This is a genomic window from Terriglobia bacterium (assembly GCA_020072845.1).
Classification (GTDB): Bacteria; Acidobacteriota; Terriglobia; order Terriglobales; family Acidobacteriaceae; genus JAIQGF01.
On the sequence record JAIQGF010000005.1, the window covers coordinates 55814 to 113484 of the forward strand.

General features: G+C 62.4%; 40 protein-coding genes (2 of these 40 running past the window's edge). 20 read left to right on the plus strand and 20 right to left on the minus strand.

Annotated elements, in window-relative coordinates:
* The 6 genes from LAN70_05055 to LAN70_05080 all read right to left on the minus strand — a co-directional run.
* A protein-coding gene (locus LAN70_05055; protein ID MBZ5510522.1) for a hypothetical protein crosses the window boundary here: on the minus strand, positions 1–457 show its 5' portion. 80 nt of this gene lie to the left of the window's left edge; 457 of the gene's 537 nt are visible here — the first part of the coding sequence; it begins with the start codon at positions 455–457; its stop codon lies off the left edge, out of view.
* A 130-nt stretch (positions 458–587) separates the two neighbouring features.
* Positions 588–1976, minus strand: coding sequence for a response regulator (locus LAN70_05060; GenBank protein MBZ5510523.1), 1389 nt, complete (start codon positions 1974–1976; stop codon positions 588–590).
* Positions 1977–2277: 301 nt separating this feature from the next.
* Complete coding sequence (gene bamD / locus LAN70_05065) at positions 2278–3726, minus strand: outer membrane protein assembly factor BamD (GenBank protein ID MBZ5510524.1); 1449 nt, start codon at positions 3724–3726, stop codon at positions 2278–2280.
* Between the two features lie 104 nt (positions 3727–3830).
* On the minus strand, positions 3831–4505 hold the full coding sequence (gene rpe, locus LAN70_05070) for a ribulose-phosphate 3-epimerase (protein MBZ5510525.1): 675 nt from the start codon (positions 4503–4505) through the stop codon (positions 3831–3833).
* A gap of 165 nt (positions 4506–4670) precedes the next feature.
* Positions 4671–7319, minus strand: coding sequence for a TonB-dependent receptor (locus tag LAN70_05075; GenBank protein ID MBZ5510526.1), 2649 nt, complete (start codon positions 7317–7319; stop codon positions 4671–4673).
* 198 nt (positions 7320–7517) lie between these two features.
* Positions 7518–7778 carry a hypothetical protein gene (locus LAN70_05080; protein MBZ5510527.1) on the minus strand — a complete coding sequence of 87 codons (261 nt, stop codon included), beginning with the start codon at positions 7776–7778 and terminating at the stop codon, positions 7518–7520.
* Positions 7779–8064: 286 nt separating this feature from the next.
* Between LAN70_05080 and LAN70_05085 the strand changes: the two genes are divergently transcribed.
* Positions 8065–8868, plus strand: a complete 804-nt coding sequence (locus LAN70_05085; protein MBZ5510528.1) for an ATP-binding cassette domain-containing protein — start codon at positions 8065–8067, stop codon at positions 8866–8868.
* 164 nt (positions 8869–9032) lie between these two features.
* Here the strand turns inward: LAN70_05085 and LAN70_05090 are convergent, their stop codons facing one another.
* The 3 genes from LAN70_05090 to LAN70_05100 all read right to left on the minus strand — a co-directional run bounded on the left by LAN70_05090 (position 9033) and on the right by LAN70_05100 (position 12453).
* Entirely contained in the window at positions 9033–9671 is a 639-nt protein-coding gene (locus LAN70_05090) for a DsbA family protein (protein MBZ5510529.1), read from the minus strand.
* Between the two features lie 148 nt (positions 9672–9819).
* Entirely contained in the window at positions 9820–11994 is a 2175-nt protein-coding gene (locus tag LAN70_05095) for a TonB-dependent receptor (protein ID MBZ5510530.1), read from the minus strand.
* Between the two features lie 81 nt (positions 11995–12075).
* On the minus strand, positions 12076–12453 hold the full coding sequence (locus LAN70_05100; protein MBZ5510531.1) for a hypothetical protein: 378 nt from the start codon (positions 12451–12453) through the stop codon (positions 12076–12078).
* 298 nt (positions 12454–12751) lie between these two features.
* Here LAN70_05100 and fusA point away from each other — a divergent pair, with 298 nt between their 5' ends.
* The 5 genes from fusA (at position 12752) to LAN70_05125 (ending at position 17462) form a co-directional block, all read left to right on the plus strand.
* Positions 12752–14857, plus strand: coding sequence for an elongation factor G (gene fusA / locus LAN70_05105; protein MBZ5510532.1), 2106 nt, complete (start codon positions 12752–12754; stop codon positions 14855–14857).
* 16 nt (positions 14858–14873) lie between these two features.
* Positions 14874–15080: a hypothetical protein gene (locus LAN70_05110; GenBank protein ID MBZ5510533.1), complete on the plus strand. Its 207-nt coding sequence runs from the start codon at positions 14874–14876 to the stop codon at positions 15078–15080.
* A gap of 173 nt (positions 15081–15253) precedes the next feature.
* Positions 15254–15736, plus strand: coding sequence for a prepilin-type N-terminal cleavage/methylation domain-containing protein (locus LAN70_05115; protein ID MBZ5510534.1), 483 nt, complete (start codon positions 15254–15256; stop codon positions 15734–15736).
* A gap of 189 nt (positions 15737–15925) precedes the next feature.
* Complete coding sequence (gene ruvB / locus LAN70_05120) at positions 15926–16960, plus strand: Holliday junction branch migration DNA helicase RuvB (protein ID MBZ5510535.1); 1035 nt, start codon at positions 15926–15928, stop codon at positions 16958–16960.
* Positions 16961–17021: 61 nt separating this feature from the next.
* Positions 17022–17462 (plus strand): hypothetical protein, encoded by a 441-nt coding sequence (locus LAN70_05125; GenBank protein MBZ5510536.1) that lies wholly within the window; start codon positions 17022–17024, stop codon positions 17460–17462.
* 34 nt (positions 17463–17496) lie between these two features.
* On the opposite strand, the gene LAN70_05130 is transcribed toward LAN70_05125, so the two are convergent.
* Positions 17497–17934 (minus strand): CBS domain-containing protein, encoded by a 438-nt coding sequence (locus LAN70_05130; GenBank protein MBZ5510537.1) that lies wholly within the window; start codon positions 17932–17934, stop codon positions 17497–17499.
* A 195-nt stretch (positions 17935–18129) separates the two neighbouring features.
* Between LAN70_05130 and LAN70_05135 the strand changes: the two genes are divergently transcribed.
* The 4 genes from LAN70_05135 (at position 18130) to acnA (ending at position 28576) form a co-directional block, all read left to right on the plus strand.
* Positions 18130–20568 carry a protein kinase gene (locus LAN70_05135; protein ID MBZ5510538.1) on the plus strand — a complete coding sequence of 813 codons (2439 nt, stop codon included), beginning with the start codon at positions 18130–18132 and terminating at the stop codon, positions 20566–20568.
* A 66-nt stretch (positions 20569–20634) separates the two neighbouring features.
* Positions 20635–22881, plus strand: a complete 2247-nt coding sequence (locus tag LAN70_05140; GenBank protein MBZ5510539.1) for a HEAT repeat domain-containing protein — start codon at positions 20635–20637, stop codon at positions 22879–22881.
* Positions 22882–22917: 36 nt separating this feature from the next.
* Positions 22918–25578 carry an RNB domain-containing ribonuclease gene (locus tag LAN70_05145; GenBank protein ID MBZ5510540.1) on the plus strand — a complete coding sequence of 887 codons (2661 nt, stop codon included), beginning with the start codon at positions 22918–22920 and terminating at the stop codon, positions 25576–25578.
* Between the two features lie 190 nt (positions 25579–25768).
* Positions 25769–28576 carry an aconitate hydratase AcnA gene (acnA, locus tag LAN70_05150; GenBank protein MBZ5510541.1) on the plus strand — a complete coding sequence of 936 codons (2808 nt, stop codon included), beginning with the start codon at positions 25769–25771 and terminating at the stop codon, positions 28574–28576.
* Positions 28577–28764: 188 nt separating this feature from the next.
* Here the strand turns inward: acnA and LAN70_05155 are convergent, their stop codons facing one another.
* The 8 genes from LAN70_05155 to LAN70_05190 all read right to left on the minus strand — a co-directional run bounded on the left by LAN70_05155 (position 28765) and on the right by LAN70_05190 (position 38318).
* Positions 28765–29463 carry a hypothetical protein gene (locus LAN70_05155; GenBank protein ID MBZ5510542.1) on the minus strand — a complete coding sequence of 233 codons (699 nt, stop codon included), beginning with the start codon at positions 29461–29463 and terminating at the stop codon, positions 28765–28767.
* 59 nt (positions 29464–29522) lie between these two features.
* A complete protein-coding gene (locus tag LAN70_05160; protein ID MBZ5510543.1) occupies positions 29523–30641 on the minus strand; it encodes a deoxyguanosinetriphosphate triphosphohydrolase in 1119 nt (372 codons plus the stop codon).
* A gap of 43 nt (positions 30642–30684) precedes the next feature.
* Positions 30685–30969 (minus strand): DUF3175 domain-containing protein, encoded by a 285-nt coding sequence (locus tag LAN70_05165; protein MBZ5510544.1) that lies wholly within the window; start codon positions 30967–30969, stop codon positions 30685–30687.
* Positions 30970–31092: 123 nt separating this feature from the next.
* Positions 31093–33192: a tetratricopeptide repeat protein gene (locus LAN70_05170; GenBank protein MBZ5510545.1), complete on the minus strand. Its 2100-nt coding sequence runs from the start codon at positions 33190–33192 to the stop codon at positions 31093–31095.
* Between the two features lie 238 nt (positions 33193–33430).
* Positions 33431–35008: a bifunctional phosphoribosylaminoimidazolecarboxamide formyltransferase/IMP cyclohydrolase gene (purH, locus tag LAN70_05175; GenBank protein MBZ5510546.1), complete on the minus strand. Its 1578-nt coding sequence runs from the start codon at positions 35006–35008 to the stop codon at positions 33431–33433.
* 314 nt (positions 35009–35322) lie between these two features.
* A complete protein-coding gene (locus LAN70_05180) occupies positions 35323–35913 on the minus strand; it encodes a hypothetical protein (GenBank protein ID MBZ5510547.1) in 591 nt (196 codons plus the stop codon).
* A 273-nt stretch (positions 35914–36186) separates the two neighbouring features.
* Complete coding sequence (locus LAN70_05185) at positions 36187–36786, minus strand: hypothetical protein (GenBank protein ID MBZ5510548.1); 600 nt, start codon at positions 36784–36786, stop codon at positions 36187–36189.
* Between the two features lie 224 nt (positions 36787–37010).
* Positions 37011–38318, minus strand: a complete 1308-nt coding sequence (locus tag LAN70_05190) for a citrate synthase (protein MBZ5510549.1) — start codon at positions 38316–38318, stop codon at positions 37011–37013.
* A gap of 332 nt (positions 38319–38650) precedes the next feature.
* Between LAN70_05190 and LAN70_05195 the strand changes: the two genes are divergently transcribed.
* The 8 genes from LAN70_05195 to LAN70_05230 all read left to right on the plus strand — a co-directional run bounded on the left by LAN70_05195 (position 38651) and on the right by LAN70_05230 (position 53429).
* The gene (locus LAN70_05195; protein ID MBZ5510550.1) at positions 38651–39031 is read left to right on the plus strand and encodes a holo-[acyl-carrier-protein] synthase; all 381 of its coding nucleotides are present in this window, start codon (positions 38651–38653) and stop codon (positions 39029–39031) included.
* A 78-nt stretch (positions 39032–39109) separates the two neighbouring features.
* Complete coding sequence (locus LAN70_05200) at positions 39110–41584, plus strand: hypothetical protein (GenBank protein ID MBZ5510551.1); 2475 nt, start codon at positions 39110–39112, stop codon at positions 41582–41584.
* 91 nt (positions 41585–41675) lie between these two features.
* The gene (locus LAN70_05205; protein MBZ5510552.1) at positions 41676–43805 is read left to right on the plus strand and encodes a hypothetical protein; all 2130 of its coding nucleotides are present in this window, start codon (positions 41676–41678) and stop codon (positions 43803–43805) included.
* Positions 43806–43870: 65 nt separating this feature from the next.
* Positions 43871–45307 carry a hypothetical protein gene (locus tag LAN70_05210; GenBank protein MBZ5510553.1) on the plus strand — a complete coding sequence of 479 codons (1437 nt, stop codon included), beginning with the start codon at positions 43871–43873 and terminating at the stop codon, positions 45305–45307.
* A gap of 112 nt (positions 45308–45419) precedes the next feature.
* Positions 45420–45815, plus strand: a complete 396-nt coding sequence (locus tag LAN70_05215; protein MBZ5510554.1) for a hypothetical protein — start codon at positions 45420–45422, stop codon at positions 45813–45815.
* Positions 45816–46021: 206 nt separating this feature from the next.
* The gene (locus LAN70_05220) at positions 46022–47203 is read left to right on the plus strand and encodes an MdtA/MuxA family multidrug efflux RND transporter periplasmic adaptor subunit (protein ID MBZ5510555.1); all 1182 of its coding nucleotides are present in this window, start codon (positions 46022–46024) and stop codon (positions 47201–47203) included.
* Positions 47200–50316, plus strand: a complete 3117-nt coding sequence (locus LAN70_05225) for a multidrug efflux RND transporter permease subunit (GenBank protein ID MBZ5510556.1) — start codon at positions 47200–47202, stop codon at positions 50314–50316. Before LAN70_05220 ends, LAN70_05225 begins: the two co-directional genes overlap by 4 nt.
* A 2-nt stretch (positions 50317–50318) precedes the next feature.
* Positions 50319–53429 carry a multidrug efflux RND transporter permease subunit gene (locus tag LAN70_05230; GenBank protein MBZ5510557.1) on the plus strand — a complete coding sequence of 1037 codons (3111 nt, stop codon included), beginning with the start codon at positions 50319–50321 and terminating at the stop codon, positions 53427–53429.
* 93 nt (positions 53430–53522) lie between these two features.
* On the opposite strand, the gene LAN70_05235 is transcribed toward LAN70_05230, so the two are convergent.
* Both LAN70_05235 and LAN70_05240 read right to left on the minus strand, forming a co-directional pair.
* Positions 53523–54086, minus strand: a complete 564-nt coding sequence (locus tag LAN70_05235) for a PIN domain-containing protein (protein MBZ5510558.1) — start codon at positions 54084–54086, stop codon at positions 53523–53525.
* Positions 54064–54540, minus strand: a complete 477-nt coding sequence (locus tag LAN70_05240) for an excisionase family DNA-binding protein (protein MBZ5510559.1) — start codon at positions 54538–54540, stop codon at positions 54064–54066. The genes LAN70_05235 and LAN70_05240 overlap by 23 nt, the downstream gene beginning before the upstream one ends.
* A 266-nt stretch (positions 54541–54806) precedes the next feature.
* Between LAN70_05240 and LAN70_05245 the strand changes: the two genes are divergently transcribed.
* Positions 54807–56003 (plus strand): efflux RND transporter periplasmic adaptor subunit, encoded by a 1197-nt coding sequence (locus LAN70_05245; protein MBZ5510560.1) that lies wholly within the window; start codon positions 54807–54809, stop codon positions 56001–56003.
* On the plus strand, positions 56000–57671 hold the 5' portion of the coding sequence (locus tag LAN70_05250; protein MBZ5510561.1) for an efflux RND transporter permease subunit. Its footprint extends 1478 nt past the window's final position; 1672 of the gene's 3150 nt are visible here — the first part of the coding sequence; its start codon is at positions 56000–56002; its stop codon lies off the right edge, out of view. The genes LAN70_05245 and LAN70_05250 overlap by 4 nt, the downstream gene beginning before the upstream one ends.

The window sequence follows — 57671 nt, forward strand, 5'->3', positions numbered from 1 at the left end:
TGTCCCTCGCCTGGCCCAGCGGCATGGTGAAGATAACACCATGCAGCCCGCCGTTATCGTCGCGATATTCCACCGTGAGGCTGTCGAATTTCTCGTGCGTAATCAGGCTGAGGACGCGCCCACCGCCGTAAGGCACGCCCATTTTGGCCAGCGTCATCACTTTGCCGCCGGTCTGCCGGCTGTCCTCACCGGTGAAGATGTCCTCAATGGATGCGATCGGAACCCGTGCGTGCGAGGCGGCGCCCTGGAAGTCCAAGCCGGTGGCGCTGACCGTCAGCTTGCCCTTGGCGTTGTGCTTGACGTCCTCGAGACCAAGTAGATGGTTAACCTGCGGCGTGGCATCGGCCGCCGGTGATTTTGGTTTTGTCGAACTCTGGGCGCCTGCGGCGGCCGACAGAGCTATGACTGTTATGGCGAGCAGAATCCTTCGCGGCCCGCTCCATCCTGAATGCGGCATGTTGCCCCCAATGCGTTTTGATTTGAACTCTCCGGGTGGGCGGCATTATATCCGCGCCGCTCTCATTTGCCAGCGCATAATCCGTGCCCCGCAAATTCCCACTTTTGTCGGTTGGTGTTGAAAGGATCGGCTAGGACTGCAGCTCGCGCAAAATGGCCGCGACCAGTTCGTCTTTGTAGCGCGCCAACACGCGCTCCACAACCTCGGCAATGTGCTGCTCATCCATCGAGGCGGGGGCGGGGGCGGCAGCGGATGGGGGCTCCATTTCGAGCTCCAGCGGTGCTTCCCTTTGCGCGGCTTCCAATTCGGCGACGAATTGCGACACCAGCCTCTGCGTAAGCTCGTGGTTTTCTGCCGGATGTTCGGGTGCGGCTTCGATTTCCGTGGCCGGCGCGGGATATGGCTCCGGGAAGATCTCGATCGGCTGTGTATCGATGCCGGCTTCAGCCTCCGGCTCAGGTTCGCGCGCGGGCGCTGCGGCCGCGCCGCCCGGCGTCTCGAACGCCTGCCGCATTTCGTGCTCAAAACTTGCCGCTTCCGCCACCGGGCCAGACTCGGCCACCGATGCGTGGATTTCAGCAATCGCATCTTCGTGCGCAGGCTCCTCCATGGCGATGCCGACGGGAATCTCTTCCGGATGTTCTTGGCCGAACTTGGTGGCGAACTGCATGAAGTCGGAGGGATCGGTGGCCAGCGCCGAATCCCGCACGATCGGAACTTGGTCGGCGCCGGCTTGCAATGTCGGCTCAAACTCGGCTGCCGGCGCCACTTCCGTCGGGCCAGCCTGCGGCGCCGAAGTGTATTCCAACTCGGCAGGAGGCACGATCACCGGCGCGGCCTCGGGCAGTTCCGCATGCTGCAAATCAAACGCCGGCGCAGGCGCGTTCAGGTCGAAGATCGGGACTTCCGCAGGCTGGCTCTCCACCGCGAACGGCGCAGGTGAGGACTCGACCGTCAATATCGACGCTGCGTCCAGTCCTTCGATGCCCAGGACCGGCGCGGAACCAACGTCGTCCGAAATCTCCGCCGGCTTTGCGGCGGGCTCGTCTGCCCCGGCCTCCGACTTCCAGTCGGAGTAACTCGCGTCGGAAAAATCTTGGACTGCCGCCATCTTGACGGTGGTTGGGGCCTCCGCCGGCTCCGCGGGATGCAGCTTCTCTGCCAGTTTGCGCACCACGGCGAGCAGATCGGTCGCCTCGAACGGCTTGGTCAGCACGCCGTCGGCCTTCACTCGATTGCCGTCTTCCGGCCTGAACGGCTCCATACTGGTGATGGTCAGCAGCACCGGAATGCGGGCGGTTTCAGCCGCGCTCTTCACCTTTTCGCAGACTTCCAGTCCGGTATAACCGGGCATGTACACGTCGAGGATGATCAACTCCGGCTTCTCGGAAGCGATCTTCTTCACCGCCGCCGCGCCATTGCTGACCGGCACGACGCTGTAACCGGCATCGCTGAGGATCTTGCAGCCCATCCGTTGGGCGGTAATGTTGTCGTCGGCGAGCAATACCTTCAATGACACAGAGAGCCTCGTTCGGGGCACCGTGGCACCGAAGTTACTGTGTCTGTGCTTGCAAGTCAACCGAAACAGCACCCCCCTCGCCCGCCTTGCAAACCGCCTTGGGACATGTCCAATTGGGCGCCTGACGGCTGGCGAAATGCTTCCCGCGCGAGGGGCAAGCCAGAACGCGGAAGCTCAGTGCGAACCAGCGAATGGGGAGTGGCAAATGGCGGAAAACAGCCGTGCCCAATGGAAATTCGCAAACAAAAAGGGCGACCAGCGCTGGTCACCCTGCCTGGATTGCCGAAAGCCTCGTCTCTCTCTAAAACGGAATCAGTCTGCCCAGCCCCTTCTTCTTTTTCTTCTTGCTCGACGAGGTGGTGTTCTTGTCGCTCGAACTGGAAGAGCTGGCATTGGCACTCGACGCGGCCGCATTGCCCTGGTCGCCGGCGGCCTCGTTGACCTGCGCCGGGGGCGCGGGGCTCTGGCCCTTATTCGACGACCCGGCCGCTGAGCTTGCAGTTCCCGTATCCGGCCCGGCGCTGCTGCTGTCCGCCGAGGGGATGGGTCTCAGTACCGGTGCGGTGTCGGCGGCCGGCGCGGTGCCCGGTTGCGCATCGCTGCGGGGGACTGGCTGGTTGGGCGGGGGTGCGCCGCTCTTCACCGTTTCCACGCTCACGCTTCCGGTTCCTGTCTCTCCACCGCCCGTCTTGGCGCTGGCCGCCATGATCGCCGCCGTGTTCGCCCGCACGATGTCGGGTGCGTTGGTCGGCTTGGGATCCACCAGCGTGGGCTCACCCACTCGCGCGGCCAGCGACGTGTCGGGCCCGCGATGCAGGTTCAACTTGAGCTTGCCAAAGCGTCCTAATTCCCGGCGGCTCTCTTCTTCTCGTTTGTTCTGCGCGATCGCTTCCGGCGTCGGTGTGGGGACCGGCCGGTGCAGAGCCTCCAGGCGCTTGCGAGCATCGCCGGCGCGGTCGGTGGCCGGATACCGGGTAACGATGCGCGCGTACGCCGCCGCCGCCTTGTCGCTGAAATCCTTGATCATCTTCCCCTTCGCCACCTCGTCGAATTTCGAAGCGCGAATGGCGTCGATCTGCCGCTCGTAGGCGCCGCCCAGCAGGTAAAGAGCCTCGTCCGCCCCGCTGTACAGCGGATAATCATCCACCACCGATTGCAGGCGCGCGATGGCCGCCGCCCACGACTCGCGCAGGAAGTAGAAGCGCCCGATACGGAATTCGCGCTCCGCCAGGGCCTCCTGCACCTCGCGCAACCGGTCCTTGGCCTCCGCCACCAGCTTGCTGTCGGGATACTGCTGGATCAGGTTGCGGTACTCTTCTTCCGCGCGCATGGCGTGGGTAAAGTCGCGGTCGGGCTTCTCCATCTGCCGGTAGTGAATGTTGGCGATTTTCAACTGCGCTTCCGCCGCCTCCGGCATGTTGGGAAAGAAGGTCTCGAAGTCCTTGTACTCGTTCTCCGCCTGGGCCAGCGCCGCCGATCCGCCCTCGGCGTACCAGGAATCTCCCACCGCCAGCTTGGCGCGGGCGATGTACTCCGAATCCGGGTAGGTGTTGATCAGTGTCTGCAGGATGATCCGCGCCTGGTCCATGTGGTTGTGCTTCATCTGGTCCATGGCCCGGTCGAACAGCACCTTGTCGGGCTGCTTGGACCCCACATTGGCCAGCGGATTGTTGACTTTCTTGTTGTGACAGCCGGCCAGCGTGACGACAAGCAGCGTCAGGCCTAAGAACGCAAGGATACGTCGGTACATTCCCTACCTCGATATCTCTCGGAACAAAGCTTCGGGAGCGGAGAACGGTTCCTCCAGTTTACAGGAATCCGGGGCGCGAGTCGCAACTCGGGACTCGCAACTCGCTACACCTTTTGCAGCGTCGCTTCCATCGCGGCCTTCAGCATTTTCTGGGCGTTGCTCTTGGGATCGCCGGACCCGAACACCGCGTTGCCCGCCACCAGCACCTCGGCCCCGGAACGCACTGCCTGCTGGACGGTGTCGAGCGTCACGCCGCCGTCCACCTCGATGCGGAAGCCCAGATTGCGCTCCGCCCGCAGCGCCGCCAGGCGCGCAATCTTATTCAGCGACCCTGGGATAAATTTTTGACCGCCGAATCCCGGGTTCACCGACATCACCAATACGAAATCGACGATGTCGAGCACCTCGGCCAGGGTCGCGACCGGCGTGGCGGGATTGATCACCACTCCGGCGCGGCAGCCGTGCGACTTGATCAGATCCAGGGTGCGGTTCAGGTGGACGCATGCTTCCTGGTGCACGGAAATCCAGTCGGCGCCCGCATCCGCGAACGACGGAATGTACTGGTCGGGATGCTCGATCATCAGGTGACAATCCAGCGGCAAGTCGGTCACCTTGCGCAGCGACTTCACCACCGGCGGCCCGATCGTGATGTTGGGCACGAAGTGGCCGTCCATCACATCCACGTGCAGCAGCGACGCGCCGCCCTCGAACGCCGCATGGACTTGTTCGCCCAGCCGGGCGAAATCGGCCGACAAGATCGAAGGCGCTAGCTCGATCAACCCACACCCGCCTTTCGGAAAAACAGCGAAAGTTTACTACAGTCCGGCGCGGGCCTCGGAACTTTGACCGAGCGGGATGCGTGACTCAGAACGCGTACGCCACCTCCGCCTGGCGAATAGCGTCGAGGGGGCCCGGCTTTGGCCGGAGCCCCGCACGCGTTGCAATCAGAAATGGAAGCCCAGTTGAGCGGTCACGGTGCGCGGGCTGACATAATGTGTGCCGCTGAAAGTTGACAGGAAGTTGTACAGCGCCACTCGGTTGGTCAAGTTGATGACCGTGAAATTCACGCTCCACTTGTAACGGTCACGGTTGAAAAGGTTGTCGTGTCCCACGGACAGATCGAAGAGATTGCGGGGAGCGACCCGCGGCGGATTGTGATCGTCGTCCTCGGTCCCTGGGGCCGGAATCTTGAGGAGCGTCGACCCGTACTGGGATGGGGCGCAGGTGGTGAGCGGTGAAGAGAGTGTTGGCCGCAAGCTGCCGCAGAAGAGGCCTGCCTGCATCTGCTGGTCAGCACTGAGTCCCGTCAGATCGACCGGCGTCGTGGTGTCGGCTGCAAACGGCACCGCGCCGGCGACCAGGCCGCTGTCATAACGCCAGTTGAAACCAATCCACGGTCCGCGCTTCCAGGGCTGATACTGAATGTGCGTCGTCTGGTTGAACTTCTCGTCGTGGTCGATGCGGAACACTCCTCCGGGAGCCGATGGCGTAGCGCCGGCTCCGCCAAGCTGCGGCAGAAAGAAACGCGCCGCGACACTGGAGAAGACCGTGAATGCCGTCAGGCCATGGAAGTCCGCCAGGCTCACACGACCAGCCACTCCGGGGATTTTGGAGGTATGCCACTGAATCGGAAATGTGATCGGCGTGCTGCCGAGGATGCTGAAATCGTAAGCGTTGTGGGTGTACTTCCAGATGTACTCCCCGGAAAACACCAGATGCCGGCCGAGGGCTTGCTCCAGTCCGGCATGGAATTCATTGCGCCAGCCGGGACTCAAGGGGGTCGTCGACACCGAAGAACAGCCCAGCAGCGGGTTCAGGATAGCGTTCGCGCAGCCGACGCTGGAGAGCACGAGGTTTTCATTAAAGGGAGTTTCCAGAATTCGCGCATAAGAAACGCGAAGAACCGTGTTGCTTGGCTTGATGTTGTAGGCGACCCCCAAGCGGGGCTCGGCTTCCCGATGCGTGGTAAGACCGTTGTAAAAATCGCCGCGCAGTCCGAGGTTGAAAGTCCAGCTTCCTTTCGTGATCGCATCTTGCAGATAGAGCGCCAGCTCCTTCACGTCCGCGTGCCCGTGAAATCCGAAAAGAGATCCTCCCGCCGTGAGGTCGAACGGGGCCAGAGTTGTGCACGGAGCTGCAACCGGGTTCCCATTGGCATCCACGCATGGATTGCCGTTCGCGTCCGTGAGGGAACCCAGGAAGGTGGGATCGACGATGCCGAGCTTGTCGTTCTCGTTCAGGAACGTTTGCTGATACGTAATTCCAGCCTTCAGGTTGTGGATTCCTTTCACGTAGGAGATATCCGAGCGCAGACCCGCGTTGGTGAGCGTCCGGTCCTGGGCTACCGTCTGTGACTGAAGATCCGGCACGAAATCAGCGAACGGGTTGCCGCTGGGATAGTAGTTGTATTGGTCTCGCCGCACAAAACCGCCGAACGTGAAAACCGCCGTCGGGCCCAGTAGTCGGGTCCATGACGGCGCGATGTTGAATGTCTTGATCTGCGAACGCTGGTCGGTAGGACCAACCGGAAGGCCGTCCGGCCCGAGCCCGTTAGCCGCCACCAGCCCGTTCCATGCCGTCGCGTTTTGCATGTCGAACGAGTTCGGGTTCTGGAACCAGGAGCGCGTGAAACCCAGGTTGACGTGAATCGAGTCTGCCGTCGAAACTTGGTAGTCCACTCGATCGAAGACGTTCTGTTGGTTGCCCTTGTCGTGCATCACCGAAAACTCTGGCGGATCGAGGAAGCGCCCGCTGTTAAGCCCACTCAGCGCGATGAAATTCCCCCACTTCTGACCTCCGTAAGCCAGATTGAAATCGACATTGGAAGTGCCAAAGCTGCCGTAGGAAGTCGTCAGCGAGCCCTTGGGCGTAGTCACGCCCTGCCCCGAACGGGTGGTTGCGTTGATGACGACACTGGTTTTGTCACCATACTGGGCGGGAGGGGCGCCCGCGATCACTTCCAGCGACTCAATCGAATCAATCGGTATCTGGTTGGAAAAGACTTTGCTCTGTTGGTCCGTGATCGGCTGACCGTCAACCGAAAATGAGTTTTCCGCGTGATCCCCCATTCCGTGGAAAAGCCCGTTGGAATCCGCTGCGATTCCGGGGGTGGCGAGCGTAACCAGCGAACTGACCGATGACGACTGGCTTTCCAAAGGAAGCTTGTCAAACAAACCACGATCGACGTCGGTGTGAAACGATGGAGTGTTTTCCAGGAGGTCTTCCGCTGTGCTTTCCACCGTTATGCTGGTGACGGCCTCCCCCACCGCCAGGCTGACACCCACATTCACCGGCACGATCGACCGCACGTCAATGTCCTGAGCGTAGTGCGCAAACCCCGGCGCGTTCGCCGTGAGGTGATAGTTGTTAAATGGAACGTTGGGTATGTTGAATGTCCCTGCCTTGTTCGTAACCGCCGTGCGCTCAAAGCCGCTAACCGGGTTCCGAATTCCTACGGTTGCGCCTGGAATCACCGCGCCGGTGGGGTCACTGACCGTGCCCGTGATGGTTCCCGCGCCGCCCAGTTGCTGCGCTTGCGACAGCGGCGTGCTGGCGCACATCAGCAACCCGAGGACCGCAACCGCCGAGAACATCTTTCGCAGAGTGTTGGGTGCACGAAAATGCCACAAAGAAGTGCCGCTCATAATTTTTCTCCGTTTGCTTCTTCCCATCAACACGGATGGGCAGGTACAGGTGTTTCATTCGAAAAAAGAGGCCCGCGCCGGATTCGCGGAGCGGCGGAATTGATTCCGCCGTCCTATCCGGGCGTGCTCCAATTCATGGTGTGGAAACTAGACCGTGGCCGGCGGAGGACGGATGAAGAGGTCTGGCGAAAGCAACCGGCTGTGAGGATCGCTTTCCGGCAGGCTGATCGTACCGCGAATGCTGGTAACGGCCGGAAGCGGAGCGACTACTGAAGTCAGCACGGTCGGCGCATGCGCCGCGACACAGATAAGACAGTGCGTGGCGTTCGGGCCGCCGTCGCTGGCATGCGGGTGAACGTGGACGATCGCCGCCGTTGCCGCAAAGACGGCAAGGGCAACGCACAGCATGGCTGCCCATCGCTGGCGGTTGGCCGTCCAAGAGCGAATTCGGCTTCGCAGAATCAACCTGCCATCCCCGAGGTATGCTTCTGAGCCTAGATGCTATCAAACCCACGCGGGTTACATTGGTTTCGGTTTGAGTTGCGGCGACGACGGAATCAGGATAGGAATCATGCCCACGTCATGCGCTCAGCCGGCGGCTTTGAAGTAAACGGCCTGTCGTCCGATTCAGGACATTCCTCGCAGCTCCGATCGGAACTGGACACTCGCAACCAGAAACTGGAAACTAAGGACCGTGGCTTTAGTCGAAGTCCGCAATCTGACCAAGATTTTCCCGCTCGGCGAATCCATCTGGGGTGGAAGCGCCAAGGGGGAAGTGCGCGCCGTGGACGACGTCTCGCTGGACATTCACCGCGGTGAGACGCTGGGGCTGGTGGGCGAATCGGGCAGTGGCAAGAGCACGCTGGGACGGTTGATCCTGCGGCTGATTGAGCCAACCTCGGGTAGCGTGCGCTTCGACGAGCGCGTGGATGTGTTGTCGGCGAGCGCAGCGGGAGTGCGGCGGCTGCGGCGCGACATGCAGATCATCTTCCAAGACCCGTTCGGCTCGCTCGACCCGCGGATGAGAGTGACGGACATTTTGGCCGAGCCCGCGGTCATTCACCGCGCCCAGACCGGCCGCAACCAACCCGCGCCGCCCACCCCCGCCGAACTGCTGCGCGCCGTCGGCATGGATGAGTCGGCGCTCAGCCGTTTTCCTCACGAGTTCAGCGGCGGGCAGCGGCAAAGGATCGGGATCGCGCGGGCGCTGGCGCTGCGGCCGCGCTTCATCGTCGCCGACGAACCGGTGTCGGCGCTCGACGTCAGCGTGGGCGCGCAGATCATCAACCTGATGGCAGAACTGCAGCGCGAATTCGGCCTCACCTACCTGTTCATCTCGCACTCCATGCCGGTGGTGCGCTACCTGGCAACGCGCATCGCCGTGATGTACCGGGGCAAGCTCGTGGAGGTGGGCCCGGCGGAACAGATCATGACGCTGCCGGCACATGCGTACACCCGCAGTTTGCTGGCGGCCACGCCGGAGATGAGCCAACTGTGATTGTGTTTGGTGATTTCTTGCCACGGAGGGCACAGAGGAGCATGGTAGAAACACACCCCATTCGCCACAGCACGAAGGCACAACCGCCAGCCCGCCAGCAGCCATAAACGATTTGCTTTTCCCTCTGTGTCCTCTGTGGCTATCTTCCAAACGGCTCGGCAGCCCTACATCCCGGCTTCGGCCTTCATCTGGTCAATCAACTGGAACAATTGGCTGCGGTCCACCACCTCGATGAACGGCCGCCCGGTGCGGCTATTGTTCACCACGTAGAGCGTGGGCGTGTGCTGAATGCCAATGCGGATGCCGAGGTCGCGGTCGGCGCGCACGGCATTGGCGAATTTGTTCTGCGGGTCCACGACGAAGGGCAGCGCGACTTTGTGTTCCTGGGCAAATTTTTCCGCGGCGGCGCGCAGGCGCTGCTTCTGGCCAGCTTCGTCGGATGGATTCACGCCGGTGATCTCCTGCTGGTGCCGAAAGATGTACTCGCGGAAGTCCACGCCGAGGGCGGGCGACTTGCTGCCGAAAAAGCGCGCCAGAACCGCGGCATCAAACGACCAGAGATGCTGCGTCAGCGGGAAGTCGTAGCGGACCACCGGAATCTTGTAGGTTCTTCCGGCTTCCACCACCAGCGGAGCGGCGCGGGCGCAGTCGGGACACTCCAGGTCTTCAAAGACCACGATGGCCACCTTGGCGCCTTTGGGCGGACGCAGGATTTCGCCGGCGGTCTGCGCCCGCACTGCGATGGTTCCGCCGACCGCGAGAACCCCAAGAATGATCGGCCACGCACGGCTGCGCTGATTCATTTTCATGTTGAGCGATGCTCTTTTCCGTATAGATGCCCACGCCCACCGATGGTTGCGGAACAACGGTGCGCGACTCTGTAATCTACCGCATGGACACAGGGTATGCGCAAGCCCGGGGAGGGCGCCGGGGCCACAGTTTTTCATTTCGCTAATACTTGAACCGGTAGCGGACTTCGACCATCACTTCGCGCGGGTTGACGTAATGAGTGCCGCCGAAGGTGTTGCTGTTGTCGAGTAAGTAGTGGTTGTTATTCAAGTTCAGGCCGCTGGCCTGGATGGTCCAACTCTCGCCGAACGTCTTGCCCAGGGCAAGATCGAACGTGGTGTGCCGCGGGAGATGGAAGGGGCCGTCGCCGTCAAGAAACCCGGAACCATAGTGAAGGTTGGCGGACGTCCAGGCGCGCAGCGGCAGGCGCAGGGTGCCGCCCAGCGTGAGCGTGTCGCGCTGGTCGTGGTCGAGGGAGTACCAGGTGTCGGGCGGCGGCGAGAAATCCGTCAAACCGCCGGTTACGCCGCCAAAGCCTTCCGCCCACTGCCGCGAGAAGGCGAGATGAACGCTGGCGCGGCCGGCGATCTGCGGGGAACGCACGGTGGCTTCGTAGCCGCGAATGCGGGCGCGGTCAATGGTGAGCGGAAAAAAGATGTTGGAATTGCCGAGAACGTCGTGGTCGAAAAAGTTTTTCGCAGTGGTGCGGAAGTTGGCGAAGTCGAAGCTCCAGCCGCGAACCGGGATAGTGAGGCCAAATTCGCGCTGTTCGTCACGCTCTCCCTTGAGCGGCAGGAAGCCGAACCCCTGGCTGGCGGCAAGGGCGAGCACCGGGCCACCCACGCTGAACAGCGGCGGCGCCTGGTAGTAGCGTCCGTAGAAGGCGCGCAAGGTCCAGCGCAGCCGCGGGATTTGCACCGTGGCGCCGATACGCGGGTCGGCCACGGTCTCGCTGACGGCGCCGCTGAAGTGCGTGAGGCGCACGCCGGCATTCAAGGTGAGCCATGATGCGGCCTTGAACTGGTCCTCAGCAAACAGGGACGCGAGGCTGCCCCACGCATGATCTGACGCGCTGAACGCACCGCCGTCGCTGGTCAACGCAAGTGCGCGCGATTCGTGCTGCATGAAGCCTGCCAGGCCGATGCGGGCATTGTGGCGGTCGTGGTCGATGCCGAGCGTGGCCACCCCGCCGGCATAGTTGGAGCCGCGATCGTCATTGAGGCTGCCCTGATAGTGCGCGCTGTTGAAATGGTAGAACGGCGAGACGGTCAGCATCAGGCCCTCGGGCGAAGTGTGCACCCAGGAGAAGTTGGCGAAGACGTCGCGCTCGTTGTCCACGTCGCGCAGACCGGCGGCCTGGGCATCGGGATCGTTGGGGACCTGGTAGTGGTCGCCGCGGGCGGAGATCACGGATCGCAGTTGGTCGTTCGGCGTTTTGTTGTAGATCAACGACGCGAACGCGCTCAGGCCGCTTCCGAGATCGTGCAGCACCTGCGGGACCGGGGTTTCGAGACCGAGATCGGTACGGTTGCCGGATACGCTGCCGTAATAAGCGAAGCGCTCATTGTGGCTGCCGAAATTGAACTGGTCGTTGGTCTGGTTGAAGCTGCCGAAGCTGGTGACGAGTTCGGCCTGGCGGTCGCGCTCGAAGCCCGAACGCGGGACCACGTTGAGCACGCCGTAGGCGCGGTCGCCATATTCGGCGGAGTACCCGCCGCGCTGGATTTCCAGGTAATCGATGTCCTTGGGATCGAACTGCGGGCCGACATTGCTGGCGATATTGGTGTTCGGCACCGGAACGCCATCGAGCAGCCAGGTGACCTGGTGTCCGCCCCGCAGGTGCAGCTGGTCATGCACGATGACCGCGCTGGGCGTAAAGTCGGTGACCATGGCGAGACTGTTGGTGCGGTCGGCGCCGGGAGTCTGCGCGATCTGCTCGCGGCTGACCAGGCTCGTGGTGGTGGAGGTCGTGGTACCGACCGATTCGGGCTCAGCGCGCACCTCGACCTCCTGCTTCACCCGCGCCACCGACAGCGGGAAGTGCAATTCAGCAACGTTGCCGGAGATGATGGTGATGGGCTGGCGGGTATCGGCGAAGCCGGGTGCGGCGACCTCGACTTCATAGGCGCCGGCTGGGAGCGCCTCCAGGCGGAATTCGCCGAGATCGTTGGTGACCGCGGTCTTGCGGAAATCGGAGTTGACGGCGCGGATCACGACCTGGGCGCCGGCGATGGGACGATGCTGGGCGTCGTGTACCAGGCCGCGAATGCCGCCGAAGACGGTGGCCTGGCACAGCGAACCGCATAAAAGGAGAAGCAAAGGCCAGCGCTTGCGCATGAAGTGGCTCCTGCCGCGGATGAACGCGGATCAACCCGGATTCCACTCTTCCGATCCGCGGACATCCGTGAAAATCCGCGGTCAGATTGCTTCGGTGGCAGGTGCGCTGCGCGGCGGGGCGCGGGAGGCGTGCAGGCGGGAAGGAGCGGCAGCAGCTTGGGACAGTGACTCGGAGAGTTGGGGCGCGCGATAGACGGAGAATGAGAACGCAATGGCGGCGGAGGCCAGGTGCGCGCGGGCATTGGGGAGAGCGTGGCACCATCCGCAGGTGTGGCAGACGGATTCGAATTTGGCGCCCGAGTTATTGTGCGAGTGGCAACCGTGGGCGGCGCGCATGCAACAGGCTGGCGAGGCTGGCGAAGAGGCAGCGGCAGCCAGAGCGGTGGCCATCGGCCAGCAGAGCGCCAGCACGATTAGCACCGCGGTCGCGCGCGCGAATTGGCGTTGGCCGCCAGTCATGGGGAGTTAGAGTTGTCCCCGGTCTTTACGGATACTCAAAATTACGGCCCCCACAGCTTGGCGCCAGTATGCGATGAAGCGGGGGCGAGGCGCAAGGCGGAAACCGAGGGCCGGCAGCCCGGGTTGAGCCGCAAATTTCCCGTCTGCTAGAATCCTAGGTTTCATAGCTCTCCCGTTCGCCCTTCCGCAAGGGGACCCAATGGCACCCCATAACGCGCAAAGCCGGCGCGTTCTGGGGACCCCGCAATCCCGCCGGCGGTACAACCCGGGACGTGGAATGGCCTGAAGGAGTTTCATCGTGAAAGTTTATGAAGGCGTCAACGTGCGGAATGTCGTCGTGGTGGGCCACGGCCATGCCGGCAAGACACAACTGATCTCCGCCATGCTCTACACCGCCGGCACGACGCCGAAACTGGGGCGCGTGGACGACGGCAGCACGACCACCGACTTCGACGAAGAGGCCGTGGCGCGGAAGATGACAATTGCCAGCGCGGTGGCCTACGCCGAATGGAGAGGCACGAAGGTCAACTTCATTGACACGCCCGGCTTCAACATGTTCGTCCACGAAGCCCGGATGGCGATGCCGGCGGTAGAGGGCGCTGTGGTAGCCGTGGACGGCGTCGGCGGGGTGGAGGTGGTGACGGAGAAGACCTGGCAGTTCGCGGAAGAATACAACCTGCCGCGGGTGATCGTGGGCACGCGCATGGACCGCGAGCGCGCCGACACCGAGCGCATGCTGGAATCGGCCGTGGGGGCGTTCGGACGCGCCGTGATGCCGGTGCAGATTCCCATCGGCAGCGAGAAGAACCTGAGCGGCGTGGTCGACCTGGTCAAGATGAAGTCTTACACCTACGACATGGGCGGCAGCGGCCAGGGCAAGGAAGGCGAGATCCCGGCGAACCTGAAGGACGCGGCGCAAAGCGCGCACGAGAAGCTGGTCGAGCTGATCGCCGAGGGCGACGATGCGCTGATGGAAGAATTCTTCGACCAGGGCACCATCGGTGAAGAGCACCTGCTCGCCGGCCTGCGCAAAGCGTTGGACGAGCGGCGGATTTACCCCGTGCTGTTCACTTCCGGGCTGGGGAACATCGGGGCCGACCGGCTGCTGCAGTTCATCGCCGATTACCTGCCGGCGGCGACCGGGCGTCCGGCGGTGGAAGCCATGCCGGGCAGCGGCAACGGCTCGCCGCAGATGCGCAAGGTGGCGGACAACGAGCCCGCGTCGGCCTTCGTGTTCAAGACGCTCAACGATCCCTTTGCCGGCCGCATTTCGTATTTCAAGGTGTACTCCGGCGTGGTGAAGAACGACGCCACGCTGCAGAACTTCACCCGTTCCAGCTCGGAGAAACTGGCGCACGTCTCGGTGATGCAGGGCAAGAATATGGTTCCGGTGAACGAACTCCATGCCGGCGACCTGGGAGCGGTGGCGAAACTGCGGGACACGCTGACCGGCGACACGCTGGGCGACAAGGGATCGCCCATCCAGTATCCGCAGGTGAAGCTGCCGGAGCCGGCCATCACCTTTGCCATCGAGCCCAAGACGCGGGCCGACGAAGACAAGCTGTCCAACGGCATCGCCAAGCTGCGCGAGGAAGACGCCATGCTGCGCTTCTTCCGCGACGCGCAGACCAAGGAATTCCTGATCGCGGGCACGGGGCAGCAGCACATCGAGGTGACCGTCTCCAAGCTCAAGAAACGCTTCCACACGGAAGTCAATCTGAAGGCGCCCAAGGTGCCCTACCGCGAGACCATCCGCGGGCGCGCCGACGTGCAGGGACGTCACAAGAAGCAGACCGGCGGGCACGGGCAGTTCGGCGATTGCCGCATCAAGATGGAGCCGCTGCCGCGGGGAGCGAACTTTGAGTTCGTGAACGAGATTTTCGGCGGCTCCATCCCCAAGAACTTCATTCCCGCGGTGGAAAAGGGAATCGTGGAGGCGGCGCAGCGCGGTTTCCTGGCCGGCTACCCGGTGGTGGACTTCCGGGTGGTGCTCTACGACGGCTCCTATCACGACGTGGATTCCAACGAATTGTCGTTCAAGACCGCGGGCCGCATCGCGTTCAGGAAAGCCATGGAGCAGGCCAAGCCGACGCTGCTGGAGCCGGTCATGCGGGTGGAGATCGAGATTCCGGACGAGTTCGCGGGCGCGATCATGGGCGATTTGAACGGGCGGCGCGGGCGCATCCAGGGCATGGACAACAAGGCCGGCAAGACGATTATTAGAGCCGAGGTCCCGATGGCCGAGATGCTGACCTACGGCGTGGACCTGACCTCCATGACCCAGGGCCGGGGGTCGTTCAACATGGAAATGAACCACTACGACATCGTGCCCGCACAACAACAGGAGAAGATCATCGAGAACTACAAGAAGGCGCGGGGCGAGGAGACGGCGGAAGAGGAATAATTCCGAGTTGTAGTTCATGGCGCGCTTTGAACAGTTCGAAATCTGGGAGTTCAACCGCGGGCGATGGGATTTCATTGCATCGTTCAAGGATTTCGACGTGGCGCACGTCATGGCGAGCAAACGCCGCTACCGCGTGCGGCTCATGCAGGTGGTGTATGAAAACGGCAAGGCCGTGGATCAGCAAATACTGAGCGAGATCGGCGCCACGCGGGATGAACCGTAGCTGGTAATTAGGCCACCGACTAAAGTAACTTGCCGATGTCTTGGAATTGCGGCAAAATGGGTGCGATTCTCCTCCCCCTATTACTTCCTAAGTACCCTCCCACGAGCTTCCGCCAAAACGGGCCTATGATGTCACTTGCACGCGTTCCCCCGCGGGCGGGAAAGGGTGCGGCTATGAGGAAAGCAAAGGGATTTTCGCTGATCGAGCTGCTGATCGTGGTGGCAATCATCCTCATCATTGCCGCGATCGCCATTCCGAACCTGATTCGATCGAAACTGGTGGCCAACGAGGCATCGGCGGTGGCGTCAGTGCGGACCATTACTACGGCGGAAACGGCCTACGCACAAACCTTTCCCAGTATCGGTTACACCTGCACCATCGGAGAGTTGGGCCCGCCGGCATCGGGAGGGCCAATCACCTCGAGCAGCGCGGGCATCCTGGACGCGGTACTGGCGTCGGGCGTGAAAGCGGGATACACCTTTTCGATTTCGAACTGCACGGGAGTTCCGATTTCCACCTACAGCTCGATGGCGGTGCCGCTCACCGTCGGCGCCAGCGGCACGCGCTCTTTCTGCTCCGACGTCAGCGGAATCATCAGGCAGGGAAACGACGGAACGGCGGCGACATGCCAATCGGCCGGCATCGTGCTGCAATGATTGGGTGATTTAGTGATTTGTGATTTAGTGATTTCATAACTTACGATTTCGTGATGTCCATCGGGCTCAGACGACCTTCAATTACCCCGCCGTTTTCCATCAAATCACTCAATCGCTGAATCACCCAATCACGCTATCGCCAAATCCCTCAATTGCCTCGGCGGCGCTTTCGTCTTACTATCGCCGCACGTGCCTACATCCAAGGAAAACCCAGACCGCATTGTTTCCGCCGCTCCGCTGGACGACGATGCGTCGTTCGAACTGAAGCTGCGGCCCCGCCGCCTGCAGGAATTCATCGGGCAGGCGAAGGTCAAAGAAAACCTCGCGGTGGCCATCGAGGCGGCGCGCTCGCGCGGGGAAGCGCTCGATCATGTGCTGTTGTACGGCCCTCCCGGCCTGGGAAAAACCACGCTGGCCACCATCATCGCCAACGAACTGCGAACCCAGTTTCAGCAGACCTCGGGGCCGGCGCTGCAGATCAAAGGCGACCTGACCGCCGTCCTCACCAACATCCGCGACAAACAGGTGCTGTTCATTGACGAGGTCCACCGGCTTCAGCCCGCGCTCGAAGAACTGCTCTATTCGGCGCTGGAGGATTACAAGCTCGACATCATCATCGGGCAGGGGCCGTCCGCGCGTACCCACACCATTGACGTGCAGCCGTTCACCTTTGTCGGCGCCACCACCCGGGCGGGATTGCTCTCGTCCCCGCTGCGCTCGCGCTTCGGAATCGTGCTGCGGCTGGAGTTTTACACGCACCAGGATTTGGAAATCATCGTGCGCCGGTCGGCGGAAATTCTGGGCGTGAAGATCGATGGCGAAGGCGCGTTGGAGCTTGCCTCACGCGCCCGCGGAACGCCGCGCATCGCCAACCGCCTGCTGCGGCGCGTTCGCGACTATGCCCAGGTCCGCGGCGGCGGCCACATCGATCGGGCGACCGCCGAGGCGGCCCTGCAGATGCTCGAGGTGGACCGCCACGGCTTTGACGAGATTGACCGCAAGCTGCTGCTCACCATCATCAACAAGTACCAGGGTGGTCCGGTCGGCGTGAACACCCTGGCGGCGGCGTTGGCGGAAGAGCCGGACGCGATCGAGGAAATCTACGAGCCGTTCCTGATTCAAATCGGCTTCCTGAACCGCACGCCGCGGGGACGCACGGTGACCCATCTTGCCTACGAGCACTTCGGGCTCAAGCCGGGACAAAGACAGAACACACTGTTCTAGGCCCGGCGCAACAGCTATGGGCAGCAACGGATTTGCTCGTCAACTAGCAACGGAACGGCGGTTGCAGTGCACCAGCCGCCTGGGGTGGTCCTGGCTCGCGCTGTGCGCCGCACTTGCCCTCCACGTTACCGACGAAGCGCTGACCGGCTTTCTGAACGTGTGGAATCCGACCGTGGCCGCCGTGCATGCGCGCTGGCCGTGGTTTCCGATGCCGGCGTTCCGTTTCGATGTCTGGCTGGGCGGATTGATCGCGCTGGTCGTCGTTCTGTTTGCGGCTTCGCCGCGCTTCTTTCACGGCGCTGGAGTCCTTCGCCTGCCGGCCTACGTTTTTTCGGCGTTGATGGTGGGAAATGGACTGGCACACGCGGTGGCAACCGCTCTCGGCCACACCGTTCCCGAAGTAAGGTTTGCGCGACCGGCGCCGGGTTTCTATTCTTCGCCCCTGTTGATCGCGGCGGCGGTGTGGGTCATCGTCGAATTGCGCCGCACCGCCGAGCCTTGAGCCGGCGCTACGGCTTACGCTTTCCCCCGCCTGATCATCCTCCCGGAGCATCGTTGGTCATGTACTGCTCCATGGTGTCGAGGCGTTCGGTGAGTTCGTCAACGCGCCACTGCAGCAGATTGCGGATGGAGAGCATGGCGATCAGACGGCCTTGATCGTCCACCACGGGAAGATGGCGGAAGTGGCGCTCCATCATGATGGCGAAGGCCTCGCCGGGCGACGTATCGGCCGTGGCCAGAATGACCGGGGCCGTCATCAGACCGGCGACCGCGGTCGTGGCGGGATCGAGGCCGCTGAGGGCGAGTTTGCGCAGGACATCGCGCTCGGTAAAGATGCCGGCGACCACTCGCTTTTCGTCCACCACCGTGACCGCGCCGACGCGATGCTCGAGCATGATCTGGATCGCATCGGCCGCGCTCGTCTCCGGTTGGACGACGGCAGGATGCTCGTCACAGAGATGGAGTAAGCCCATGAGCGTCTCCTTGGAATCCTCGCATTATCCCCAACACCCCTGCGGAAGAGGTCAGATTATGACGGTTGCGCGCGCCGGCTTCAAGTGGTGATGTAACCAAGCGAATTCTAGCGTCGGTTATCCCTCCCCCCGGTGCCCCGCGTTGATTTTGTGACGGGGCAGACCTAAGATGCCGATACCGCGGGGTACGCCGCCGTGATCGGGCAAACCATCTCCCACTACCGCATTGTGAAGAAGCTGGGCGGCGGCGGCATGGGACTGGTGTACGAGGCCGAGGACATCCGCCTGGGCCGGCGAGTCGCGCTCAAGTTCATCCCCGAAAACGTCTCCGGCAACGGCGCGTCGCTGGAGCGGTTCACGCTGGAAGCGCGCGCCACCTCCTCGCTCAATCATCCCAACATCTGCACCATTTACGACATCGCCTCGCACAACGGCATGCCGTTCATCGTCATGGAGTTGCTCCAGGGGCACAGCCTGAAGGACCGGCTGGACCGTGGACCGCTGGATGCTCTGGAGGTCCTGGACATCGGCATCCAGATCGCCGACGCGCTGGAGGCGGCGCATGCGCAGGGCATCGTGCATCGCGACGTGAAGCCGGGAAACATTTTTCTGACGCACCGCGGGCAGGCGAAAATCCTCGATTTCGGGCTGGCGAAACTGGCGCCGGAGCACCAACTGGTGGCCGTCGGCGATAGCGACGGCGGGCGCGGGCCGCGTCACCGGCCCAGCGAGGCGATCACGGAGATGAACGTGATCCCGGGAACGACCGTGTACATGTCGCCGGAGCAGGCGCGGAACGAGCCGATCGATGCGCGCAGCGACTTGTTCTCGCTCGGCGTGGTGCTGTACGAGGCGGCGACCGGGCACAAGCCGTTTATGGCCAGGACCTCAGTGCTGGCGCTGGCGGCGATCCAGCACCAGAAGCCGGTGTCGCCGCTCACCCTGACCCCGTCGCTGCCGCCGGGGTTCGAGCCGATCATCGGCAAGCTGCTGGAAAAAGACCGCGAGCTGCGCTACCCCAGCGCGCACCATCTGGGTCAGGACCTGCGCGCCTTGAAACGGGAGCTGGAACTGCAAGCGGTGGGGGCGGAGGTGCCGGCGCGGGCGCCGGTCGCGCCCACCCGGACATTCCGCAAGCTCAGCGTGCGGCAGATCTACACGCTGGTGGGCATCGCGGGGCTGCTGGTCATGATCCTGCTGGTGATTACGATTTGGTGGGCGAAGCACGGCGGCGGCGGCCCCGCGCCGGTGGCGGCCAACAACACCATCGTGGTTCTGCCCTTCAACAACGTGAGCGGCGACCCGGATACGGATTACCTGCGCTTTGCCGTGCCCGACCAGTTGGTGAAAATCCTGGCCTACACGCGCTCCATGGAGATCCGGCCGGTGCCCTCGGCTGCGAAGTACCTGCAGGGGAACTTCGATCCGCAGCAGGCCGGGCGCGAGCTCCACGCCGCCAACGTGCTGACCGGGCACTACATGAGCCAGGGCGACCGGCTCATCATCACCTTGGACGACGTAGACACGCGCTTCAACCGCTTGGTGTGGCAAGGCACGGTGACGGTGCCGGCGTCGAACCTGCTGACTCTCCAGGAAGAGCTGGCGGCGCAGGTTCGGCAGGGATTGCTGCCGGCGCTGGGGTCGTCTTCGGCGATGATCGCGACCGCCACCCAGCCGCACGATGCCACCGCCTACGATCTCTACCTGCGCGGCTCGGCGCTGCCTCACGACGCGGCGCCCAATAGCACCGCCATGACCATGTTGGAGCGCTCGGTGGAGTTGGACCCGAAGTTTGCGCCGGCCTGGGACGCGCTCGGACTGCGCTACTACTACGAATCCCAGTACTCGGCCGGAGGCAAAGAGGCGCTGCAAAAGTCGGCCTCGGCCTATGAAAAGGCGCTGGCCTTGGATCAGAACCTGATTTCGTCGGCGGCGCACCTGACGCGCTTGCGCGCCGAAGCCGGCGAGATCGCCAAGGCCTACAACGAGGCCGTCGACCTGGCGAAGCGGCGGCCGGAAAACGCCCAGGCGCACTTCACCCTGGCCTACGTGCTGCGCTACGCGGGCGCCCTGCACAATGCGGCCAGGGAATGCGATGCGGCGCTGCAACTGGATCCCGGCAACTACGACTTCCGCTCGTGCTCGTTCGTGTTCTTCGAGTTGGGCAACACTAATCGAGCGCTGGAATACGTCCACCTGGACAGCGGGTCCGACTGGGCGGCGAGCGTGTTTCCGGCAATTCTGGTCCGCGAGAACAAGCCCGAGGAAGCCAAGGTGGCGGCGACCAAGATTTCGTCGCGTCCCGCCTGGTACGCCGGTCTGCTGCAGGCGTGCCTGCAGCCCGTGTCACCGGCGGAAATGCATAAGCTGACGCTGGCCGCGGCGCCCAGCATCCTGGAGCAACGCGATCCCGAGTTCCGCTACTATCACGGGTCGTTGCTGGCGTGGTGCGGCGAACTGGACACGGCGTCGGCGCTGATCGGCAGCGCCATCGAGCAGAATTACTGCTCGAACACGGCGCTGCTTAGCGATCCGGCTTTGGCGAAGCTGCGGGCGGCCCCCGAGTATTCGGCGCTGGCGGCCCAAGCCAAGCAGTGCCATGACCGGTTTACGTCCGCAACCGGCCGGCGGTGAAGCATCCCCGCTGGCAGTACGCGGACGCTTGGCAACCCGGCCAAGTGCTCATAAGCTAGCCCTGAGATGCTCGACTCCAAGCAGCTCAAGGTCGTGGGCCTGCGCTTCGCACGCGCGCTGCAGATCGCGGTGCGGACCTCGGGCATGTTATCCCCCGACCACAGTGTCGCCGCCGGGCCGATCCAGGACAGCTACAACCAGCTCAATTCGATCTTGAAAGAACAGCACGCTTTTACCTTTGGGTTCGTGGAAGGGCGAATCCTGGTGGACACGGTCCTGACCACGGCGCGCGGCTTGAACCAACTGGAAGATGACTTCCTGAAACGGGGCGTGAGCGCGCTGAAGTTTGAAGCTGGCCTGCCACTGGCGCGCTACAAGGCGGTGTTGGCGATGCTGGCCACCCCGTTAAGGAAGATTGAAGAAATCGGCGGGACCGCGCCCTTTCTTGCGCGCCATGAAATTGAGGGTGTGCACATTTTCCCGGCGAGCAATACGCAGAAGCGTACGGCCAGCGGCGACACGGTGCTGGAGATGGACGCAGAGGCGTTTCTGCGCGCGCAAAACGCGGAAGAAGCGGGCGCCGGCAGCGTGTTCGCCGGATTGTTGGATTCCGCCGCCCCCGGCGGAGGGGGACTGAGCGGCGGCCCGGATGAAATCCTGTCGCGGGTGACGCCACTCCTTGAGGCTGCCATGGCGGGTCAGGGCGGCGAGCCGGAAAAGGCCTACGCGTCGCTGGCGCAGGTGCTGCAGGGCCTGCGTCCCGACGCGGTGTTGGCGGCGTTTCCGCCGTCGCGCCGGGAAGAAGTGAAATCGCTGCCGGCGAAAGAAGTCGCGGCGGAACTTGTGCAGTCGCGGGCGATGGACTGGGCGGCACAGCAATTGGCCTCGGTGCCCAGCGGCGGCGACGCGTTCGTCGTTGAAGAGCAGGTGGTGCATGCGCTGGCACGCAGCCTGCATGCCACGCAAATGGCGGAGAAGCTGGCGGGACGGCTGGCGAAATTCTTCCAGGAATACAGCTTCCCCACCCACCTGGTGGAAAAGGTGCAGACCGAGCTGACCTGGATCGCGCTGCCGCCGCAAGAAAAACACAAGCGGTTGCTGGCGATCGAGCGCTTTCAACGCAGCGATTTCAGCCGCCTGATGGAACACGTGCGCGAGCTGATGCGCAAAGCGTTCGCCGTGGACGCGACGGAGCTCGCGCTGCATTACCTGAAATTCCTGGACCGCGAGCCCGACCAGATCGAGGTCGAGGAATTGTCTCGGCTGCCGGAGTTGATCACCGCCCTGGCCGGCGTGCACACAGGATTTGCGCAGACTGCGACCGACAAGCTGCTGGAGTTGCTGCAGCGCGATGTCTTCGAATCGTTCCGCCACATGCAGGTGCTGAACGCGCTGGTGGCGCTGTCGAAGTCGGCGGCAACCTACGAGGATTACGACATCGTGCAGAGCGCCGGTTCGGCCATGGAGCAGTTGCTGGCCGACAACCGCGAACGTCACGCCGCGTGCTGCGGCAAGATGCTGGGCCTATTACTGCCGCCTTCGACCTTCGAACGCGTGGTGGAGCTCTACCTGGAGAAGCGGGCCGACTCGGCGTGGGCGCGCCGAACCGCGGCCATGATCCACCGCGCCGGCGCTCCGGCCGTGGAGTTCCTGTTCCAGCGGCTGGAGGTCGAAGGCAACGGCCAGAACCGGATGGCGATCATACGGCTGATCGCGCGCATGGGACCGGTGGGGATCGAGGTGGTGCGGCAACGCCTGGCAGATTCGCGTTGGTACGTGGTGCGCAACGCCTGCATGCTACTGGGGGATTTGGCGGACCCCGATATGGCGGTGCACGTGGCGCCGGTGCTGCAGCACGCCGACGTTCGTGTGCAACGCGCGGCGGCGGAGGCCCTGATCAAGACACGCGCGGCAGGGCGGGCGCAACTCTTGGCAGCGGCATTGCCGTTCTTGCTGGATGATGTGTTGGGGCAGGCATTGAATGAACTGATGTTCCTGAAGACTCCGGAGACGGTCGGCGATCTGGAGAAATTCCTGTTCTCCGACAGTCCGGGGCGGAACACGCATATGACGCGGGGCGTGCAGGCGCTAGCGGAAATCGTTTCCGAGAAAGCCGCCGCGGTGCTGGCGCGTGTGGTGACGGATCGCAGCCTGCAGCTTCCGCCGCGAAAAATCGCGCTTGATGCCCTGCTGCGCAGCAGCACGCCGGCAGCGCGCACCGCGCTCGTTAATTTCACGGCGTCCTTCCCTGACGACGCGCTCACTGCCGAAATCCGGCGCGGCATCGGCGGCCTTTCCGCCTCGGCAGATTGATTCGCCTTCCCGGGGGGCGCCGCATCCAATGAGGCGATGATTTCCGACAGTGCCATCCTGCGAAAAATCGGCCAGCAGCCGAAGCAGTCAGCCGGGCTGAAGCAACTGCTGCGCGAGCTGGGTGTGCGCGGCGAAGACCGGCGCGCGTTCGCCGCGCAGTTGGACCAACTGGTGCGGCGCGGCGAACTGGTGGCGCACGAGGGCGACCGCTACGCCATCCCGAAAAAAGCTGCCGATAAGAACCTGGTATCCGGCCGCTTGACTATGCACCGCGACGGCTACGGGTTCGTGATTCCCGACAGCGAGGAGTTGCGCCAGCGTCTGAACGGCGATATCTACATCGGCCCTCAAAATACCGACAACGCCATGCACGGTGACCGCGTGCTGGTGGAATTGCGCCGGGAACGCGGTGATGGGCGCGCGGAGGGGCAGATCGTCAAGGTCATCGGGCGCGCCCACGCTACCGTCGTCGGCACCTTCCACTATGGGGCGCGCTCCGGGGTCCTCGGCAGGCCCGGTGTTGGCCTGACGGGGTGGAATTACGTCACGCCCATGGACGAAAAGATCACGCTCGACATCGTGATCCTGCGCGGCGCCGAAATTCCCTCTGGCGGTGTCATCCTGAGCGAGCACGCCGGACTTCCGCGCGGCGAAGCCGCGCATCATGGCGCGCGAGTCGAAGGACCTAAATCACGCGCGAAGCGCATCTCCGTTGATCGCGTGCTGGGCGCGGAGGCCAAGCGCACGGAAGTGGCGGAGGACCTGGAGAATGTCGTCGTCGATGTCGAGCTTACCGAGTGGCCGACTCCGACCCAGAACCCGCGCGGGCGCGTGGTGGAGATCCTTGGCTACGAGGACGATTTCGGCGTGGACGTGGAGATCGTGATCCGCAAGTACCACCTGCCGCACCGCTTTCCCACCGCGGTGCTGGCGGAGGCGCAGGCATTCGACAACATTATTCCGGCTCGCGAACTGCGCGGGCGGCGCGACTACCGCACCCTGCCGGTCGTGACCATCGACGGCGAAACGGCACGCGATTTTGACGACGCGGTGTTCGTGCGCCGCTTGCACAACGGAAATTTCCAGCTCCAGGTGCACATCGCGGATGTGGCGCAGTACGTGCGCGAGGCATCGGCGCTGGATGCGGAGGCGCGGCTGCGCGGCAACTCGGTTTACTTCCCCGACCGCGCCGTGCCGATGCTGCCCATCGAGCTATCCACCGACCTGTGCTCGCTGCGTCCGCACCTGGACCGGCTGGTGCTGTCATGCGTAATGGAGATCGATTCCAAAGGCGACATCGTGGGCTACGAAATTAGTCCGGGCGTCATCCGCTCGGCGGAGCGCATGACCTACACCGACGTGAACGCCATCCTGGAAGGCGACGCCAAGCTGCACCAGCGTTATCACGCGCTGGTGGACGTGTTCGAGCTGATGCGCGAGCTGGCCATGATCCTGAACCGCAAGCGCGTGCGGCGCGGCTCGATTGATTTCGACCTGCCGGAGCCGGTGATTGAGTTCGACGAATTCGGGCTGATGAAGACGATCACGCGCTCGGAGCGGAATTTTGCCCACCGGCTGATCGAGGAGTTCATGCTGGCCGCCAACGAGAGCGTGGCCTCGTACCTGGAGAACAAGGGCGTGGAGTCGCTCTACCGCATCCACGAAAAGCCCGATCCCAAGCGGGTTTACGAGTTCGAAAATATTGCGGTCGCCTTTGGCTATTCCCTGGGCGTGGGCGCGCTGCCGGTGAAACGTTTCTCCTACACCGATCAGCGGCGGCCGGGGCGAGGTCCGGGGCGGACGCGCTCGGGCCAGCAGCGGCACGAGATGGAAATCCCGCAAGACCTGCCCATCACGCCGCGCATGTACCAGAAGCTGACGGAGAAGATCGCGGGCAAGCCGGAGGAACGGATTTTGTCCTACCTGATGCTGCGCTCGCTGAAGCAGGCGAAATATTCCGAGGAGAATGTCGGGCACTTCGCGCTGGCGGCGCCCACCTACACCCATTTCACCTCGCCCATCCGGCGCTACCCGGACTTGATCGTGCACCGGATCTTGAAGCAGGTGCTGCGCGATTCGGCGGAGAAGCACGATGGCCCGGTGCCCCTGGGCGTGGGAGTTCTGAGCGAAAAACGTGGAGCTTGGGCGGACGGCAGTCGCCAGTCGCCGGTCGCCAGTCGGCAGGAAAAGCAGGAGTCGCCGTGGGGGAAAGGATCGCCGAAGCGGGCAGGACATCGGGAGCGGACACGAGACACGGGCGAGGATGCCCTCGCCACCCACGAGGGCCCGATCCCGCCCGAGGTGCTGCACGAAATCGCCATGGAATCGTCGGAATCGGAGCGGCGGGCCGACGATGCCGAACGCGAGCTGATGGAATGGAAGAAGATCAAGTTCATGCAGGACCGCGTCGGCGAGGACTTCGAGGGCCTGATCACCAGCGTCACCAGGTTCGGGTTCTTTGTCGAGCTGATGGACATGTTCATCGAGGGCCTGGTGCCGCTTTCCACGCTCACCGGCGACCAGTACACCTATCACGACAGTACGAAGCAGATCGTCGGCCAGCGCACCAAGAAGAAGTACTCGCTGGGAGACAAAGTGCGCGTGATCCTGGACCGGATTGACAACGTGCAACGCAAGCTGCAGTTCGCGGTCGTCGAGGAGATGCCGTCGCGGGCGCAGCGGCGCCCCAAGGGATAGTTGACGGTTGCTCATTGCCGGTGGTTGGCCGCTCTCACCAACCCTGCAATTCGTCTGTCACTCACACCTGTGATTCCCGTCACGTCCGAAACTGTCACCGACATCTCACATTTGTTTTAAACTGGATGGTTATCGTTGGCCCGCGGAAGCATCCATACCGGCCACAACTCATACCAGATTGGACATAGCCATGACCAACAGCTTTGGCAGCCGCTCCACGCTACGCGTCGGCAGCAAGGAATACGACATTTTCCGCCTGGACGCCCTCGACAAGCAGGGCATCTCGACCACGCACTTGCCGTTCTCGCTTCGCATCCTGCTGGAAAACCTGCTGCGCACCGAAGACGGCAAAGCGGTGAAAGCGGATGATATCCGCTCGCTGGCGGCCTGGGACGGCAGGGCGGTGCCGGTGAAGGAAATCGCCTTCACCCCGAGCCGCGTGCTGCTGCAGGATTTCACCGGCGTCCCCGCGGTGGTTGACCTGGCGGCCATGCGCGAAGCGGTGGGAAAGCTGGGCGGCGATCCGGGAAGCATCAATCCCATCTCACCGGCCGAACTGGTCATCGACCACTCGGTGCAGGTGGATGAATTCGGTACGCAGTGGGCGTTCCAGGTGAATGCCGACCTGGAGTTCCAGCGCAACAAGGAGCGCTACGCGTTCCTGCGCTGGGGCCAGGGCGCGTTTGAGAACCTGAAAATCGTGCCCCCGGACACCGGCATCGTGCACCAGGTCAATCTGGAGTACTTGGCGCGGGTGGTCTTTGTCGGCAGCGCTCACAATGGCAATCGGCCGCTGGCCTACCCCGATACCCTGGTCGGGACGGATTCCCACACCACCATGATCAACGGGCTGGGCGTGCTCGGTTGGGGCGTGGGCGGCATTGAAGCCGAGGCCGCCATGCTGAACCAGCCGGTCTCGATGCTCATCCCGCAAGTCGTGGGCGTGAAGCTGACCGGCAAACTGAAAGAAGGCTCGACCGCCACCGACCTGGTGCTGACCATCACGGAAATGCTGCGCCGCGAAGGTGTGGTCGGCAAGTTCGTCGAGTTCTACGGGCCAGGCCTGCACACGCTGGCGCTGGCGGATCGCGCCACCATCGGCAACATGTCGCCGGAATACGGCGCCACCTGCGGCATCTTTCCCATTGATAAGGAAACGCTGAATTATCTGCGCCTCAGCGGGCGCAGCGAGGAGCAGGTCGCGCTGGTCGAGGCCTACTGCAAGGAGCAGGGCCTGTTCCACACGCCGGATTCACCGGAAGCGAACTATTCCACCTACCTGCGGCTCGACCTGGCGTCGGTGGAGCCGAGCGTGGCCGGGCCGAAGCGGCCGCAGGACCGGGTGCGGCTGTTCAATGTTCCCGACGGATTCCGGCAGACCCTGCCCACGCTGCTGCGCCCTGGCAGCAAGACCGCGGAAAAAAACGACAAGCAAGTTGGCCGCTTCGAGGGCGAGGGGGGCAGCACCGCGGTCGGCGTCGAAGACACCGAATCGCCCTCGGCTGACAAGCCGGTGATGGTGGACCTGCGCAAGGAACTGCGGCACGGCAGCGTGGTCATTGCCGCGATCACCAGTTGCACCAACACCTCCAACCCGTCGGTCATGATGGCGGCGGGAATCCTCGCCAAAAAGGCGGTGGAGCGCGGGCTTTCGACCAAGCCGTGGGTGAAGACCTCGCTGGCGCCGGGATCGAAGGTGGTTACCGAGTACTACAAGAAAGCGGGGCTGACGCCGTTCCTGGAGAAGCTGCGCTTCAACCTGGTCGGCTACGGCTGCACCACGTGCATCGGAAACTCGGGGCCGCTGCCGGCGGAAGTTTCCGACATCATCAACGACAAAGAGCTGGTAGCCGTCTCGGTGCTCAGCGGCAACCGCAATTTCGAAGGACGAATTAATTCCGAGGTCCGCGCCAACTACCTGATGTCGCCGCCGCTGGTGGTGGCCTACGCGCTGGCGGGACGCATTGACATTGATTTGGCGAAGGAGCCGCTGGGGCGCGACCAGCAGGGCAAACCGGTGTACCTGCGCGACATCTGGCCGAGCTCCAAGGAAGTGGGCGAGGCCATCGCAAAATGCATTGACAGCGGCATGTTTCGCGGCAGCTATGCCGACGTGTACAAGGGCGACGAGCGCTGGCAGTCGCTGGACGTGCCCGCGGGCGAGACCTTCGCCTGGGACGCGAAATCCACCTACATCAAGGACCCGCCGTATTTCGACGGCATGGGGCCGAACCCGCCGGAGGTGAACGACATCGCCGGCGCGCGCGTGCTGGCAGTCCTGGGCCACAGCGTGACCACCGACCATATCTCGCCGGCGGGGTCCATCAAGCCCGACAGCCCGGCGGGCAAGTACCTGATCGCGCACGGCGTTGATGTGAAGGATTTCAATTCCTACGGCTCGCGGCGCGGCAATCACGAGGTCATGATGCGCGGCACCTTCGCCAACATCCGCCTGCGCAATAAGCTGGTGCCCAAAACCGAGGGCGGCTTCACGCGCCACCTGCCCGACGGCGCGGAGATGACCATCTTTGACGCCGCCATGAAATACAAACAAGAGAAAGTGGCGCTGGTGATCATCGCGGGCAAGGAGTACGGCTCGGGGTCGTCCCGCGACTGGGCGGCCAAGGGACCGATGCTGCAGGGCGTGCGCGCGGTCATCGCCGAGAGCTTCGAGCGCATTCACCGTTCCAACCTGGTGGGCATGGGCGTGCTCCCGCTGCAGTTCTCCTCCGGCGACGATCACGAAACCCTCGGGCTTACCGGCGAGGAGACGTACGAAATCACCGGCTTGCGCGATCTGATCGAAAACTACAAGCCGGGACAGAAGGTCACGGTCCGCGCCCGGCATCCCGAGGGCACGGTGCGCGAGTTTACCGTCAGCCTGCGCATTGACACCCCGCAGGAAGCGCTCTACTACAAGCACGGCGGCATTCTGCAATTCGTGCTGCGGCAACTGCTGGCGGCGAAGAACAAGCCGGAAGTGGTCAGCGCGGGCTGACGGCGGCGGCGGACGCGAGCACGGGAAGCACGGTGACGTAAAGCAGTGGCCAGTGGTCAGTGGCCAGTCACATGTCGCAGAGGGCAGCGGCACTTCTCAGTGGGATGTCATAGCATGTTGCCGAGAATTTCTGTGGCGCGGGCGCCCTCGTCCGCGCGTGTTCCTTACTGGCCACTGGCCACTGACCACTATTTAAATTCCACCTCAATGAAGTGCGCTTGCTGCTTACCTACGTTCATCATCTCGTGCGTGGCGCCGGCGCCGATCCATTTCACCTCGCCGGCCCTCTGATGGACCATGGCCGCCGGCTTGCCCTGCGGCATGTTGTGCAGGTCGAGATCGCTGAGCGCGACCACCAGGAACGGAAACTTGTGCGTGTGCTTGTGCAGCATGCCGCCGGCAGCGATCTGCACGTCCTGGACGCGCACCTGGCTGTTGTCCACGACGGTATCACTGAGGCCGCCGTGGCCAACGTCGAGGCCGCGCTCCGCTGTGGTCTCCTTGGGCGGGCCGGATTTCTTCTTCAGGATTTCGATGATGAGATCGCGGAACAGCGTGTCCCCGGTATTAATGAGGCGATGGATCACCGGGGCCACTGAGAATCGGACTTCGCCCTTGCCGGCGCGCCCCTTGGTCACGGAGCGTCCCAGCACGGCGTTCTGCATCTCCGCCGGCTCAAGTATGACGGCGAGATAGTCGTTGTCGTGGCGGTGCATAAGCGTGGACTGGTGCGCCGGCACGATGACGTCGTACACCCTGGTGTACTCATTCTCCAGCACAAGGTGATGGTGCGGCTCCTGGGAGAGAGGCACGGCGGTGTCGTTGTCGGCGGCGGCACAGAATGAAATGGCGGCGCAAACGAGCAGGAACGCGAGTATCGGCTTCATCGGAACTTGATTTTAGCTGAAGCGGCGCTGCCGCGGCCGGGCCGTCGCTCGACTGCCATCTACCCGCTGCCGCACAGCTCTTCATGTTTGCGCAGGATGAAGCTGTCGGTCATGCCGGCCAGGTAATCGCAGACCACGCGGTGCACCGGCTCGCGGGCCGTCTGCTCGCGATAGCTCGGGGGCAGCGCCTCGGGATGCGACGTCCAATGCTCGAACAGATCGGTGACCACGCGTTCGGCGTGGGACTTCTCCGGCTGGAGGTCGGCGCTGAGATAGAGCTTTTCGTAGAGAAACGACTTTGCCTGCCCGCGCTCGCGGTCCACTTCCTCGCTGAACGCCGCCAGTCGCTGAAGGCAGGCACGCACGTCGGCGAGTGACTGGATCGCAGCCTCGCTGATCTGCCGGCAGGTAGTGGCGATCAGGTCGGAGACCATGCGGTCGAGCATGGCCTTGAGCGCCTCGTTGAATTTCAACTTCTCGCGCACCTTGGGGTAGCGCGCTTCCGCCTGCTCGTACAAACGGTTGAACACGGGCACGCCGGCGCGGATGTCGTCGAGCTTCAGAATGTGCGCCTCGTAGCCATCATCGAGGTCGGCGGTGTTGTAGGCGATCTCGTCGGTCAGGTCGATGAGCTGCGCTTCCAGCGGCGGACGCTGCTCGAGAAGGTACTCGGCAAGCTGGGGGAATTCCTGGGGACTGTAATCCCGCGAGTGCTTGATGATGCCCTCGCGAACCTCGAAGGTGAGATTCAGGCCGCGAAAGGCGGCGTAGCGCTGCTCGAAATCCTCGACGATGCGCAGCGCGTGCAGGTTGTGATCGAAGAACGAGCCGTGGACACGCATGGCGGCGTCGAGCGCCTTTTCCCCGGCATGCCCGAAGGGAGGATGCCCGAGATCGTGCACCAGCGCCAGCGCTTCCACCAGGTCCACCTCCAGCCCGAGTTGCGCGGCAATGGTCCGCGAAATCTGCGAAACCTCGATGGTGTGCGTCAGGCGGTTGCGAAAGTGGTCGGAGAAGCGGCGGGTGAACACCTGGGTTTTGTCTTCCAGGCGGCGGAAGGCGCGCGCGTGGATGATGCGGTCGCGGTCGCGCTGGTAGTCGCTGCGGTAGGGATGCGATGCTTCAGGATGCCGCCGCCCGCGGCTGAGTTCGACGCGTGCGGCGTAGGGTGACAGCATGACTACAGTTTCAAGTTTCCCATTTTTACTTGCAAGTATTCATTTAACTGCCGCAACGCGATTCCTTTTGCCGACGCACCCGCCTGGAGAGGAGAGCCTTCGCCTTTTCCAGTTCGGCGCGCCGCTCCGCGCTTAATCCGCGGCCCGCCCGGTTGATGAAGTACGTGAGCATTCTCATTCCCGAGGCCGGCCCCTTGGGCGAAACCTCTTTCGACGCCAGCGACCGTGCGATTGTGGCAGCGCTCCTGGTGAACAGCCCCGGAGGCGGATAAGTTGAAGCTGTCTTTACGTTCGCAACCCATCTCTTGCTCTGCTTTGCATTTGCCATGGGTCTCCTCCATGTCCAGGATGCAGTCTCGGCTGCGCCACGAAATCAGGTCGCTCCGGATGAAACAGAAAAGCCCGGCCATCCTTCGGCCGGGCCAACTGAAACTGAAACTCGAAACTGAAACTAGGGTTTCACCGCTTCCGCTTTGCGCTCGTTCTGCTTGGCGAGTTTCACTTTGGCGGTGTCGAGCTTCTTCTGCACCTTGGCAACCTCGGTGGTGTCCACCTCGGCCGAGACGCTCTTGGCCCATTCCGCCAGGGCGCGCTCCCAGTACGCTGCCGCCAGCTTCAGCCGTTCGGTTTTCTGCAGCAGGTCGCCCATGTGGTCGAGCACCGTGGGATCGTTCTGGGTGCGATCCATGGCCTTGCGCAGGTTCTCTTCCGCGAGCTCGTAATTGCCCAGCTTGAAATAGGCCCAGCCCAGCGAATCCAGGTATGCGCCGTTCTGCGGGTCGAGCTGGATGGCCTTTTTCACGTATCCCAGGGCCTCGTCGAGCCGGACCCCGCGGTCGGCAAGCATGTAGCCAAGGTAATTCAAGGTGACGGCGTTATTGGGATCGGTGGCCAGCACCTTCTTGAACATCTCCTCGGCGCGGTCGTACTTCTTCTGCCGCTCGTAGATGGAGCCGGCGACAAAGCTGACGTAATCCTTCTCTTCCTGCTTGGTGGAGAGCGGTTCAGCCTTGGCCAGCGCCTCTTCCGCTTCCGGCCAGCGCTTCAAGCGACTGTACATCTGCGCCAGCGCGATGTAGACCTCGCGATCCTCGGCCGTTCCCTTCAGCATGCCCTTGGTCACGCTGAGGGCCTGGTCCACCTGCCCGGTATCGGCCAATTGCCCGGCCAGCACCAGCTTCAGGTTGCGGTCTTTCGGTACCTTCTCCACCGCTTCCTGCGCCACCGCCGTAGCTTCCTTCCACTCCTTGGCTTCGCGGTAGGTGTCGATCAGCTGCTGGTATCCGCGGGTGACGTTGTCGTCGCCCAGCGTCAGCATCTTCCGGAACGTGTCAATGGCGAGCTGCGTCTTCCCGGTATCGCGATAGATGCTGCCCAGCCGCTCCAGGAATACAGCGCGGTTGTTGCGCTCGCCGGTCGTGTAATTGCCGTCCGCCTTCTCGCTCTTTTGCAGCAGGCGGTTGAGGACCTGGATGGAATCGTCGAACTTCCCCTGCGCCTGGTAGATGACCGCCATGTTGTACGGAACTTCCAGCGAGTCCTGGACTTCGGCTTCCGCCTTTTTCAGGGTGGCGAGCGCGTCGTCAAACTGGCCGTTGCGGCGCTGGATTTCGGCGATGCGCATCAGGCTCTGCGCATCGTGCGGATCGGATTCGACGATGGTCTTGTACTGCTCCAGCGCAGCTTCGGTCTGATTGTCGTTCATCAGGTTCTGCGCCAGGCCGCGGACCGCGTCCAGATTGTCGTGGTCAATCTCCACCGACTTCCTGTACGCCGCCACCGCGTTCTTGTAGTCCTTCTGCTGCTCGTAGGTGTAGCCGAGCGCGGAGTACAGCTTGCTGCTGCGCTGCGATTCGGGAACACCCTTCAGCACCTCGGCCGCCCGCGCGGAATCTCCTTCCTCGTTGTAGAGGTAGGCGAGCGTGGTGAGCGCCTCTTCCGATCCGGGCTCCAGGCTGACCGCGGTCTTGAATTCGTTCTCCGCCTTCAGCAGCTCATTGTTCAGCCGGTAGAGGCGCCCGAGCAGAACGTGGTTATCCACCACCTTGGGCTCGATGCGGACGATCGCCTCGTACTGCTCAATGGCGCGTTTCAGGATCTCCGTGGATTGCGCACCCGCCTGCGAATCCGGCAGCGAGCGCAGGTAAATGCGCCCCAGCAGCTTGCGCGCCTCCAGGTTGTCGGGATCGCGTTTGACGATCTCCTGGGCTTCCAGGACGGCGTCGCGAATGCGTCCCGTCTTGGCATAGAGCTCGGCCAGCCCGGAATTCAGGTATTCGGAAGCGGGGTCGTTCTCGATCGCCAGCCGGTATTCGTCGATCGCCTTGTTGGCGTACTCCGGACGGCCGTACATCGCCACCAATTCCTCGTACATGTGCGCCATGGCGTAGTGATAGTAGGCGGCGGCGTGGTCGGCTTTCTTGCCCTGCTTGGGCACGGTTTGTGGGGACAATTGCTCGGCAGGCCCTGCGGGTTTCGCAGGAGCGGTTTGCGCGACACCAGCCAGGGAGGCAAGCAGAAGCACGGCAACAGCAGGCTTACCGGTAATCATCAAGGTCCTTAAACGAGACAAATATCCCACCACGGTTGGATGCCGAACTCATCCTGCGGGTGTCACTGTAATTTTACGCGAAATTGGCGGAGTAGTTGCGGTCGGGCTGGAAAAACAGCGGTTACTTAGGTCCGTACGGCTATCTGGGATATGAGAGATGGCGATTCGGTTCGCTTCCCGTGCACACTCGGACCGTGGGACGCTAACTCCTCTAACTCCCAACTACTAACTCCCGGTTTCAGTGCCGGAAGTGCCTCACTCCCGTAGTCACCATGGCCAAGCCGAGCTTGTTGGCCGCGTCAATCACTTCCTGGTCGCGGACTGAGCCACCCGGCTGAATGATGGCGGTGGCGCCGGCTTTTGCGATCTCTTCCACGCCGTCCGGGAAGGGGAAGAACGCGTCCGAGGCGGCAACCGAGCCCTGGGTCCCGAGCACCGACTTCATGGCGCCGATCTTGGCGGAGTCCACGCGGCTCATCTGGCCCGCGCCGACGCCCACGCTGCGGCCGTCCTTGGCGTACAAGATCGCGTTCGACTTGACGTGCTTGCATACTTTCCAGGCGAAGAGCAGGTCTTTCATCTCCTGCTCGGTGGGCTGACGCTGGCTCACCACCTTGACGGTCGCGGGATCGAGTTGGTGCAGGTCGCTGTCCTGCACGAGCACGCCGCCGGAAACGGCCTTGATAACGTACTTCATGGGGCCGGGTGTCACCTCCAGAACGCGCAGGTCCTTGCGCTTGCCGAAGCGGGTGCGCGCGGCTGCGTCGAAGGAAGGCGCGATGATGCACTCGATGAAGAGCGCGACTCCGTTGTGGCGCAGGCCGGCGATGGCTTCCGCAATCGCGCCGTCCACCGGGCGGTTGAGCGCGATGACACCGCCGAAAGCGGATACGGGATCGCACTCGAAGGCGCGATGGAAGGCCTCGATCGGGTCCTTGCCGGCGGCGCTGCCGCAGGGGTTGGTGTGCTTGATGATGGCGCAGAAGGGCTCGTCGAATTCGGCGGCCAGGTCCCAGGCGGCCTGCAGGTCGACAATGTTGTTGTAGGAAAGTTCTTTGCCCTGGAGCTGCTTGCCGTTGGCCACGCCCACGTCGCTGCCGTCGGAATACATGGCGGCTTTCTGGTGCGGGTTCTCGCCGTAGCGCAGGTCCATGACCTTGTTGTAGCGCAGGCGCAGGATCGGCGGGAAGCCGCCCTGGGTCTGCAGTTCAAAGTCGCCGTTGGCGTGCACGCGCTCCAGCGTCGAGGCAATGGCGGAGTCGTAGGAGGCGGTGAGCGCGAACGCCTTCTGCGCCAGCTTCCACTTAGTGCTGCCGCAGAGTTCGCCGCCGGACGATCGCATTTCCTCCACGATGGCCTGGTAGTCGGCGGGCGAAGTCACCACCGCGACATCATGAAAATTCTTGGCGGCGGAGCGAATCATCGACGGCCCGCCGATATCAATGTTCTCGATCATCTCGTCCAGGCGCACGCCGGGCTTGGCCGCGGTCTTCTCGAAGGCATAGAGATTCACCACCACCATATCGATGGGCTGGATGCCGTGCTCGGCGACGGTGGAGCGGTGCTCCGGATTGGAGCGCATGTGCAGGATGCCGCCGTGCACGCGCGGGTGCAGGGTTTTGACGCGGCCGTCCAGCATCTCGGGAAAGCCCGTGAGTTCGGAGATGTCCTTGACCTTGATGCCGCCGTCGCGCAGCAGGCGCGCAGTGCCGCCGGTCGAGATCAGTTCGACACCGAGGTCCGCCAGTTGCCTGGCGAATTCCACCAGTCCGGTCTTGTCGGTGACGCTGAGGATGGCGCGCTGGATCTTTGCCATGAATTCCTTCCAATGAGCCCAGGATTTTGCGGGAACCGAAATTAAATCTTAGCAGTGACCGTAGTAGCTGTGACGGGCGTCACGTTGTGGAGGTACATGTTTTCACGTGAGCGCGAGCGGCGTGGGACCACCGAGACACAGAGGTCATCGAGACCCACCGAGAAAACCGGAAAACGAAAAACTCGGTGTGCTCGGTGTCTCGGTGGTGAATGAGAAGCGTGAGAGCAAGACGCGCTCGAGGGCGAGCGCGCTCCACCTGATGTCAGGTCTGAGCGACACAATCGAAGTCGTGACCTGATGCATCGATGACCACGCTACACGCGCAAATACCCGTTCGTCTCCGCCGGATCGCTGACCCCCTGCGGCAGCGTGCCCCCGTTGTAGCGCGCCAGCCGGTTCTCCCATTTCAAGAAGTCGGTGATGGTCTGCGGCTCGATACGGATTTCCACCCGCCGCAAACTTGCCAGCAGCAGGTTCATTTCGTTGAGCAGACCCTCGGGCGTGCGCAGCGACTTGCGCTTATTGCAAGCGACCGCGACCTCCACCTTGCGGCCTCGCACTACCAGCAGTCCCCAGCCGGAGGGCAGTTCGGTGGCGGCGATCAGCCCCGCCGGCGCCATGTAGAAGCGCTCGCAGCCCAGCGCGCCTTGCGGGTCCAGGCGCCACGGCTTGCCGCGGTCGGCGAGGAAGTCGGCGCGCGAGATCTTGCACTCCACCAGCACCGAGCGGCAGCTAGCACCCCGTCGTGCGCGGCGCACGCCGGGGACCCCGCGCGAAACACCCTTCCAGCCGATCACATCGGGAACTTCGCCCGTGCAGCAGGCCTGCTCGGAAAGAATGATCCCGCAGCGATAGTTTGTGCGCAGCCAGCGGACAGCCAGTTCGACCAGGGCCTGGTGGGTCATGGTTCCACTGTGTTCCCCGATAGGGGCAGATGACAAGTAACCACCGAGACACAGAGGTCACCGAGGCTCACTGAGAGAACTCACAAAAAAACAACTCGGTGTCCTCGGCGTCTAGGTGGTGAAAGAACTTTGGATTGTGGCTTATTCTCGGTGCCCCTCGGTGGTCTCGGTGTCTCGGTGGTGAAGAAAAGCGCAGAAGAAAGAACGCGATCGAGCGCAAGCGCGCTCCAACTCACAATTCGGACCTGCTGAAACTGAAACCGAAACTTGAAACTAGCTCTTCGCCTTCGCCTTTAGCCGCACCTGGCCTTTCTGGACCTCGACCGAGTATTCCACCCCGGGGCAGCCGGATTCGCCGCGAATCTGCTCGGTCTTCTTCTTCACGAAGGCTTTGAACGCATCGAAGCTGTTGGGGTCCGCCGGCTGTCCCGCCTTCTTCTTTGCCTCCATCATGGCGTCGAAAAGCGACTTGACCGCCGCGTGGTCGGTCTCGACGTCGGAGCAGTGAATCTTGAAGGGCTGCACGGCGGCGCCGGCTTCCAGCGCCGCGGCGGCAGCCTGCTCTTCCTCGCGCCGCATGCCCGAAATCCCGAGCACCGCGTCCTGCGGCCGCCGGTAGCCCTCTTCCTTGATCTTCATCTTCTGGCGCCACAGGTCGCTGAACAGCGCATAGCGCTGCGCGATGCCGTTGTACTTGAAGCGCTGCGGAAAACTGAGCTTCGCAGAGTCGCTGAACTTCCGGAGGAGGTTTTGCACGCGCCACTCGGTGTCGGAGGGCGGTTTCTTGGAGCCGCCGCCGAAAAAGATGTCGTACTCGATCTTCAGCCGACGCACGCTCTCTTCCAGAACGTTCAGTTCCTCGTCGACAGTCAAGTTGCTCTCCTGCGTTGATGGCTGGCCACGCGGCGGGAATATACCACTTCTGATTTGCGTTTTGCGATTGCTGATCAGGTGCGCAGCGCGCGATTCCGCTGCCGCCGCAACTCCGCAACGCAGCGTAAGCAGGAGCAAGGTCCACCGACGCAGCCGGCAGTCCGTATCCCCCCAGAAACGGACTGCCGGCCACGGCCTGCCGGCAACGAGCTGCCGGTTCATGGTTACCGCGTCGCGAACGCCTGCTCGGTCCGCTTCGTTTTTTCGATCTTCCGCAGTTCGTGGCCCAGGTAAACCTGCCGCGGACGTGCGATCTTCTGCTCCTTGTCCTCCAGCAACTCCTGCCACTGCGCCAGCCAGCCGGCCATGCGCGGGATGGCGAACAGCACGGTGAACATCTCGGGTCTGAAGCCCATCGCCTGGTAAATGATCCCGCTGTAGAAATCCACGTTGGGATAGAGCTTGCGGGTAATGAAGTACTCGTCCTCGAGCGCGACTTTCTCCAGTGCGATGGCGATGTCGAGCTTGGCGTTGCGGCCGGTGATCTTGAACACATCCTCGGCGGTCTGCTTGATGATGCGCGCGCGGGGATCGTAGTTCTTGTACACGCGGTGCCCGAAGCCCATCAGCTTGCCCTTGCCCTCCTTGATGCGCTTCACGTACTCGGGGATGTTCTTGACGTCGCCGATCTCGTCCAGCATGCGCAGCACGGCTTCGTTGGCGCCGCCGTGCAGCGGACCGGCCAGCGCCGACGCCGCGCCCGCCGCCGACAGGTAGGGATCGGCCTGCGAGCTGCCCACCGAGCGCATCGCGTTGGCGGAGCAGTTCTGCTCGTGATCGGCGTGCAGGATGAAGAGCACGTCGAGCGCCCGCGCCATCACCGGATTGGCCACGTACTTCGGCTCCACCATCTTCCACAGCATGTTCATGAAATTCTCGGGGAAGCTGAGGTCGTTGTCGGGATAGACGAAGGGATATCCGAGGCTGTGCCGGTACGAATACGCCGCAATCGTCGGAATCTTGGCGATCAGGCGGATGATCTGGTGCTGCCGGCATTCCGCATCGGCGATGTTCTTGGCCTCCGGGTAGATGGTGGAGAGCGCCGCCAGCGTGCTCACCAGGATGCCCATGGGGTGCGCGTCGTGGCGGAAGCTCTTCATGAACTGTTTGGTGTTTTCGTGCAGCATGGTGTGGTGCGTGATCTGCTTCACCCACTCGTGCCTTTGTTCGGGTGTGGGCAATTCGCCGTTGAGCAGCAGGTACGCAACTTCCAGGTAGGTGCAGTTCTCCGCCAGGTCCTCGATGTTGTACCCGCGGTAGCGCAGAATGCCTTTGTCGCCGTCAATGAAAGTGATCTTGCTGCGGCACGATGCCGTGTTCATGAAGGCTGGGTCGTATCCCATCAGGCCGAAGTCATTGGGATCGGTCTTGATCTGCCGCAGGTCCATGGTACGGATGGTGCCGTTTTCAATCGGCACGGTGTACGTCCGGTTGGTCCGATTGTCGACGATGGTGAGCGTGTCGTTGGCCATGAATTCCTCCTCGGCGTACGCCCGGCTGAGGTCCTCGGCGCACGCCGGTCTTGCGCGTGCTGGGGTGGAGGCCGGTTACCGGCGGTGCCGGAACAATTGAGTGCAGCCCGCCAAATTAGTCCTTTTTGGGGCCGTTGGCTAGCGTCGGATTCACCCGCCCCTGTGTTTCGTTCAAATTTTGGCTTGGAACGTTGGCCCGCCGTCAAGACCGCCTGGGCTGGTGAATCCGAACCCTTGGCGGCGCATTCTGTTCGTCAGGAATTCCTTTCGGTGTACATTGGACCGCAGATGGTGTGTTGCATTTCCCAAGTTGGCATTCGCAACCCAAGCGCATGATCGTCGGTACCGGCATTGACATCGCCGAAGTCCCCAGAATCGCTGCCGCTATCGAGCGTTTCGGCGGCCGCTTCCTGCGCCGCATCTTCACCGAAGAGGAAATCCGCTACTGCGACTCCAAGGCCAACCGCATGGAAAGATACGCGGCGCGTTTTGCGGCCAAGGAAGCCGCGCTCAAGGCCATCGGCACCGGCTGGAAACACGGCGTGGCATGGACTGATGTCGAGGTCCGGCGCGAGCCCGGCGGGCGCCCCACCATCGCCTTCACCGGCAAGGCCGCTGAATTCGCCGCGCGCCTTGGCGTCACGCGAGCCTCACTGTCGCTGTCGCACACCAAGGATCAGGCGATTGCGTCCGTGATATTGGAAGATTCGTAGCCGGCAGTCCGTAGCCGGTAGTCCGCTTCCTGAGCCGGGCTACTGCCTACCGACTACGGGCTACGCCTGGAGAATTCATTGTCCGAATCCGTGCTTGTAGTCCAGCCCGCGTCCCAACTCGCGCCCCAAGCCGATCGTCGCACCCATCTCGCCGGCGTGCTCATGATGAGCTTTGCCAGCCTCTTGCTGGAACTGGCGCTCACCCGCCTCTTCTCCGTGATCCTCTTCTACCACTTCGCCTTTCTGGCGATCTCGATTGCCCTTCTCGGCCTGGGCGCCGGCGGGGTGGTTGCCTACCTCGAACGGATCCGGCTGGCGCGCTGGGACACGCGCACCTTGGGCTCGCGCCTGGCCGCCGCCAACGCCGTGCTGCTGCTGGTCGTCCTGGAGGTTGATCTGCACGCCCCGGTTTCGGTCGCGTTCGACTTGACGCCCGAGGTAATGCTGCGGCTGGCGCTGATGTACATCGTGTCCGCGCTGCCGTTTTTCTGTACCGGGCTGTTGTTTTCGGTTGTATTCGCGCGCGAAACCCGCGGCATCACCGAACTCTACGCCGCCGACCTCACCGGCGGCGCGCTCGCCTGCCTCGCCATCGTGCCCTTGCTGAACTTTGCCGGCGGGCCGAACTCGATCCTGGTCGCGGTGATCGCCTCCGCGGCAGCCTCCGCTATCTGGGCGCGCACGCCCCGGTCGCGTCGCTTTGCCCTGGTGCTGACGGCCGCTTTCGCCCTGCTCACCGCGGCCAACTATTCCGGCAAACTCATCGATATTGTCTACGCCAAGGGCGTGCGCCGCGATCAGCCCTGGGTCCTGTTTGCGCGCTGGAACGCCATTTCCCGCGTCGAGGTGGACGAGCAAGGCGACGCCAGAGTCATCGTCATTGATGCCGATGCTTCCACCTGGATCATGAACACCGATCCCCATCACTGGAGTGAGGACTACAAGGAAAACCTGATGTCGGCGGCGCCGGGAATCGTCAACGTGCTGCGCCCGCGCGGCGACTACGCCATCATCGGCCCCGGCGGCGGCGTTGACATCCTGCGCGCCCTCGCCAACGGCAGCCCCAGCGTCACCGCCATCGAGATCAACCCGATTATCGTCAACGACATCATGCGCGGGCGCTGGGCCGATTGGTCATTTCACCTCTATGATCAGCCCGAGGTCCACGTTCATCTCGGTGACGGACGCTCCTGGGTGCGCCAGGCGCGCCAGCAGTTCGACGTTGTGGAAATGACGCTGGTGGACACCTGGGCCTCCACCGCCGCCGGCGCCTTCGCCCTGAGCGAGAACAACCTGTACACCGTCGAGGCCTTCCGCCAATACTTCGATCACCTCAAGCCCGATGGCATCATTGCCATCACGCGTTGGGAGTTCAGCCAGCCGCACGAGGCGCTGCGCGTGGTTTCGCAGGAATTGGAAGTGCTGAAGCGCGCCGGAATTTCCAATCCTTCGTCGCACTTCATCGTCGTTTCCGAGCGCCCGCTCGATAAAGATGGTGTCCCGGTCGTGGTCCTGTTCAAGAAATCGCCGTTCACTCCGTCTGAGGAAGCCGCGGTGCGCGCCCATCTCGCTCAGTATCCGGATTTGCATGTGCTTTACACGCCCAGCGACGCCTCGACTCCGCAACCAGGGGACTGGCGCCGCCCTGGACCACACAGCTTCCGCGCGTTGGTCGAGATCGGCGATGCGCAATCCTTCGCCGCCGCGTATCCCTACAATGTGGCGCCGGTGTTTGACAGTTCGCCGTTCTTCTTCTTCACTATGAAGACGCGCGACGTCATCTCGCGGCTCGCGGGCGGCGGCGATCGTGGCGTGGACTGGAAAAACAACCTCGGCGTCGCTGTCCTCGCCATGGTGCTGGTCGTGTCGGTCGTCTGCGTGCTGTTGTTCCTGATTCTGCCGCTTGCCGTGACGGGTGTTCATCCGCAATCGGCAATCGGCAATCGACAATCGGTAATTCCTCTCTTCTACTTCATCGCCATCGGCCTCGGCTATATCCTGGCCGAAATCGCCTTCATCCAGCGCTTCGTTCTCTTTCTCGGCCACCCGACCTACGCGCTCACCGTGGTCATCTTCCTCATGCTGCTGGCCAGCGGCGCCGGCAGCATGCTGTCGCGGCGATGGTTGTTCGATCCACTGCAGGTGCGGACGCCGCTCGTCCTCGTTGTCGTGATACTACTGGCATATGTATGGGTGCTGCCGCCGCTGCTGCGGGCAATGGTTGGTTTGCCATTCTTGCTGAAGCTGATGATCAGCGCCGCCGCCCTGGTTCCCCTGGGACTCGCCATGGGGATGCCGTTCCCCAGCGGCCTGCGCGCACTCGCGGCGAGCAGCCTCGCGGCGAGCAGCCTCGCGGCGGGAAGCGCGCAGCAGGACAACGCTATCGAGTGGGCGTGGGCCTTGAACGCCGCATCCAGCGTGCTGGGCTCGGTGCTGGCGATGGTGATTGCCATCCAGTTCGGCTTGAGCTGGACGCTGGCCTCGGGTGCGCTGGCGTATGTGCTCGCGCTGGCGCTGGTCCCGCGGCTGCGAACCTCACCGCCGGCTCTCTGAACCGTCTTCCGCAGTGGAAAAAAGCGACTGTTGTTCCGGGCTATTGCTTGGCAGCTACCAGCCCACTAATCTGCTACACGCGAGGTAGATAATGCGCCGACTGCTTCCGACATTGCTCCTCCTTGCCGCCAGCGCGGTTGCGCAGGTCGGCGTATCGGGCGGGGTGAATCATCCCCCATCGGGCTTATCGGGGAATGCTACCCGGATTCAAGGGAAAGCTGTGGATGGTCCGACCGCTCCCGACCAGATGCCGTTTTACAACGGCACCAAGATCGGATGGTTCGTTGATCCCGTCGTTCGCATGCATCGCGATTGCGGCATCGTAGGCTCGGGCAACGAAACCGCTGCGCTGAATACCTGCATCGCCAAGCTGCCGAACTATACCGGCGTCCTGCAGTGCGACAAGCCCGGCATGATCATCTACTCCAACGGAGTTGTGGTGCGCGACAAGGTGGGCATCCGCATCGAAACCGCGGGCGGCGGGCATACTCTCAACAATTACTGCCAGCTCATTTACACCGGCGCCGCCGGCGGGACGGTCATCGACGTGGAGCGCACGCGGGACTCGGTGATCTTCAAGGGATTCAAGGTTTATGCGGGCGCCGCCGATATCGGTTTCCAGACCGGGCAGACCGGGAGCGGCGGCAACATCGCCACCAGTGACTCGTTCGAGGAAATCCAGCTCGTCAACGACACCGGAAGATCAACCTTTATCGGCTTCATGATTGGCGATCGCACGGCGAACAACAGCGACGAGATGAAATTCAACCACGTCTCAGTGGCTAGTATCGGCTGCACCAAATGCGGTACCGCATTCCAGAGCGTCAACACCAACGTATATGGCACCGAATTTCGTGCGATCAACTTATCTAACGTGGCGGTGGGTTTCAACTGGTACGCCAATGCCAGCGTTGACAAAGTGAACGCCACCTCTGTTGGCCTGCTCTATAAACTTCATGGCAACAGTCAGACCTTTCATGTCCAGCATGAAGACATTGAGTTCGTTGACCAGATACTACAGGTTCCTGGCGGCGGTGGCGGCGTCACTCTAGTAGAAGAGCATGGGCGCGTCATCCTGAATATTCCAGCAGCTGGTGGAGTAAGCGGAACCTCCGGGCATCCGGCCTGGGACAACTCCGGCGGCGGCAGTCTCAGGATCAGGAACATAACCACCGGTGGCTATGGGCTGCCGGGGCTCACGCTGCTGAAGGGATGCAATACCTGCAAAGCCGATGTTGATTTCTATGATCCCGGGATCACAACCTACGGGCTGGGAAGCGGCGGGGTACCTTACAATCCGCTAAATGTTATCGCCAACACCGGGGTTCAGAGTGGGCATGGGAGCTACTACCAAACTTGGGTCGGTCAACCCTTTCTCGACGACAAAGGAATGATGGTCCCTGCTTTTGGATTGATGCAATTCAATGGCGCTTACGGGCTTAACGGCGATTTCTTGCCATGCACCCGAGAAAACATCTGCTTGCATGAAGGCCAGATTGAATTCACGGGTGTGCATTCTATTTTCAACATTCCATCTATCCGCTACACGGGGACCGCCGGTTCGACGGCACGGGACTATGCTGTGGTCGCTTGCGATGACACCAGTTGCGCGGCTGGTCATCGGTCGATTCCGAGCGGCGTTGTTCACATAAACAACACACGGGCAGCACTCGATGGCAGCGACTATGTAACGCTGACTTGGACTCCGGCCATGAACGTGAACAAGTATGGCATCCTTCAACGAGGTCCGTCACAGACTTGGAACCTGCTGATGTCGAACATTTCCTGTTCGACCAATCCATGTACCGCAAACGTCACAACTGATAGCAGCACCTATACGTCGGGGTATCCGTCGGACAACGAGACGGGCGGAGTAATCCTGCGCGGCGCCATCAAGATGGGCAAATCGGCGACGCAGACGGCAGCGGTGGATTTCACTTATGCGACCGTCACAGGTCTGACTACTGCGCCTCTTACTTACAATCACAGCGGAACGCAACGGACGGCAACGCATCTGGTGGTGGATTCGTGCACGCTTGGTACCGATTGCAGCGTGACACTCACTGGCTCGGCGGGATTCACCAGTTCATCCAGTTACACCTGCGTCTGCCAAGATGAGACTGCTATCGCCGGTTGCAAAGTGGTACAGACTTCGGGCAGCGCATTTGACATCACAGGCATGGGGACGGACACGATCCGCTATTTCTGCGCGGGCAACTGATTGCTTGAACCTTCGCGTGAAATGTGCGGCATGGCAATTCTGCGCCGCGAGCGAAACTGCCCCTCATGCGCGTTTTCAGGAATGAAATCATGACCCCTTGGCGGACAGCTACACATTTGCGGTATCTGCGGTATGTTGGCGTCAGTGCCGTTGTCCTCCTGCCGTGCTGGTGGACTGCCCACATACAATCCGCCGATTTTAGTAGCCATGTATACAACGGTTGGCTGGCAATTCTAGCGAAAAGTGGGCGGGCCAATGGCGTCTACGTTGACCTTCGGTTCACGAATGTATTGTTCGACTGGATCTGCGAAGCTTTCGCAAGAATCGTGGGCTTCGGTCCAGCGGAGCATTTAGTAGCATCGGCACTAGCCCTATTATTCTTTTGGTCTTGCTTTGCGTTTATCGCAAGCGCAAGCGAACGCACGCCCTGGCACCTGGTTCCCTTCGTTGCCGTTTTGACATACAGCCGGGTATTCTATCTTGGATTCATGAACTTCTATCTGGCAACAGGGCTCGCTCTTGCTGCTCTCGCATGTGTGTGGCGTGTGCGCAGCCGCCAACGGTTCATGCTGGCGGCAGGTCTGCTTCTGTTATCGGCAGTCGCCCAGCCTCTTCCTCCGATTTGGGCGGTTTGCATAGCGGGATACTGGTGGGCGCAGTCGCGCGTTGGAACGGCGCGACGACTGGCGTTGTTCAGTGGCAGCATCCTAGGTTTGATTGCTGTTAGTCTCTTGTTGCGAGCGAATCTCTCGTCGCAGTTCGGCCCGGCGAAATATCATCTGAGCACGGGGCTTGAACAATTTGTTCCTGTGGTTTCGAGAACGTTCGTTATCTCCTCCGTGGTCATCGGTTGTGCGTTGTTCGTCTATATCCTTCGCGCTGTACTGACCAGCCAGGTCGTTCTCAACCTCGTGCCTGTCTACCTCTTGTTTGTATGTGCCGGGGTACTGCTGCCGGACAGCGCGCTTCCGCCGAACACGAGCTCGTTTTTTACATTGATTCCGCTGCGCATCGGTCTGTTCTCGGGCGTGCTGATGTTTGCGGCCATGGGACGGATGCGGCCAACCCGCTCGCAACTTCTGCTGGCGATAGCCGCTGCCGGTCTGTATTTCGCAACGTTGCTCGCTTACGACACCAAACTGGAGAACTGGGAAGAGAGAATAGAGGCTGTCGTCTCCACTGTACCTCAGGGAAGTCGGGTCGTAGCAGTGATCACTGACGCGCCTTTTGCTGTTCGACATCTCATCGATCGCGCTTGTATTGGCCGCTGTTATAGCTTCGCGAACTACGAGCCGACCACAGGACAGTTTCGAGTGCATGTGCTGCCCGGGTCGCGAAGCAATGTGGATACGTTTTTTGGTTCGCTCCAGTTGCAGGCAGGGCGGTTCACCGTGCGCGCCTCGGACGACCCGCTGCTTGAAATAGCCCGGTGTGCCGATGGCGATGATAATTTATGTCTGCGAGTGTTACATGCGGGAGATTCTACAGCTCCCCTTCACTGAGCCGCTGCGGTTCCAGATGGCTGGAGTTCAGTTGGGTTGACCCCAAGCGCACGCTCGACTAGCTTTCGCATTATCCACACAGCTGTCGAGAAATCCGGTTCGACACCTGCGCGTGGAATCCATCGCACTGTTGCTGACCTACATCTGGGTGCTGCCGCCGCTGCTGCGGGCATTGGTTGGTTTGCCATTCTTGCTGAAGCTGATGATCAGCGCTCTCGCCCTGGTTCCCCTGGGACTCGCCATGGGGATGCCGTTCCCCAGCGGCCTGCGCGCACTCGCGGCGAGCAGCCTCGCGGCGAGCAGCCTCGCTGCGGGAAGCGCGCAGCAGGACAACGCCATCGAGTGGGCGTGGGCCTTGAACGCCGCATCCAGCGTGCTGGGCTCGGTGCTGGCGATGGTGATTGCCATCCAGTTCGGCTTGAGCTGGACCCTGGCCTCCGGTGCGCTGGCGTATGTGCTCGCGCTGGCGCTGGTCCCGCGGCTGCGAACTTTATCGCTGGCTCCCTGAGTTACAAAACTTTACGCCCGCGTCGAATCTTTTTACACAACCCAGTGGGGCGCGGGTTTACTCTCAATGATGGCCGCCTAAGCGCCTGCAAATGCGCCGGCGGAACATGGCATACAATCAGAGTTTTGGGGCCGGTTTGATCTTCGGGACGGCACCGCCACGCACCTCCCCTCTGGCGTGATGTCCGCCGACGACCGGAATTCCGAATGTCTCGTGCACGCATTGTCATCATTCTCGGCTGCGTCCTGCTGATCGTAATCGGCGCCACTGCCGTCCGCTATACGAAGAAGACGCCCCCAAATTCGAAGGGGCCGGCGCCAAGTGCCGCCGGCCGCGGCGTGCCCGTACTCGCCGAACCGGTTGCCACGCGTGATGTGCCGGTGTACCTGCGCGGTCTCGGGTCAGTGTCGGCGTTCAACACCGTTACGGTGAAGGCGCGCGTGGACGGCCAGATCACCAAGATCAACTTCCAGGAGGGGCAGGAGGTCAAGCAGGGCGACCTGCTGATTGAGATTGATCTGCGCCCCTACGAGGTGCAACTGCACACGGCGGAAGCCAACCTCGCCAAAGACGAAGCGACCCTCGCCGACGCCAAGCTGAACCTGACCCGCTACACCGATCTGTACAAGCAGGGCGTCGTCAGCCAGCAGCAGTACAACACGCAGCAGTCGCTGGTCGGGCAATTGCAGGGCTCCATCAGCGCCGACCAGGCCGCGATTGAAAATGCCAAGCTGCAGCTCGTGTACTCGCGCATCACGTCGCCGATCGGCGGGCGCATCGGGCTGCGGATGGTGGACATCGGGAACATCGTGCACGCCACCGACCCGAACGGGCTGCTGGTCATCACCCAATTGCATCCCATCGCGGTGCTGTTCACGCTGCCGGAAGACTACATCCAGCAGGTGTTGCAGCACATGCGCAAGGGGCAACTGGAGGTGGACGCCTACAGCCGCGACGACCGCACCAAACTTGCCAGCGGCAAGCTGCTGACCCTGAATAACGAAATCGATCCGACCACGGGCACCAACAAGTTCAAAGCGGTGTTCCAGAATGAAGACCGCGTGCTGTGGCCCAACCAGTTCGTCAACATCCGGCTGCTGCTCGAAATCCAACAAAACGCAATCACGGTTCCGCTGGCCGCCATCCAGCGCGGCAACCAGGGAACCTTCACCTATGTCGTGAAGTCCGACAACACGGTGGAACCGCGGGTCGTCAAGGTGGGGGTCACCGAAGGGAACCTGGCTTCCATTGAGTCGGGCCTGCAACCGGGTGAACTGGTGGTCACCGACGGCCAGGACAAGCTCCAGCCCGGCGCCAAGGTCGAAGTGCAGCGCGGCAGCCGGTCCGGCGGGCCGCCGCCGAAAGCGAACGGGGCCGCGGGATCATGAATCCGTCCCGCATTTTTATTCTCCGGCCGGTTGCCACCTCGTTGCTGACCGCCGGATTGCTGCTGGTCGGTCTGGTAGCCTACCGGCAACTGCCCGTCTCCGCTTTGCCGCAGGTGGATTACCCCACCATCCAGATTCTGACGTTTTATCCCGGCGCCAGTCCCGAGGTCATGGCGTCGTCGGTGACCACCCCGCTGGAGCGGCAATTCGGCCAGCTCCCCGGACTGAACCAGATGACCTCGACCAGCTCCTTCGGCAGCTCGATCGTGGTGCTGCAGTTCAACCTCAACGAGAGCATTGACGTCGCCGAGCAGGAAGTGCAGGCCGCGATCAACGCTTCTTCCACGTATCTGCCGCGCGATTTGCCGAACCCGCCCATCTACACCAAGACCAATCCCGCCGACGCGCCCGTGCTTACCCTGGCGCTGACCTCCGACACCCTGCCGCTGTCGAAGGTCGAGGACCTGGCCGACACCACGCTGGCGCAGAAGATTTCGCAGATTCCCGGCGTCGGACTGGTGTCCATCAGCGGCGGCCAGAAACCCGCGGTGCGCGTGCAGGCCAACCCGACCGCGCTGGCCTCCTACGGGCTCGGCCTGGAAGACCTGCGCACCGTGCTCACCCAGGCCAATGTGGATCAGGCCAAGGGCAGCATCGATGGCGCGCGGCTGGCGTACACCATCGGCGCCGACGATCAGCTCATGTCCAGCGATGGGTACAAGCCCGTCATCATCGCCTATCGCAACGGCTCGCCGGTTCGCGTCATGGATGTCGCCACCGTCGTGGACAGCGCCGAAAACGTGAAGCAGGCGGCGTGGGAGAACACGCACCCGGCGGTCATCATGAACATCCAGCGCCAGCCGGGCGCCAACATCATCAGCGTGGTGGACCGCATCCAGAAGCTGTTGCCAACCTTGCGTTCGGCACTGCCCAAGGCGGTGACCGTCAGCGTGCTTGCCGACCGCACCGAAACCATTCGCGCTTCGGTGGCCGACGTCAAGTTCGAGTTGATGCTGACCATCGCGCTGGTCGTGATGGTGATGTTCCTCTTTCTGCGCACCATCTCCGCCACCGTGATTCCCAGCATCACCGTGCCGCTCTCTCTCGTGGGCACCTTCGGCGTGATGTTCCTGCTCGGCTACAGCCTCGACAACCTCTCGCTGATGGCGCTGACCATCTCCACCGGATTCGTGGTGGACGACGCCATCGTGATGATCGAAAACATCGCGCGCTACATCGAGGTGGGCGATTCGCCGGTGATGGCGGCGCTGAAGGGCTCGGAGCAGATCGGGTTCACCATTGTGTCGCTGACCGTCTCGCTCATCGCGGTGCTGATCCCGTTGTTGTTCATGGGCGACGTGGTGGGGCGGCTGTTCCGCGAATTCGCGGTCACCCTGGCGGTCACCATCCTGGTGTCCGCGGTGATTTCGCTGACCTTGACACCGATGATGTGCGCCACCCTGCTGCGCCACCGGACCGAAAAGGAGCAGGGCTGGTTCTACCGCAAGTCGGAGCAGTTCTTTCACGCGGTGATCGAAAAGTACGGCACCTCGCTGCGCTTTGTCCTCCGTCACCGGCGGGAGACGCTGCTGCTGACGGTGGGCACGCTGGCGCTGACCATCTTCCTCTACATCGTCGTGCCCAAGGGCTTTTTCCCGGTGCAGGACACGGGCTCGATTCTCGGAATTTCCGAGGCGACGCAGACGGTCTCGTTCCAGGCCATGGCCGATCGTCAGCAGAAGCTCGCGGAGGTCATTCTCAGGGATCCGGACGTCGCGAATCTGTCCTCCTTCATCGGCGTGGACGGAATTAACACCACCATCAACACCGGCCGCATCCAGGTGAACCTCAAGCCGCGCGAGCAGCGCAGCGCCACCGCGTCGGAGATCATCCGGCGGCTGCAGCCGCAGGTGGCGCAGATCCAGGGCATCACCCTCTACATGCAGCCGGGGCAGGACTTGACGGTGGAGGACCGGGTCAGCCGTACCCAGTACCAGTACACCATCGAAGACGCCAACGCGCAGGAGTTGGGCGAGTGGACGCCGCGGCTGGTGGACAAGCTGCGCACCCGGCCGGAACTGCGCGACGTCGCCAGCGACCAGCAGAACGGCGGGTTGCAGGCGGCCATTTCCATTGACCGCGATACCGCCGGGCGCCTGGGCATTCTGCCCGCCGATCTCGACAACACGCTCTACGATGCCTTCGGACAGCGCCAGGTCTCCACCATCTTCACGCAATTGAACCAGTACCACGTCGTGCTGGAGGTGGATCCCAAATTCCAGCAGCACCCGGATTCGCTCAAAGACATCTACGTGCGTTCGGCCACCGGCGCGGCCATTCCGCTGACCGCGTTCACTCACATCGAGCGCGTCAATGCGCCCCTGACCATCAATCACCAGGGTCAATTCCCTGCCGCCACCCTGTCGTTTAATATCGCGCCCAAGCTTTCGCTCGGACACGCCGTCACTGCGATCCAGCAGGCGGAGAAGGAAATCGGGCTCCCGGCAAGCATCCATGCCAGCTTCCAGGGCACGGCGGCGGCGTTCCAGTCGTCGTTGAAAAACGAGCCGCTGCTGATCCTGGCGGCGGTCATCACCGTGTACATCGTCCTGGGCGTGTTGTACGAAAGCTACATCCACCCCATCACCATCCTGTCCACGCTCCCGTCGGCCGGTGTGGGCGCGCTGCTGGCGCTGTTGCTGTTTGGCATGGACCTGGGAGTGGTCGGGCTCATCGGCATGGTGCTGCTGATCGGCATCGTGAAAAAGAATGCCATCATGATGATCGACTTCGCGCTCGAGGCCGAGCGCAAGGAGGGCATGCCGCCGGAAGATGCCATTTACCAGGCGTGCCTGCTGCGCTTCCGGCCGATCATGATGACCACCATGGCCGCGCTCTTCGGCGGACTGCCGCTGGCCTTGGGCCGCGGCACCGGTTCGGAGTTGCGCCATCCTCTGGGCATCACCATTGTCGGCGGGCTGCTGCTCAGCCAGTTGCTCACGCTCTACACCACGCCCGTCGTTTACCTCTTCTTTGACCGGCTGGCGCGCAAGCTGTCCCGCTACCGCGTCGGCAATCCCATTGGTGCCGAGTCGGTGCCGGCGGCGGACTGAGTATGAACGTTTCCGCTCCTTTCATACGCCGGCCGGTGGGCACCTCGCTGCTCGCGGTGGCGGTGTTGATGGCGGGCTCCATCGCCTATTTCCTGCTGCCGGTATCGCCGCTGCCGGAGGTTGAGTTCCCCACCATCTCCGTGTCGGCCGGCCTGCCCGGCGCCAGCCCGGAGACCATGGCATCGGCGGTCGCGACGCCGCTGGAGCGGCAGTTCGGCAGGATCGCCGGCATTACCGAGATGACCTCGTCGAGCCAGCTCGGCTCCACCAACATCACCATGCAGTTCGATCTCAGCCGCAACATTGACGCGGCGGCGCGCGACGTCCAGGCAGCCATCAACGCGGCGCGCGGACAGCTCCCGGCCAATCTTCCCAACTCACCGACCTATCGCAAAACCAATCCCGCCGACGCCCCCATCATGGTGCTCGCCTTGACCTCGGCCACGCAGCCGCTGGCGCGCATGTACGACGCGGCCGATTCCATCCTGGCGCAAAAAATCGCGCAGGTCGAAGGTGTGGGGCAGGTGATTGTCGGCGGCGGCGCCAAGCCCGCGGTCCGCGTACAAACCAACCCGACGCAGCTTGCCGCCTACGGCATTGGCATGGACGACGTCCGCAACGCGCTCAACCGCGCCAATGCCAACAGTCCCAAGGGAGAGCTGAGCGGCGACCGTGATTCCTTCGCCATTGCCGCTGACGACCAGCTCAAGGTCGCCGACCAGTACAAGCCGATGGTGGTGACCTACCGCAACGGCGCGCCCGTCCGCCTCGACCAGGTTTCCAACGTCTTTGATTCCGTGGAGGATGTCCGCAACGCGGCGCTGTTCAATAGCCAGCCCGCCGTGCTGATGATCATTTTTCGCCAGCCCGGCGCGAACATTATCGGCACCGTGGACCGCATTCGCGGGCTGCAGCCTCTCTTTCAGGCCTCCATCCCCGGTTCGATGAAGCTGTCGGTGGTGAACGACCGCACCACCACGATTCGCAGCTCGGTGCAGGACATCGAGTTCACGCTTACCATCGCCGTCGCGCTGGTCGTCCTGGTGATCTTCCTTTTCCTGCGCAACGCGGCCGCAACCTTCATTCCCAGCGTCGCCGTCCCGCTGTCGCTGCTCGGCACCGTGGCGCTGATGTACCTGCTGCATTACACCATCGACAACCTGTCGCTGATGGCGCTGACCATCGCCACCGGGTTCGTCGTGGACGACGCGATTGTCGTGATCGAGAACATCACGCGCTACATCGAGGCCGGCGAGCACCCCGTGCGCGCCGCCTTCAAGGGCTCCAGCGAGATCGGCTTCACCGTGCTCTCCATGAGCACTTCGCTGGTGGCGGTGTTCATTCCCATCCTGCTGATGGGCGGGATCGTCGGGCGCCTGTTCCGCGAGTTTGCCGTTGTCTTGAGCATGGCCATCGCGGTGTCGCTGGTCGTTTCCCTGACCACCACGCCCATGCTCTGCGCCAAGTTCCTGCGCGCCGAGTCCGAGGTCAAGCACGGCCGCCTCTATCGCCTCAGCGAGCGGGCCTTCCACGGAATGCATTCCACCTACGCCGCCGGGCTGCGCTGGGTCTTGCGCCATTCGGCGTTCATGCTGGCGGTCATGCTCGCCACCATGGCGTTTGCCGTGTATCTGTACATCATCGTGCCCAAAGGCTTTTTCCCGCAGCAGGACACGGGGCGGCTGATGGGCAGTATTCAGGCGTCGCAGGATATTTCATTTGTCTCGCTGCGGCAGAAGCAGCAGCAGTTCAGCGACATCGTCCTCTCCGATCCCGCCGTGGACACGGTGGGCGCGTTCACCGGTGGCGGCGCCAGAAATACGGCGCGCTTTTTCATCCAGTTGAAGGGCCAGCGCAAGGCCAGCGCCGACCAGGTGATCGGCCGCCTGCGCGCGAAACTCGGCCGCATTCCCGGCGCCGCCCTCTATCTCCAGCCCGTACAAGACGTGCGGGTCGGCGGGCGCATGAGCAACGCGCAGTACCAGTACACGCTGCAGGATGCTGATTTGAGCGAGCTGAACGAGTGGGCGCCGCGCCTGCTGCAGCGTCTCCGGACGATGAAGGAGCTGCGCGACGTTTCCAGTGATCAGCAGAACCAGGGCCTGGAACTGCACCTGGCCATTGACCGCGACACCGCCGGAAGGCTCGGCGTCCAGGCCCAGCAAGTCGACGAATCTCTGTACGACGCTTTCGGCCAGCGCCAGGTCTCCACCATTTACCGGCAGCTCAACCAGTACCACGTGGTAATGGAAGTCGCGCCGGATTTCCAGCAAAACCCGGATGCTCTCAAGAATATTTACGTGCACTCGGCCAAGGGACAATTGGTTCCCCTCAGCGCCTTCGCCCACTACGAAACCGGGAACACAGCGCTGGCGGTCAACCACCAGTCACAGTTCCCCTCCACCACCGTTTCCTTCAACCTGGCGCCCGGGGTGTCGCTGGGGCAGGCGGTGCGCGTCATTGAAGAAGCGGAACGCACCATGCGCTTCCCCGGCAACATCATTGCGAGTTTTTCCGGCACCGCCGCCGCCTTTCAGGAATCGCTGAAAAACCAGCCCATCCTGATCCTGGCCGCGCTGCTCACGGTGTACATCGTCCTCGGCGTGCTCTACGAGAGCTACATGCACCCGGTCACCATCCTGTCCACGCTGCCCTCGGCGGGCGTGGGCGCGCTGCTGGCGCTGCTCATCACCCACACCGATCTCACCATCATGGCGCTGATCGGCATCATCCTGCTGATCGGGATCGTCAAGAAGAACGCCATCATGATGATTGATTTCGCCCTCGAGGCCGAACGGCGCGACGGCATGGAGCCGGAGAAGGCCATCTACCAAGCCTGCTTGCTGCGCTTCCGCCCGATCATGATGACCACCATGGCGGCGCTGTTCGGCGCGCTGCCGCTGGCCCTGGGCGGGGGCGTGGGCGCCGAGCTTCGCCGTCCGCTGGGACTGACGATTGTCGGCGGCCTCATCGTCAGCCAGGCGCTGACCTTGTTCACCACGCCGGTGATGTACCTCTACCTCGACCGGTTGCGCTGGAAGCTGATGCGCCGCGGCGGCAGGCAGCCACACGAAATGCGCGATCGCGCCGGCCTGGAGCCGCACGCGCCCTAATCGGCATGACCGCCCCGTTGTAAACAAAGGCAAAATGTCCACGACTTCACAAAGATTTGGGTTAGATGATGGGGTGCCGTGACAGGGTGGGACTCAAATCTTTTCTACCAGTGCGACGAAGTTTGGCGCGACGCGCTTCAGGGTGACCAAAATATCTGGACGTTGTAAGCCTATGTTAATCGCCTGGTCATCCAACTTTCCTAGCACCAGAAACGGATTTAGGTGGAACTGATGAATCAGAAAATCGTCCGCCGAATGACAGAGGATGTCGAACTGCGCAAGATAATCTGCAGGGAAGTGCTTGATATTATCCGTAACGATTGCCTGCGCATGGCCGGCGATCGCCGCTGCCAATACGTGCCTGTCGTCCTTGTCCGGGATGCCCGTAAGAGCCTCTGCTAGGCATGGAGGGGGCACCACAAGAGCTTCCGGAAACGCCTTGCGCATTTCGGTGATTCGGTGCTGGCACTGTTCGGGTGTGAGCTTGATCTTGTGCTCCAGCGCATGACCGACCTCTTGAAGTATGAGATCACTCCACAAAGGTCGGTACATCGCTGGATCTTCTGCGAGAGTTAGAAGGGTGTCGCAGAGGCACATTGGTACGAGCACAGCGGCATCAAGCAGGGCCGTGTACTCATTGTCCTGATTTAAAATCATCGGGCACTCTGTCGTAGGTACCCTGTTCGTATTCCTGGCGCGCCAAGTCGTCTAACGTTTTGCGGCGCGCAGTGTCACGTTTGGCTTTATACGCAAGCACATCACGGACATACAAACGTCTGTGGGTTCCTACCATGTGGAACGGGATTTCCCTCTTCTCCAGCAGGCCGATCAAGAACTGGCGAGACACGCCAAGCAACTTGCTGGCCTCGACAGTGGTCAGCAATGCGTTGCTTTGCAGTATGGTTACCGAGTGACCAGCTTTCAGGTCGGCGAGCAGCGTGCAAAGAAACGAGTAGAGAGTGCTCGGCAGCACTTGAGTCCTGCCATCTGGACCGACAAGTTTTGCCTCCGCAGTGCGCAGTTTTTCGTAGATGTCCTGTATTTCACGCTGGTCTTTCTCTGAAACTGCAGCCGCGGCACTGGGAATCAGTATTTCCTCCTTGGGCGTCATAGTCGTTTCACCGTCCCGCGCCTCCTCTTTGGAATCAGGTTCGATCCCTTTGCATGGGTCTCAAAATTAGATGCTACATCTGCTATATCTGCTACAAATGTAATTGATATCTGCTACAAGTGCAAGGGAAGAATTGCAAGATGTTCCCCGCGATCCACGCCGTAAACACAGGTAAAATGTCGGCATCGGCCCGAATCCTCGGCGCAAATCGCAGCATCGAAGAGTAAGCGGTCACTTACTTCGCCCGCGGGGTATTGCCGACAAAAATGAACAGTCAAGAACACATGAGGCCCCGCTCTTTGAAATTGCGCAATCTCTCGATCCTGCTGGTCGCGATCGCGGCCATTTCCCTTCTGCCCGGTTGCAGCAAGAACACCGCGCAGGCGGCCGGTCAACGTCCCCCGGCGCCCGTCATCGTCGCGACCGTGGACCAGCGCGACGTCCCGGTTCAGGTCACCGCCATTGGCAACGTCGAGGCGTATCAGACGGTACAAGTCCGCTCGCAGGTGAATGGTCAGATCGAGCGCGTGTTCTTCAAGGAAGGCGACGACGTCCGCAAGGGTCAAATGCTCTTCCAACTCGACAAGGCGCCGTTCCAGGCGGCACTGGAGCAGGCCGAAGGCAATTTGCAGCGCGACCAGGCGAATGCCGTCAACGCGCAGGCGCAGGCCGGACGCTACACCGCCCTGGAGACCCAGGGCGTGATTTCGCGCGAGCAGGCGGAACAAATGCGCACCCAGGCGCAGGCGAATGCTTCCGCGGTTAACGCCGACAAGGCCGCGGTGGACGCCGCCCGGGTGCAACTGCGCTACACCGATATCAAGGCGCCGATTGATGCCCGCGCCGGAGCCTTGCTGATCAACGTCGGCAACCTCATCAAGGCCAACGACACCCCGTTCCTGGTGCAGCTCAATCAGATTCAGCCCATCTATGCGACCTTTTCGGTTCCGGAAACGCAGCTCCAGGCGGTGCGGCAGTATTCCGCCGGCGGACGTCTCAAAGTTCTTGCCTATCCCAAGGGCCAGACCGCCAATCCCGCCGAGGGCACGCTGACCTTCATTGATAACGGCGTAGATCCCACCACCGGCACGGTGAAGCTCAAAGCCACCTTCCTCAACCAGGACAGGCGCCTGTGGCCGGGTGAATTTGTTGACGTGGTGCTGAATCTTTCGGTTCGCAAGAACGCGATCGTTGTCCCGACCAAGGCGATTCAGACGGGCCAGCAGGGTAGCTACGTTTTGACCGTGTCCCTGGACAATACGGCCAAGGCGCAGCCGGTCCAGACTGTCGGCACGTTTGAAAACCTGACGCTGGTTGCCGGCGGTCTCGCCAAGGGTGACCGCGTCGTCGTGGATGGACAGCTCCGGGTCGTGCCCAATGGAAAGGTCATCGTGCAGGGCACGGCTTCCCCCAGCGCGTCGGCGGCTCCCGCGGCGGCGCCGCCGGCCGGAGGCAGCCAGTGAGTATCTCCGAGCTCTTCATCAAGCGGCCGATCATGACCACGCTGGTCATGGCCGCCATTTTGATCTTCGGCATTTTCGCCTACACGCTACTGCCGGTGAGCGACCTGCCCAACGTGGACTTCCCCACCATTCAGGTGATCGCGCAACTGCCCGGCGCGAGCCCGGAGACGATGGCGTCCTCGGTGGCGACCCCGCTGGAGAAGCAGTTCTCCACTATCGCCGGCATTGATTCGATGACCTCGACCAACGCGCTGGGCAGCGCCAACATCACCATCCAGTTCAATCTCAGCCGCAGCCTGGATGGCGCCGCGCTCGACGTGCAGTCGGCTATTTCCAAGGCGGCCAGCCAACTGCCGCCCGAATTGCCGACGCCGCCGTCGTTCCAAAAGGTGAATCCCGCCGACCAGCCCATCCTGTATCTCGCCGTCAGCTCGCCGACGCTGAAGCTTTCCGACGTCGACGAAGCGGCCGAAACCACCCTGGCGCAGAACATCTCGATGGTGAACGGGGTGGCGCAGGTCGCCGTTTTTGGCTCCCAGAAATACGCCGTCCGGGTGCAGCTCGATCCGCGCCAGATGGCCAGTCGCCAGATCGGGATCGACGAAGTGGACAGCGCCCTGCAAGCCGGTAATACCAATACCCCCACCGGCACGCTCTACGGTAACGCCCACACCTTTACGCTGCTGTCGAACGGTCAACTGCAGAACGCGGCCCAGTTCGGCCCCATGATCGTCGCCTACCGCAACGGCTCGCCGGTTCGCCTGAATGAACTCGGCCGCGTCATTGACAGTGTGCAGGACGACAAGAGCGCCAGTTGGTACAACGGCGACCGCGCCGTCGTCCTGGCCATCCAGCGCCAGCCCGGCACCAACACGGTCGAAGTCGTGAACGGGGTGAAGGCGCTGCTTCCCCGCCTGGAGCAGCAGATTCCGGCCGCGGTGCGCGTTGACACCCTGTACGACCGCTCGGAGTCGATTCGCGCCTCCGTGAACGACGTGAAGTTCACGCTCCTGCTCACCATCGCTTTGGTGGTCATGGTGATCTTCCTCTTCCTGCGAAACATCTCGGCCACCATCATTCCGTCCTTCGCGCTGCCGATGGCCATTATCGGCACGTTCTCGGTGATGTACCTGCTCGGCTACAGCGTGGACAACTTGTCCCTGATGGCGTTGACGCTCTCTGTGGGATTCGTGGTGGACGACGCCATCGTCATGCTGGAAAACATCGTCCGCCACATGGAAATGGGCAAGAGCGCGATGCAGGCTTCCATCGAGGGCTCGCGCGAGATCGGCTTCACCATTCTCTCCATGACCATCTCGCTGGCGGCGGTGTTCATCCCGCTGCTGTTCATGGGCGGCATCATCGGCCGCCTGCTCCACGAGTTTGCCGTCACCATCGGCGTCGCCATCCTGGTGTCCGGTTTCGTTTCCCTCACCCTGACCCCCATGCTGTGCAGCCGCTTCCTCAAGCACCAGGCGGCCAGCGAGCACGGCCGCTTCTATCAGGTCACCGAGCGCCTCTTCGATGGCTGGCTGCGCGGCTACGACTGGTCGCTGCAGAAGGTTCTGCGCCACAAGTTCGCCACCCTGATGGTTTCCTTCGTCGTGATCGCTCTGACGGCGTACTTGTTCGTGGGCATCAGGACCGGATTCCTGCCCGACGAAGACC

Excerpts from the sequence above, each read along its gene's own strand:
- LAN70_05115 (MBZ5510534.1), top strand. The coding sequence starts at position 15,254 with ATGAGGAAAGCAAAGGGATTTTCGCTGATCGAGCTGCTGATCGTGGTG.
- LAN70_05075 (MBZ5510526.1), bottom strand. The coding sequence starts at position 7,319 with ATGTTCTCGGCGGTTGCGGTCCTCGGGTTGCTGATGTGCGCCAGCACG.
- LAN70_05140 (MBZ5510539.1), top strand. The coding sequence starts at position 20,635 with ATGCTCGACTCCAAGCAGCTCAAGGTCGTGGGCCTGCGCTTCGCACGC.
- LAN70_05195 (MBZ5510550.1), top strand. The coding sequence starts at position 38,651 with ATGATCGTCGGTACCGGCATTGACATCGCCGAAGTCCCCAGAATCGCT.
- LAN70_05080 (MBZ5510527.1), bottom strand. The coding sequence starts at position 7,778 with ATGCTGTGCGTTGCCCTTGCCGTCTTTGCGGCAACGGCGGCGATCGTC.
- LAN70_05110 (MBZ5510533.1), top strand. The coding sequence starts at position 14,874 with ATGGCGCGCTTTGAACAGTTCGAAATCTGGGAGTTCAACCGCGGGCGA.
- LAN70_05225 (MBZ5510556.1), top strand. The coding sequence starts at position 47,200 with ATGAATCCGTCCCGCATTTTTATTCTCCGGCCGGTTGCCACCTCGTTG.
- LAN70_05130 (MBZ5510537.1), bottom strand. The coding sequence starts at position 17,934 with ATGGGCTTACTCCATCTCTGTGACGAGCATCCTGCCGTCGTCCAACCG.
- LAN70_05205 (MBZ5510552.1), top strand. The coding sequence starts at position 41,676 with ATGCGCCGACTGCTTCCGACATTGCTCCTCCTTGCCGCCAGCGCGGTT.
- LAN70_05230 (MBZ5510557.1), top strand. The coding sequence starts at position 50,319 with ATGAACGTTTCCGCTCCTTTCATACGCCGGCCGGTGGGCACCTCGCTG.
- LAN70_05210 (MBZ5510553.1), top strand. The coding sequence starts at position 43,871 with ATGCGCGTTTTCAGGAATGAAATCATGACCCCTTGGCGGACAGCTACA.
- purH (MBZ5510546.1), bottom strand. The coding sequence starts at position 35,008 with ATGGCAAAGATCCAGCGCGCCATCCTCAGCGTCACCGACAAGACCGGA.
- LAN70_05095 (MBZ5510530.1), bottom strand. The coding sequence starts at position 11,994 with ATGCGCAAGCGCTGGCCTTTGCTTCTCCTTTTATGCGGTTCGCTGTGC.
- LAN70_05190 (MBZ5510549.1), bottom strand. The coding sequence starts at position 38,318 with ATGGCCAACGACACGCTCACCATCGTCGACAATCGGACCAACCGGACG.
- LAN70_05090 (MBZ5510529.1), bottom strand. The coding sequence starts at position 9,671 with ATGAATCAGCGCAGCCGTGCGTGGCCGATCATTCTTGGGGTTCTCGCG.
- LAN70_05145 (MBZ5510540.1), top strand. The coding sequence starts at position 22,918 with ATGATTTCCGACAGTGCCATCCTGCGAAAAATCGGCCAGCAGCCGAAG.
- acnA (MBZ5510541.1), top strand. The coding sequence starts at position 25,769 with ATGACCAACAGCTTTGGCAGCCGCTCCACGCTACGCGTCGGCAGCAAG.
- LAN70_05245 (MBZ5510560.1), top strand. The coding sequence starts at position 54,807 with ATGAACAGTCAAGAACACATGAGGCCCCGCTCTTTGAAATTGCGCAAT.
- LAN70_05180 (MBZ5510547.1), bottom strand. The coding sequence starts at position 35,913 with ATGACCCACCAGGCCCTGGTCGAACTGGCTGTCCGCTGGCTGCGCACA.
- LAN70_05155 (MBZ5510542.1), bottom strand. The coding sequence starts at position 29,463 with ATGAAGCCGATACTCGCGTTCCTGCTCGTTTGCGCCGCCATTTCATTC.
- LAN70_05100 (MBZ5510531.1), bottom strand. The coding sequence starts at position 12,453 with ATGACTGGCGGCCAACGCCAATTCGCGCGCGCGACCGCGGTGCTAATC.
- LAN70_05235 (MBZ5510558.1), bottom strand. The coding sequence starts at position 54,086 with ATGATTTTAAATCAGGACAATGAGTACACGGCCCTGCTTGATGCCGCT.
- LAN70_05165 (MBZ5510544.1), bottom strand. The coding sequence starts at position 30,969 with ATGGCAAATGCAAAGCAGAGCAAGAGATGGGTTGCGAACGTAAAGACA.
- bamD (MBZ5510524.1), bottom strand. The coding sequence starts at position 3,726 with ATGTACCGACGTATCCTTGCGTTCTTAGGCCTGACGCTGCTTGTCGTC.
- LAN70_05240 (MBZ5510559.1), bottom strand. The coding sequence starts at position 54,540 with ATGACGCCCAAGGAGGAAATACTGATTCCCAGTGCCGCGGCTGCAGTT.
- LAN70_05220 (MBZ5510555.1), top strand. The coding sequence starts at position 46,022 with ATGTCTCGTGCACGCATTGTCATCATTCTCGGCTGCGTCCTGCTGATC.
- LAN70_05160 (MBZ5510543.1), bottom strand. The coding sequence starts at position 30,641 with ATGCTGTCACCCTACGCCGCACGCGTCGAACTCAGCCGCGGGCGGCGG.
- LAN70_05170 (MBZ5510545.1), bottom strand. The coding sequence starts at position 33,192 with ATGATTACCGGTAAGCCTGCTGTTGCCGTGCTTCTGCTTGCCTCCCTG.